Genomic DNA, 57,671 nt, shown 5'->3' with positions numbered 1-57,671 from the left:
AGCCGCCCGGGGCAGGCGCCGGCCGACGTCATCGACGACGGCACGCCTTCGACATGCTGTCCTCAAACTGGCAGAGAGGGCTCACCGCATGATGACAGCACCGCGCGCCTCCCCCTCGACAGATCGGCCTGCAGCGAGGGGCGGCAAGGGGCGGGAGGCACCGGAAGGATCAGCCCCTTCGGGTGCCGGACAGGTCTGCGGCGGAGGGGCCGAGCGCCTCGGCGCTCGCCGACTGCAGGGGGAAGCGGATGGTGCAGGCAAGCCCGTCCTCGGCAAAATCCAGCGTCGCGCTGCCCATCAGTTCATAGGCGATGGTGCGGCGGATGAGCGTGGTGCCGAAGCGCTCGGCGACCGGCGCCGAGACCGCGGGCCCGCCGCGTTCGCGCCAGGTGAGCACCAGACGGGGCCGGCCGCCCCCGTCCGTCTCGCGCTGCCAGGCCACTTCGATCTCGCCCCTGTCGTCACTCAGCGCCCCGTGGCGCAGCGCATTGGTCGCAAGCTCGTTCAGCACCATGGACAGCGACAGTGCCGCGCGCGGATCGAGCGGCGTTTGCGGGCCGGGCACGATGGTCACCCGGTCCAGACAGCCGGGATGGGCGGCAAAGGCGCGTTCGATCACATCCCTGAGGCCGGCCTCGTTCCAGTTCGTCTCGAACAGCAGCGCATGCGCATCGGCCATGGCGCGCAGGCGCCCCATCAGCGTCTCGATATACGACTCCACGGTGTCGGCGCTGCCGGCGGTGCGTCGCACGATCGACATCACCATGGCCATCGTATTCTTCACCCGGTGGCTGAGCTCGCGCACGAGAAGCTCGCGATGCTGCTCTCCACGCCGGCGCTCGGCCTTTTCGCGCGCCTCCGCAAGCGCCCGCTCCACCGCGGCCGGCAGGCGGATCAGGCGCTGTTTCAGCACGTAATCGGTGGCGCCGTGGCGAAAGCTTTCGATCGCAGCCTCCTCGCCGAGCACGCCGGACACGAATATGAAGGGCGTTTCCGGCAGCCGCTGGCGGGCAAGCTCCAGCGCCGTCATGCCGTCGAAATCGGGCAGCGAGAAATCGGCCAGGATCACGTCCGTCCCGCCGCCTTCAAGCGCCTCCATGAAGCCGGCACGATTGGAGGCACAGCGGATGGCAGGCGGCGGCGACAGCGTCTTCAGCTGCTGCATGATCAGTTCCGCATCGAGCGCGCTGTCTTCCAGAATGAGGATGCGGGCCGGCGCGTTGAGGTCAAATCCGTGCATGATGCTGATATCCCGGCGGCGGCTCGTTGAGCAGGGCCCAGAACACGCCAAGGTCCTGAATGGCCTTGAAGAACTGCGAAAAATCCACCGGCTTCACCACGAAGGCATTGACACCCAGTTCGTAACTTCTGACCAGATCCTGCTCCTCGCGCGACGAGGTGAGCATGACGATGGGAATGTGGCGCAGCGTGTCGCTTGTCTTGACCCGCTCCAGCACATCGAGCCCATCCATCTTGGGCAGTTTCAGATCCAGCAGCACGACGGTCGGATCGCCCTGCGGCCGGTTGTGGTAACTACCGCGGCGGGTCAGATAGTCCATGGCCTCGGCGCCATCACGCGCGATCACGATCTCGTTGGCCAGCTGGCACTTTTCCAGCGCGGCAAGCGTCAGCTCTAGGTCGCGGGGGCTGTCCTCGACCAGAAGGATGGGGCGCAATTCAGGCAAGGGCTCGACCTTTCCGTTCTGTGGTCATCGGCAGGGCGAAGGTGAACGAGGCGCCCTGCCCCAGTTCGCCATGCGCCGAAATGCTTCCGTTGTGGCGTTCCACGATGCGGCGGGCGAGCGCCAGGCCGATGCCCGTGCCCTCGAAATCCTCGGCCCGCTGCAGGCGCTGGAACACGCCGAACAGCTTGCCCACGTAAGCCATGTCGAAACCGACGCCATTGTCGGTCACCGAATAGAGTGCCATGTCGTTCCTTGTTTCTCCTGCAATCACGATCCGGGCCGGATCGCAGTCGCGGGTGTATTTCACCGCGTTGTCGATAAGGTTGAACCAGACCTGCCGCAGAAGCGTGGCATCGCCCAGTCCAACCGGCAGAGGGGAAACGCGCCATTCGATGCGACGGTTCCCCATCGCCATGGTGACGGAGGTGATGACCTCGGCCACCAGCTTGTCCATGTCGACCGGGCGGGTAACGAGGGCGGTGCGACCGAGCTGGGAAAAGTTGAGAAGATCATCCACCAGCCGCCCGGCCGAAAGGGCCGCATCGGAAATCGTCTGCAGATAGTGGCGCGACTTCTCGTCCAGCCCGGTTTCCCGCTCGCGCAACAGTTCGGCAAAGCCGACGATGTGGCGGAAGGGCGCCCGCAGGTCATGCGAGACGGAATAGGAAAAGGCCTCCAGCTCCTTGTTGGCGCGCGTCAGCTCGCCGGACAGTTCCGCCAGTTCCTCGGCCTTGCGCAGCACGATACCGACGATCGCAGAGCCGAGCGCCCGGGCGGCGGCCAGTTCCGCTTCACTCCAGGGTTCGGCGCAGGCACGCACGAGTTCCTGCCAGGCGGAAAAGGACTGGCGTGGATGGATGCGGCCCTGTTCGCGCACCTTCTCATGCGGATTGCCGCCCCAGCGCACGGTGTGCAGCAGTTCGGGCCGGAACCAGATCAGCCAGCCCGCATGCAGCCGCGAGATCGGCAGGGCCAGAACGCCGCTTGCCCGCGCCGCCATCTCCGGCGCCAGATCGGCGGCAAGCTCCGGCGCCTGCTCGAGCAGGCGGGTCAGCCGGTCGGTGGAAAACAGGTCCTGCCGCGGCTGCGCGTCCAGCCAGGCCGCCAGCCGGCGGATCGCCGCTTCCGGCGGCACCTCGCCCACCGACAGCAGCCGCTCCGGGCTGACGAGCGCCGCACCCGCCGCCCCGACCTGGGCAAGCAGCCCCTCGCCTTCACCCGCCAGCGCCTCCATCCAGTCGGGGGCGGAGGACATGGCAGACAGGAGCCGGCTCGTGACCGCAGACAGCATGACCCGGCGCGCGGCATCCTCTGCGCGGGCCAGCGCCGCGATGCGCATGGCAAGCGCCTGAGCCACAAAATCGCAGATTTCGCGCAGCGCCTGCGATACCATGTGCGGGCCGGCACTATGGCAGGAGATGAGCCCCCACAGCCTTCCATCGACCAGGATGGAGACCGACATCGAGGCGGCGGTTCCCATGTTGCGCATGTATTCGAGATGCACCGGCGAGACGCTGCGCAGCTGGCACTGGCTCATGTCCAGCGCGTCCCCCGTCTGCGGGTCAGGCACCGGCACCAGCGGCACGGGACGGTAATCGACATCGGGAATGATGCGCAGACGATTGGTGGCATAGAGCGCGCGCGCCTGGGCTGGGATATCGGCGGCGGGAAAGCGCAGGTCGAGATAGGAAGGCAGCCGGCCATTGCCGCTTTCGGCCACCACCTGCCCGTTCCAGTCCGCATCGAACCGGTAGACCAGCACGCGGTCGAAGCCCGTCAACTGCTGCACGAAGCCGGCGACGGCCGGCAGAGACCGGGCAATGTCCGGCTCGTCCGACAGCTGGGCGGTAAAGCTTCGCAGGCGGCTGAACACCGCTTCCAGCCGTTCGCCGCCCAATCGCTCCACCTCGACGATCACGCGGTCGCCCGCCCGGTGGGCGGAGGCGATGAGCCCCTCCGTTTCCAGCCGCGTCTGGAAATAGCGCTCGCCACTTGCCTGCCAGCGCACCAGCCTGTCGCCCAGGTCCGCAAGCGGGCCGAAAAGCGGCGCGTCCTGCCGCACGCCATCCGGCAGGTAATCGGCGAGATTGGCGCTGACCTGCACCACCACCGGCGGTGCGCCGGCCAGCACGAACAAGGCGCCATGCGGTTGTATGGCGCCCGGCACGCGGATCGGCTCGCGCGCGCAGGCTTCCAGATCCGGATCCGTTTCGTTCACACCTGTCTCCGATCATGCGGCAGGGCCGTCACACGGGGCCTGCCTCAGCCCCGGACGGTCGTAGGGTCAGGTAGATAGGAGGGAGTAACGGAATGTAAACCGGGCCGATCGAACGGGTCGGGTGGGTGCGGCGCAGCATTTTTCCACCAGGGAGTGCAATTTCCCTTGCGCCGAGTCCAAAAACTAGTATCTGTCGCAAATCAGTATCTGACTATAATTTATGATTATGATGATACGTATTTCTAATGCACAGACGACCGCCCGGCATTCGACCTAGATCAAGAACCTTGTCGGCGCGACATGCAAAAAAGCAATATTCGCAACCGTCGTGACGCCGCATGAAGAACATCTATTCAATCGACGACGTCTTTGGCATTCGCCGGGATCCGCCCCTCAATTACGTCGAGCGGCCGGATGTTGACCATCCATTTCGTACGCTTATGTCGAGAGGTGATAATATTATCATATTCGGCAGTTCGAGGCAGGGCAAGACCTCGCTGCGCAAGAAATGCATGGCGGACAGGGATCACATCGTCGTTTCCTGCCAGAACCGCTGGTCGCTGGCCGATCTGCACTGCTCGATCCTCAAGGAAGCCGTGTTTTTCGTGAAGCATGTCCAGGACGAGGCGCAAGACGGGGGACAGGACGAGCCCGCCCTGCCCATCCGGCCGAAGCCCGGACGGCTTGATCTGTCCGACCCGAACGACATCGTTCGGGCGCTCGCAGACATCAATTTCTCCAGCTACATCGTGCTGGAGGATTTCCATTACCTGCCGGAAGCCACGCAGCGCGAGTTCAGCTTCTCGCTGAAGACCTTTCACGAGAAGACCGCGATTTCCTTCGTGATCGCCGCCGCCTGGCGCGACGAGAACCGGCTTTCCACGCTGAACGGCGATCTGGCGGACCGCGTGCAGCCGATCAACACCGACCACTGGTCGCCCCAGAGCCTTTCCGAGGTGATGACGACAGGCGCCGGCATGCTGGGCATTGCCTTCGACGATGCCTTCAGCACCGGCCTTCTCGCCGCCTGCTTCGACAGCGTGCATCTGGTGCAGGAAGCATGCCGGCGTGCCTGCCGGGCCGCGAAGGTGCATGAGCGGCAGGATGGTCTGCAGGGCGTCGGCGCCGGGCTCGACGTGGTCGAACTGGTGCGCCGCATCGTTACCGAACAGGCGGCGCGCTATACCGGCTTCGTCGAGGGCTTTTCCGGCGCCATCGCGGCAAGCGATCTCGACATGCCGCGATGGCTGATCTACGCCATGCTCTGCCACGGCGCCGACCAGCTGGAGCGCGGCATCCGCCTGAAGAAGATCTACAGCATCATCAAGGCACGGCATCCCCGGCGCAAGACGCTGGACCGCATCCATGTGGCGCAGACGCTGGTCTCTACCGCGACCTTGCAGAACCAGCGCGGCATCCGCCCCTTCGTCATCGATTACGATGCCTCCCGCGGCAGCCTGCAGGTGGTGGACAGGCAGTTCCTGCTCTGGCTTTCCACGCAGGAGATTCCCGCGCTTTGCGACGATCTCGGCCTGCCCGCCCCGCTGTCGGACAGCGAGATGCGGGCGCTGCCGTGAGCGGTGAGGTCGAACCGTGCGGCGAAGGCGATAGAAGAGAAATTTTTCTCTTAGAGAGCAACGATGCCATAATTTAAAGAGTGCCTCGTCGATTAATTCTAGGAAAACCTGTCTATCTTCAGAAATCCTGTTGCCTCGCTAATACGGTTGATGCCTTATGAACATCAGACACGACGTGAAATTGAGGGGAACATGTCGGATAACGATCCGCAAGGCCTCTATAGAGCTTTGGGAATACAGCCATCTGCCAATTCTGATGAAATCAGAACCGCCTATAGAAAGCTTGCGAAAGACACCCATCCGGATACTTCACAGGATCAAAACACTGAAAAATTCCAGAAAATTGCTGCCGCCTACGAAGTTTTAGGCAATCCTCTCCGCCGAGCAGCATACGACCGTTCTGCGTATAAGGCCCCCACTCAGGAAACCCAGACTAAAGTTATCGACCCGATTTGTTGCTCTCGCTGCGGACAGGTCACGGCACAGCCAAGACATATCGTATTCTTTCGCGTTTACAGCTTTATATTCATGACCACACGTAATCCTGTGCAAGGGATTTTTTGTGCAAGCTGCGCGAAAAAGGAAGCTGCCAGATCCTCGATCATTACCTTAATCGCAGGATGGTGGGGGGTTCCTTGGGGACCACTCTATTCAGTTGGGTCCATCATAGGCAACGGCTTTGGTGGACAACATAAGCGCTCCGCCGACGAGGCGATGATTTGGTACAACGCGCTTGCATTCCTTTCGCATGGACATATGCAGCTATCATACGCGCTTGCGATGCAGTCCAAGAACGCGCTGGATAAAGAGATAGCAAAAAACGCCGATGAACTGACTCGTCTGCTCGAAAGGTCCGGCGTTGACCCAAAACAAGGCAAGTTAAAAAATCCCTGGCGTACATCAGTTCTGTCTGCGACAACTTATTGCCTCATGGCCTTTGCTCTGCCTGGTGCGTTGGCAGCGGCCCTTTTTGTGGACTCTCAAAATGGCAGTAGAAGCACCGTGTATGGCGGGGCGACAACACCATATGTCTCACCTCCGAAAACGGCACCATATCAGCAAAATGTTCAAAAGGCAGTTACGACGCCCGATGTACCGACATGTGCGAACGTTCCGCCCAACGGACAACTGCTCGGGCCAAATCGGCTATCGACTGCCGATGGCCATGCGCTGGAGATCCGCAACGGTGCCGGCGGTAACGCGATCATCAAAGTCAGAACAGAAATTTCTGGAGCCGTCGTCGCGACATTCTTTGTCCGCAGCAATCAAACCGCTCGGATCAGCGGGATCCCGGATGGGCGCTATAAGGTGCAGTATGCTTTCGGAAGCGCGCTGGATGTGAGTTGTCAACGTTTTGTGGAACTAAATGGCGCGGATGAATTTCCTCGTGCTGAGACGCTCAACACCGAACAAACCACAACCGAGATCATCACACAGGTGTTGTCGTACACGCTGTATGCGGTTCCTGGCGGCAACATCAGGCCTCAGAGCATTTCAGCTCAGGACTTCGAACGCCCATAATGGTCTCCTTCTGCGCTGGTCCGGGTCAGGCGCCGAACGCGCCGTCGATCGTGTGCATCGCCCCGGTTACGAAACCAGCCTCGGGGCCTGCGAGCCAGGCAACCATGGCCGCGACCTCTTCCGGTCGCCCGTGACGCTTGATCGCCATGAAGCTGTGCATCAGTTCCCGCATCGGGCCATTCTCCGGGTTTGCGTCGGTGTCGATCGGTCCGGGCTGAACAATATTGATCGTGATCCCGCGCGGCCCGAAGTCGCGCGCCAGACCACGCGCCAGACCCTGAAGCGCAGATTTGCTGACCGCATAGGACGCCATCCCCGGCACGGGCATCCGGTCGCCATTGACCGAGCCGATGACGATGATCCGTCCCCCCTCCGGCATCTGTCGCGCGGCCTCGACCGAAGCGTGATACGGGGTCTGGATGTTGATCTGGAACAGACGGTCGATCGCATCGGCATCCTGTTCCAGCGCATCGCCGAAAATCGCGATGCCGGAATTGACGACCAGCACGTCCAGCGGTCCGCTGTCGCGGACACGCGCGATCACGGCGTCACGATCGGCGCTGTCCGTGTGGACCGCCCTGCTGCCGGTCTCGGCCGCCAATTGCTCTGCCGCGCCCCGGGAGCCGGCATAGGTGAAGAGAACCTTTGCCCCGTCAGCGGCAAAACGGCGAACGATGGCCGCGCCGATGCCCCGGCTGCCGCCGAGAACCAGAACGGACTTTCCCTGGAAGGTGGTCATGCAAGCTCCTTGAGAAATAAAGTAACGAGTGCTACATATATCTTCCAACGCCATCGTCAAGGTATTTTGTAGTGAACGATACAAATAATTCGCGCCCTCGCGGCCGCCCGCGCCGCTTTGATCCCGGCCAGGGCGTGGCCACGGCGCAGCATCTGTTCCATGCTCGCGGCTATGATGCGGTGGGGGTTGCGGAAATTACCTCCGCTCTCGGCATCAACCCGCCAAGCTTCTATGCGGCCTTCGGCAGCAAGGCCGGTCTCTATGCCCGGGTTCTCGAACGGTATGCGACGACCGACGCGATTCCGCTTGAAGACCTGCTGCGCCCCGACCGCCCCCTGGCGGAGAGCCTTGCCGCGGTTCTGGAGGAGGCAGCAAGGCGTTATGTCGCGCGGCCCCCGGCCGCCGGCTGCCTTGTGCTGGAAGGGATCGGGTGCGATGACGAGGAGGCGCGCAGGATCGCCGCTGCCTATCATAGAGCCGCACTGGACAGGATCCGCCACTCGATTGCCGCCGTTCATCCGGACACCGCTCAACGCCTGACCGACTTCGTCTCGGTCACCATGGCGGGGCTGTCCGCCGAGGCGCGCAACGGGATCGGGCTCGACCGACTACTGGAGACCGCGCGCGTGGCTGGCCGCGCCGTCGCCCGGGAGCTTGCCGCTGCGGGTTGATGATGCGACGCGATCGCGCCGTGCCGGGTACTGGAGGCAGAGGGTTGCGAGCCCGGCATGCCTCCCCCCGGAGGGAATAGACCCGGGCTTAAAAATCCTGCCAGTCCCTGTCCGCCAGGGCCGCGTTGCCGTGGCGGGCGCGCGGCATGATGCGGGTGCGGTCGGCGCCAGCGCCGGGACGCTGCTGCGGGGCGGAGATGGAGATCGCCGCCTCGCCCAGCCGGAAACGGGAGACAAGGCGAAACAGTTCGCTCGCCTCGCCGGCCAGCTTGTGGGCGGCGGCGTTGCTTTCCTCCACCATCGCCGCATTCTGCTGCGTGCCCTGATCGATGGTATTGACGGCCTGGTTGATCTCGGACAGGCCGGTCGACTGTTCGCGCGCGCCTTCCACGATGGCGGCGACATTGGTGGAAATGTCTCGCACCTGCACGACGATATCCTGCAGCGCGGTGCCCGTTTCGGCGACCAGCGTCACGCCCCGTTCCACCTGGGCGGCCGAGGCGGTGATCAGCGCCTTGATCTCCTTGGCGGCCTTGGCGGACCGTTGCGCCAGTTCGCGCACCTCCTGCGCCACCACGGCAAAGCCCTTGCCGGCGTCCCCCGCACGCGCCGCTTCCACGCCGGCATTCAGCGCCAGAAGATTGGTCTGGAAGGCGATCTCGTCGATCACGCCGATGATCGAGGAAATCTCGCCGGACGAGTTTTCGATGGCGCCCATGGCGGTGATTGCCTGACGCACCACGTCGCCGGAGCGCTCGGCGCCGCTGCGGGTGCGCTCCACAAGATCACCGGCCTCGCGGGCACGGCGTGTGCTGTCGGCCACGGTGGTGGTAATCTCCTCCAGCGCGGCCGCCGTTTCCTCCACGGAGGCAGCCTGCTGCTCGGTGCGTTTCGACAGAGAATCCGCCGCCGCCCGCACCTCGTCGGAGCCGGCCGCAATGGCGGATGCATTGCGCTGCACCTCGGTCATCGCCTCCCGCAACCGGCCGACGGCATCGTTGTAATCGAGACGCAGCGGTTCCAGCGAGGCGATGAAGGGAATGTCGATGCCAAAGGTGAGATCCCCCTCGGCAAGCTGCTTCAGGCCGTTGCCCAGCACGTTGACATTGCCGACCCGCTCCGTCACGTCGGTGGCGAATTTCACCACCTTGAACACCTCGCCCTTCATGTCGAAGATCGGATTGTAGGAGGCCTGGATGAAGACGTCGCGGCCACCCTTGCCGATGCGGCGGAATTCGCCGGCGGAAAACTCGCCCCGGCGCAGCTGTTCCCAGAAGCGCGGATAGGCGTCGCTGCGCACGTAATCGCCATCGCAGAACATTGAATGGTGGCGGCCAACCATCTCGTCGAGCCGATAGCCGAGAGCTGCACAGAAATTCTCGTTGGCCGTCAGGATCGTGCCATCAGGCGCAAACTCGATGATCGCCTGAGCGCGCGACAGGGCCGAGATCTTGCCGGCATTTTCCGCCGCTTCCAGCTTCAGCGCCGTGATGTCGGTTGCGAATTTTACCACCTTGTAGACACGGCCGTTCTTCAGGATCGGATTGTAGGAGGCCTCGATCCACACTTCGCGCCCGCCCTTGGCGATGCGGCGATACTGGCGCCGGTCGAACTCGCCGCGACCGAGCTTGGCCCAGAAGGCCTGATAGCCCTCGCCGATGGCCTCTTCCGGCGGCACGAAGATGCGGTGATGCTGCCCCACGATCTCGTCCGCGCGGTAGCCGAGCGTCGTACAGAAGTTTTCATTGGCCCGGAGGATCCGGCCGGAGGGGTCGAATTCGATGATCGCAAAAGAGCGGTTCATCGCGGACAGAACCCGGTTGGAATCCGAGGAAAAGGGGCTGGGGGACATGCGATCTCCTGCCGGTCGGTCGGCGCGGCGCGGGACGCCGCCCGGCGGGACGCGGTCAATGGTCAGACAGGGGGAATGAGTGTCGGCCATCATGGCCGCTCTACCGGCATCATGCGCCGCTAGAGCGATTTATCGGAGCATTCCATTGAAGTTTTGTAAATTAGCCCCTGAAAATCCACTGCATTATGCAGTTTGTATGCAAGAAGTCGAGGGGTCGGACATCAATCGATCAGACGGCGGCGAATCGCCTCGGCAATCGCCTGGGTGCGGTTGGAGGCGCCGATCTTCTTCGTGGCGTTCTTGATATAGGTGTTGACCGTATCGACCTGATAGCCGCTTTCCGCCGCGATCTGCTCGCTGGTCAGACCGCCGGAGGCGAGGCGGAGACAGGTCAGTTCACCGGTCGACAGTTTCATCTCCGCTGCCGCGAAGCGCTCCATCAGGGGGCGGGTGATCTCGGTATGGGCGGATTTGGCGATGGCGCCGAGAAAGGCAATCTCGTCCGGATCGAACGGAGTGACACGGGTAAAGCCGACGGAGCCGTACATCTGGTCGCCACGGCGGATCGGAAACAGCGTGCGGTTGCGCACATTGAAGGTTTCCAGCAGATAGGCCAGCCGCTCCGGCAGCTCCACATCCTTCAGCACCTCGCTTTCGATCACGACGCCCTCGGAGAGCTTCGACAACAGCACGAAGGGATCCGTCAGGTGGAGGCGCTCGCCGTAATAGGCCTCGAGAAAGGCGGGCGGAAAATCGGTGTCGAGCGACTGCGCCGAGCCGAACCGGAACCGGTCGATGTCGAGCCCGCTGACGGCAACGAAATCGAAAGGCACGGCCTTGCGCAGGCGTTCCATGAAGGGGTGGTTGTGGATGAAGCGATGACGCGGAACAGACGCCAGGTCGACAAACTCCTCCAGATTGTCGGCACGGCGGAACAGGGGGCGGTTCAGCATGTGGTCGTCGGGCTTTCGAGGCTTGATCGTGGCAGAGGATCGGAGCTGTCTCTCCCTCAAGCCAAGTCAATTTACGATATGTAATCATATCTTGAAGCATTTTTGATGTCGAAAATCTAGGGAATTTCGGGGGATCTGCAGCATTTTCTAGCCTGCACACAACCCGGACATCGGAAACGCAACAATAAGTCGTCATTAATCAATATCGCCTAAAATACTGCGAAATCAAGTAACCCGCCTGCCTGCCCCGGAGTTTGCCCATGTCGCCCCATGAAAAGATGCAGCACCTGAAGGAACGCCTGGATTTCGTCGGTCTCGATGAGGCCCAGCGGCGTGTTCTCGCCGAGATGCGGCCGATGCTGGCGGGCGCCATCGGGCCTGCACTGGACGTCTTTTATGAAAAGGCGGCACGCCATCCGCATACGGCCGCCTTCTTCCGCAATCCCGCCCATGTGGCGCATGCCAAGGGCCGCCAGGTGCAGCATTGGGACGGCATTGCGTCCGGTCGCTATGACGAGGCCTATGTGGATGCGGTTTCCACCGTCGGGCGCACCCATGCGCGGCTCGGCCTGGAACCGCGCTGGTATATCGGCGGCTATGCCATGATCATGGAAGGCATCATCAAGGCGGTGATCGGCTCGCAGTTGAAGGGCCTGTTCGTGGAGAAGAAGGCAAAGGCCGTGGAACAGCAGCTTTGCACGGTGGTGAAGGCTGCCCTTCTCGACATGGACTATGCGATCTCCGTCTATCTCGACGCGCTCGCTGCCGAGCGCGCCAAGACCGAAGCGGAACGGGCCCGCGCCGCCGCCGACCAGCAGGAGGCGCTGAAGGCGATCGATGCCGCTCTTGACCAGCTGGCGGCGCGCGACCTGACAGCGGAGGTACATCAGACGCTGGCTGCCGATTTCGAGCAGATCAAGGCCAATTACAATCGCTCCGTCGCGGAACTCAACAATGCGATGTCGGATATTTACGGCGCCGTCGATCAGGTGCGCGCCGAGGTGACCGGCATTTCATCCGCGACCGACGACATGGCCAAGCGGGCCGAACAGCAGGCATCCGCGCTGGAGCAGACGGCGGCGACGCTCGAGCAGATCACCTCGATCTCCGCCTCCACGGCAAGGCGCACCGCCGAGGTGCAGCAGATCGTCCAGGCTTCGTCCGAGGAAACCGTGCGCTCCGGCGCGGTGGTGCGCGAGGCGATCACCGCCATGCAGGACATCGAGGGATCGTCGCAGAAGATGACGCAGATCATCGGCGTGATCGACGACATCGCCTTCCAGACCAATCTTCTGGCGCTGAATGCCGGCGTCGAGGCGGCACGCGCCGGCGAACAGGGTAAGGGCTTTGCGGTCGTTGCCCAGGAAGTGCGCGAGCTTGCCCAGCGCTCGGCCGCCGCAGCGCGCGAAATCAAGGACCTGATCGATCGCTCCTCGGCCGACGTCAACCGCGGCGTCAGCCTCGTCAACCGCACGGGTGAAGCGCTGGTGACGATCGGCGAGCGGGTCGCCAGCATCAACGAACATATCAATTCCATCGCCCAGTCGGCCCGCGAGCAATCCTCCGGCATCAACGAGATCAACACGGCGGTGCGCAGCATGGACCAGATCACCCAGCGCAACGCGGCGCTGATGGAAGAAACCAGCGCCTCGACGCAGAACCTGGTGGCGATCTCCGGCAGTCTCGGCGAACTGCTCGGCCGTTTCCGCACCCGCGGCCAGCAGCGTCACGTCCCCGCCGAGGAACGGCCACGCCGGCGGGCCTGATCTTTCCCGCCGGGCGCCGCGCCTCACCGCAGCGCCTTCAGCATCGGATGGATGGAGAAGCGGCCCTTCGCGGCCTTGCCCGTCAGGTCGCGCAGATAACCGCCCGGCGAGCGGATCGCCTCTGCCCGCTCCAGGATCGCGGCGATCACGATCGCCGCCTCCACCTCGCCCATGGCACTGCGAGCCGCCGCCCAGGCGCTGGGGCTGATGCCGAGCATGGAGCGGACCACCTCGGCCGCCGCCAGCACGTCCCGCCAGCTTTTCACCCCGTCGCGGGCATAATCGGCAATCTGCGGGCAGGCTTCCAGGAAGGCTTTGAGCCCGATGCCGACCGATTTCCTCTCCAGTTTGGGCGGTTCCTCCCCCGCTGCCTGTGCGTTTGCCGCCACCGGTCCCGCCCTCTCTGTGACTCTTTGGCCGTTTCTTTCAAGTGAGAGGTCTGTGTTTGAATTCTGAATATGGCGCTCAAAAGCGGAGTCACTGGCGCTCATTTCTTCATTGGAAAGGGTGTCGAGATAAGCCGTCTCCACCGCAATCCGGAGCGACAGCAGCGCCTTGGCACGCGCCGAAAGATCGGCGATCTCGCCATTGCGGGCAATGCGTCCGGACAGCGCCTGCAGGCTTTCGATGAAGGTCTGCCAGTCGCCGGTCCGCGCCTCCGTCAGCGCCGCCTCGATGGTTTTTGCGATATCGCGCAGATGCAGGCTGATCTCGGCCCTCAGCCGCGCCACCTGACGTGCCGTCTCGCGCGCGGTCTCGGCCTCGGCAAAGATCCGGTCGGCGGCCAGCGCCAGCGGCGCCAGATCGAAGCCGAAGGCGCTTTCGACCTGGCCGCGGTCGTCGCGCTGGCAAAACCGCTTGCCGTTGGCACTGTCGCGGCGAAAAATCAGCCCCGCCTCGACAAGCGCCGCGATATGCCGGCGCAGCGTGGCCGGCGACATGCCGCGGCAGCGCAGCGACAGTTCCGCATTGGAGGGAAACACAATCAGCGGCGCCTTGCCATCCAGCTCGCGCGCCGGGTGAAAGCTTGTCAGCGCCTCCAGCACCGCGATCGAGCGGTCGGACAGGCCATAGACCGCCCGCGCCTCGGTCAGCGCGCGGATCAGCTGCCATTTGTCGGCCGTGCCGGTGGCATTGCCGCCCTCGCCCTTGCGCAGGCTCTCCTGTTGCCGTTCGACCTGCGTCATCCGGGCAAAATTCTTCGCACGCAACGGAGCGCCGCCAAACGGCGTCGTTGCCAGTCTCTCTTGCATGGCCATCTCCTCACGGAGGCAAGGCGGCCCGGAAAGCGACCATGCGGCCACAAAATCACGCGCCGGAAACAGCCAATCGGCCGCCGACTCTTGACTTTGACGCGCGGAAGTGATTCTCTTAAATTGCTACATTGAAGAGGGCTTCCGAAATGGTAACGTTTTGGGGGCCTTTTTTCTTGCTCTCGTTTCGTCCTTTCCAGCTTCGTCACAGGGCCGGTTCATCCGGCCGGCACTGATTATAGATCCGCCTTTACGCGCGGGGACGCACACCCGGCCTCAGACCGTTCATTTGGCCTTTTTCGACGCCAGGAATTCCCTGTAGCGGGCAGCCAGAAAATCCGCCGCCTCCTCGAGAAAGGCCTCGTCGACCCCGCTCGAGAACTCGATGCGCGCTGCCTTGCCATCCCGGCGAAGACGAGCAAAAACAGTGCCTTGACCATCCGTCAGGGTGCGCACGGCAGACTGTTCGCCAGATGCTGTCCGAGCGTTTTTCAGCCGCGCGGAAAGCCGGTCGAACAGCAGCTGGAACCGCTCATCGCTCGGCGCCGACAAAAAATTATCGCTCTCGACTTCCCCCGCGGCGCGCGCCAGCGAATCAGGCTGCTGCAGCAATTCGCCGAGTTTCATCCAGCGATCGCGGCCCGCCTTGGGTGCTGCGCCGATCAACCGGATGAAGCGTTCGGGCACCGCCTCCACCACCTGCATCAGGCGCGACAGCTCGCTTTTCTGCACCGACAGCGCCTCGCCGATCACCTTGCGGTCAAAACCGCGAGCGGCGAGATTGCGGGCAAAGACGGCGCGCTCGATGAAGGAAAGGTTGCGACGCTCGGCATTTTCCTTGCCCTGCGCCAGCACCAGTTCGTCATCGTTGAGGGCGCGCACCACCGCCTTGACCTCGATGCCGAGGCGGGCAGCCGCGCGGATGCGGCGATGGCCATAGGCGGTCTGGTAGTGGCCGGGCCGGGTCGGATGCGGGCGAAGCAGCACGGGCACCTGCTGGCCGCTGTCGCGCATGCTGTCGACCAGGGCAGCGAAATCCTCGTCATCCTGATCGCCGATCCGCAGACGGTCCTCCACGAAGGAGGCCTCGATGCGCTCCGTCGGCACGGACACCACCCGCTCGCCATCGCTGAGCGCCTGTCGCAGCGCCCGCACCTCTTCGGCATCGCGCGACAGCGAGCCGAGCGACAGCCCCATGGCCTTCACGGCGCCCGAGGCGCTGCGAGCCGGAGCGGCGGATGAGGCAGACGACGGCATCGCAGGCGACGGGCCGGCGGCACCCTGGGCCGAGGACGCCGGAGAGCCTGGCTGCGGCGCAGCGTTCGGCTCGGTCGCGCGCTGATCCGCATCCGGCGCCTTGGCCGGAGCGGGTGCCAGCCCTCCCCCGAACAGGGCCTTCAACTCGTTCTTGCGGCTGCCTGCCATCCGTCCTGCCTTTCCTTGCTCATCTGTCGTCACGCGCCATCGGGTCACCAGCCCCAGGACGCATGGATCAGGGTTTCGATCTCGCCATTGACCGCGTTCATCGCCTCCAGCGCCCGGTCATAGGTGGCGCGGGTAAAATTCTCGCGGCCCACCTCGTACAGCGTCTGCTTGGTCAGGCCCGCATCGGACACGGCGGTGGATTTCAGCATCGGCGAGGTCAGCACGCGCTCACCGAACAGCGAGCGCATGAAGCCGACGATCTGCGCCTGCGGCCCGTCATTCGGTTCGTAGCGGGTGACGAGATAACGCAGGAAATCGAAGTTCAGCGTGCCGCCCGCCTCACGCACCACCGCCAGCAGATCCGAGGTCATGAACAGGAACTGGTTCATCGAGGCGACATCAAGCATCTGCGGATGCACGGTGACGAGAACCGAGGAGGAGGCACAGAGCGCCGACAGCGTGAGATAGCCGAGCTGCGGCGGGCAATCGATCACGACGACGTCGTAATGTTCCTCCACCTGGGCAAGCGCCGCCTGGATGCGGGCGAAGAAGACCGGGCCGGAATCCACGCCGTTCTGACGCCTCGCCAGCGCCTGCGGCGTCTCGTGCTCGAATTCCTGCAGCTCGATATTGCCGGGCACCAGATCAAGTCCCGGGAAATAGGTCCGGCGGATGATCTCGGAGAGCGGGCGCGCGGCCTCGTCATAGCGGATCGCGCCATAGAGCGTGTCGTTGCCGGTCAGGTCCAGCTCCGGCTGGTAACCGAACAGGGCCGACAGCGAGGCCTGCGGATCGAGATCGACCGCCAGCACCCGGTGGCCGGTCAGCGCCAGATACTGCGCCAGATGCACGGCAGACGTGGTCTTGCCGGAACCGCCCTTGAAATTGGTAACGGAAATGACCTGGAGATGCTCGCCACGGGCGCCATCGCGGCGCGGCAGATAGCTGCGCGCCTTGGCGAGATTGCCCTTCGAGAGCGCCTGTTCGGACAGATAGGAACGCAGCGCATGGATATCGGCCAGCGAATAGAAGCGGCGGCCGCCGGCCCCGGTTTCCGGCTGCGGCCCCTCGCCCGCCAGGGACAGCTGGCGCAGATAGCCATCGGAGACGCCGATCAGCTTGGCGGCCTCGCCAGAGGAGAAGGCGCGCAGGGTCTTGCTGGCGGCCGGCGGAAACAGCCGCTCGCGCATGGCCTTCAACTGCTCCGACAGCGCCTGCGCATCGGCCGCAATGGTCTGATCGGCCGGCAGGCGGGTGTCCGCGCCGGATGCCGATGTGCTGTTTGCCTGACCGCGCGTCATCGACGCCATCCTTATTCTCCGTTGTCGTTCCGGCTGCCGTCAAAGCCGCCGGGCCTTGTCTGCCTGCCGGGCGGGACAGGGCGCAGATCAGACCCGCTGCCCCATCACCGCCACCCTTGCCGCCCCGCACGGCCTGATCACCGGCCTTGCGAAGCCGGCCGCGGTGCTGCAGGCTTTGCGCAATGCCACCGTTCAGCGCTGCGGACGCGACCGATTCTCTCGATCGATCTTATACGCCCGCTTCCGATACTAACAGGGACCGGAAGCTCTAACGCTGGACAAGGGCAGTTTCGCCCTTATTCCGTAACAGCGTTGCGACATGCACAGAGTCGCGTCAAGCAGTTTTTGGTTAACGCCCGTTAACCGGAAGGCCCTGCCGCGCCGGGATTTTGCCGATATCAGGAAATTATGACGGCGCTTTTCCCCGGCATTATAACTTGACTCTTTTCATCTTCTTTCTATGGTCTGCCCGCAAGACGATCACGGGCGCGTGATCCTGAGGAAGCCGGGTGTGACGCCCCGGGCGCAAGCGAAAGGATGAAGGCGATGCAGCATGTTTCAACACCAGCCGGACGGGCAAGGACAGGGACGCGGCATCGCCTGCTGAGTGCCTCCGTTGCTGCCGTGGCCCTGCTTGGGACCGCCCCGCTGCCAGGTGCCGGAAACATCGCGCATGCGCAGGAAACCGTGCTGGATCCGGTTCTCGTTCAGGGCTCGGGTTCTGTGGAAGGCAACGGGTCGGTGGTGGCCAAGCAGGCCCGCACCGCCACCAAGACCGACACGCCGATCCTCGATGTGCCGGCCTCCGTCTCCGTCGTCACGCAGAAGGAAATCGAGGAACGCGGCACAACCAACACGCAGGAGGTCCTGGCCTACACGGCGGGCGTCTTCGTCGACGAGTTCGGCTCGGATGACCGTTACGACTATTTCCGCATCCGCGGCTTCGACCAGACCACGCTCGGCACCTATCGCGACGGGCTGGCGGCGCGCATTCCCGCCTGGTTCACCGCGCAGCGGCTGGAACCCTACGGGCTGGAGCGGGTCGAGGTGCTGAAGGGCTCCACCTCCACCCTGTTCGGCCTCAATGCGCCGGGCGGCCTGATCAACGCCATCACCAAGCGGCCGCAGGATGCGCCGCATGCGGAAGTCTACACCACGCTCGGCGACGGCCATGTGGAAACCGGCACGGATTTTGGAGGCCCCCTCGATGCCGAGGGTGTCTACAGCTACCGGCTGACCGCCAAGTGGCAGAATGCCGACATGGGCACCGCCTATTCCAATGACGACCGGCTCTATATCGCGCCGGCGCTGACCATCAGCCCCGATGCCGGCACGTCGCTGACGCTGCTGGCCGATTACAGCAAGCGTGAATCCTCCGTGTCCCGCGGTTTTCCGATGGGGGTCGCGATCGACACGAAAAGCTTTCTCGGAGAGCCGGAACTCAACCGCTTCAACACCATCCAGAAGGATATCGGCTATCAGTTCAGCCATGACTTCGACAACGGGCTGACCTTCCGCCAGTCGGCGCGCTACACGCATATCAGCCTGAACTATGGAGATGTCTACGGCGCCTCCACCGATCCGACCGCCGACCGCACCGCCTTCACCGTGGATGGCGTGGCCGACCGCTTCGTCATCGACAACCAGCTGCAATATGATGCGAGCCTTGACCGCGTGGACAGCAAGACGCTGGTCGGCCTCGACTATGCCTATGACAAGACGCATGAAAACATCCTGATGGGCACGGCCGGCGGCATCGACATCTTCAACCCCGTCTATTGCGGCCTCTCCTGCATCACGCTCGGCCCTTACGTGGACTGGAAGGTGAAGCAGAAGGCGCTCGGCCTCTATGCGCAGGAAGAGCTGACGCTGGACGACCGCTGGATCCTGACGCTCGGCGGGCGCTATGACCATGTCAACACCCGCGCCGACTACCTGCTGACCGGCACCGCCGACGACACCACGGAAAACGCCTTCACCAAGCGCATCGGGCTCACCTACAAGGCGACGCCGGCGCTTTCGGCCTATGCCAATTATTCCACCTCCTTCCAGCCGCTGGTCGCGCCGACGGTCAATTACGGCACCAGCGCCAGCCTGAAGCCGCAGGAGGGCGAGCAGGTGGAATTCGGCGTGAAATACCAGCCGGAAGGGTTCAACGGCCTGTTCTCGCTCGCCGTCTTCGATCTGAGCCAGACCAATGTGCCGACCACGATCTCACCCACCGAGACGCGCCAGACCGGCGAAGTGACGGTGCGCGGCATCGAGCTGGAGGGCAAGTTCGAGCTGTCCGAGCGCTGGAACATGACGCTTGCCTATTCCTACTGGGATGCCGAAATCACCGGCGACGACAATGCCGCTCTGATCGGCAACCGGCCGGAGCGGGTGCCCAGGCACATCGCCTCCGCCTGGGCATCCTACACCCTGCCGGGCAATGGCGTGCGCGGTGACATCACGCTTGGCGGCGGCGTGCGCTATGTCGGCGCAAGCTATGGCGACCGCGAAAACACCGTGAAAGTGGCCGATTACGCGCTCTTCGATCTCTCGGCCCTTTATAAGGTGACTGATAATCTCAACTTACAGGTGACAGCAAAGAACCTGTTCGATAAGGAGTATGTCACCACCTGCTATTACGGCAGCTGCTATTTCGGCGATCGCCGCAGCGTGCTCGCCAGCGTCAAGTACACCTGGTAGGAGGGGCATGGACCTCTGCGAGACAGCGCCTGCGGCGCAACCCGATGCGGCGCCGCACATGCCCGTTCAGGATCTTGGCGATCTGCTGATCGCCCGGACCGGCGACCGCTATGCCGCATTCTGCCGCGGCAGCCACCTGACGGTGGTGCCGGAAGATTGCGAGAGCCTGCCGCTCGTCGAGCTGACGGAACCTGCCACGCTGGACCGCCTGCTCGACCGTTTTGCAAGCCCCCTGCCCGCCGGGACCGACCGGCGGGCCATCGCCTCGCTCTGGTCGCTCTATTATGCAAGCAGCCTGATGATCGGCGCCTCGCTCGCCTTCCTGGAACTGCGGCGCATCCTGCCGCTTTCGCTTGGCGAGGCAAGCCTGCTTATGGACCGGCAAAGCGGCGGCCCGCGCGGCTTCCTGCTGCCCCATCTCGGCCACGTGGATGAGACCGCAGACGTGTTTGCCGGCCTTGCGCCCGCCATTCGCGACAATCTCGACCCGCTGTTTGCCGCCATCGCCCGCCACACCGGCCTTGGCCGCAAGACGCTGTGGAACAACGCCTCGGCCTATCTCAGCTGGGCCGCGTACGAGGCCGGCCGCCACGCCGGCGAAACCCTTGCCGCCGAAGGCCGCCTGCTGACCGAAAGCCCGACCTGGCCGGACGGCTGGAAAAACCCGCTTGCCCGCCTAATCCGCGTGGAATTGGACGAGACCGGCGCCTATGCCGGCCACCGCCGCATCTGCTGCCTGCGCTACGCCATCCCCACCATTGGCGGATGCGGCGCAATCTGCCCGGTCAAGGAAGGACGCTGCGGGCTGTGAGGCTTTCTTTGGGGGCTCGGAATTGAGGCCGGACCTCAGGCGCAAGGCCGTCGTCCTGCCCTCTTATCAGAATCCAGCATAAAACAATCCGCGTTGGCCTAGGCTGCCGGCACAACCATTCCAGCGAAGGTGGGAGTTGCGAAGCAGCTCTCTGACTTTTGTTGTGACGCAATTCCAGCAAGATCGGGCCGCTTTCGCCAAAATTGCTGTCGCTGGACATTAAGACGAGCACTGGGGTCGTCGATGCTCTTAAAAGAATCCTCCTCTCGAAGAAGAGCAAACGCTTACATCTCGGTCCGAGACTATTTCATAATTCGAATATCATACATCTACAGATAGATAGCAACCCCCAAAAAACTCAACGTATTATCGATATTGAAATTAAATAATGAAAATATTAAATTTAATTGATGTGGTCGCATATTAGAAAATATTAATCATAAAAAACCTTCCTTGAAAATGAAGGCTTCCGTAGACACCATGACCTATATTCACAAAGACAGAAAGCTATTCGGATTTATTTTGATCGCAAGCACGGCTCTCACCGCCTCGACCGCTTTTGCGGATACCACCTTGGATACATTTGGATTTGTCGCCAGAGGCTCCATTGCCCAAAACGGCACCTCTATGGGCGGTTTTTCGCAATCCAACCTGTACACATCATTTCAGGGTGAGACATATCAGGCGTCTGGAACCAGTTTTCTGAGCGGCCCGACCAGCGTGCTTGCGCCGGCCAGTCAGCAGGGACTGACAGATCCTGACGGGAAAACCGTATCGCCGGTGACCTATATCCTGACTGTTCCCTCGATAGACGCGGACGGAAAGGCAGGCACGTCAACCTATACCTTCGATCATCTCGGGAAAGTCCTCGTTTCCCCGCAATCAAATAAGTATTCGTTCGAACTCTACGGAACATCGGACAGCGGCGAAGCCGCAAAGCTGACGGTCTCTGGCACTGAGACAACAAACAGCTTGACCGGCCCGGGAGCGAACAGCCTGAGCTTTGCCTTGAGAACCGACAGCGTGACGGTGACCGGCAAGGCAACTGGCCTGACCATGGAAAGCGTCGCCCAGATCGGCGAAGGTTTCACGCTGAACTATAATTTCTCCGATGGCGGAACAGGGTTTGCAGGTTCCCTCACCCTCCCCGGCGTTCTGACCGATTCCAGCGTGCCCGGCAGCGTCATCATCAAGAATTCCTCCGATCCGGGCAATGGCAACGGCACGATCGTCTTCGTGAAGGACCAGAAATATACCGGCGGCACGACGATAAACGGCGGCGCCACGCTGCAACTCGGCAATGGCGGCACCAGCGGGTCGGTTCTCGGCGACATCGTCAACAATGGCCAGCTGGTCGTCGACCGGTCCGATACCCTTACCTATGCGGGCACCATTTCCGGCACCGGCTCGCTCACCAAGACCGGCACCGGCACCCTCATCCTGACGGGCGACAGCACCTATACGGGCGGCACCACCATCTCGGAGGGCACGCTGCAGATCGGCGACGGCGGCACAACCGGTTCGATTGTCGGCGATGTCGTGAACAATGCCACCCTCGTTTTCGATCGCGCCGGAACCTATGATTTTCCGGGCACCATCACCGGCTCGGGCGCCGTCATCATCGTCGGCGGCTCCACGGTCAACTTCACCGGTGCGAGCGGCTATGATGGCGAGATCACCGTTTCGGATTCCGACTTCGTGCTCTCGTCGGGGGCCGTATCCGGCTCTGCCTATACCATCGAAAGCGGCGGCCGGATCGGCGGCAGTGGAACCATCGGCGGGCTGACGGTGGCCTCCGGCGGCACCGCCGCCCCCGGCTATTCACCGGGCACGCTGACGGTTGCCGGCAATGTCACCTTCCTGGCGGGCTCCACCTATGATGTCGATGTGACCGCCGCCGGTGCGCACGACCTGATCACCGCCACGGGCACCGCCAGCATCCTCGGCGGAACGGTGGCAGTGAATGCAAGTCCCGGCAGCTACAATCCGATGACGAGGGTCACGATCCTTCAGGCGAACGGCGGCGTCACCGGCACCTTCTCCGATGTCACCTCCAACCTCGCCTTCCTGACGCCGCAGCTCAGCTATGACGCCAACGACGTCTACCTGACGCTGTTCCGCAACGACATCAGCTTCGCCAGCCAGGCCGAGACCGCCAACCAGCGCGCGCTGGCGGGCGCCGCCGATCCGCTGGGCTGGAGCAATCCCGTCTATTATGCCCTTGCCAACCTTGCCACCGGTGCGGCACCGGCCGCCTTCGACAGCCTGTCGGGCGAAGCCTATGCCTCCGCCAGCGGCGTGATGCTGCAGCAGTCGAGCTATCTGCGCGATGCGGTGAATGCACGGCTCGCACAGGCGCTGACCCCGGAAAGTGCTGCCTCCGGCCCCGCCACCGCGGCGCTCTCGCCGGAGCTTGCGCCAACGCTGTGGATGCAAGGGTTCGGTGCCTGGGCCAATGCCTCGGGCAATGGCAATGCGGCAAGCACAGCCAGCACCATCGGTGGCCTCTTCGGCGGCCTGGATGTGGCACTTGATGACACCTGGCGCGCCGGCCTGGTGGCCGGATACAGCCGAACCACCTTCGATGTTGACGGCCGCAGCAGTTCCGGCACGAGCGACAATTACGACATCGGCGCCTATGCCGGCGCGCGCTATGGCGACCTCAACCTGAAAACCGGCATCAGCTATACATGGCACGATGCCGACATGCGCCGCGCCGTGGCATTCGATGGCTATAGCGGTGTCAACAGCGCGGGTTATGACGCCGCAACGACGCAGGTGTTTGGTGAGGCAGGCTACACGGTCCACATGGACGACATGACGCTGGAGCCCTTTGCGGGCCTTGCCTATGTCCATCTTGCCACCCGTGACCTGACGGAAACCGGATCGACATCCGCGCTCTCGGTCAGCACGCAGGACATGGACACGCTGTTTTCCAGCATCGGCGTGCGGCTTGGCAGCCAGGTAACGCTGGCATCGGGGGTCACGATCAGCCCCAGCCTCAGCCTCGCCTGGCAGCATGCCTTCGATGACGTGACCCCGGTCTCCACGGCGCGGTTTGCCTCCGGGTCCCAGGATTTTGCGGTGGCCGGCGTGCCGCTGGCCCGCAACAGCGGACTGATCCGCGCCGGGCTCGACTATCACCTCGGTCCGAACGCAGTGCTTTCCGCAAACTATAGCGGCCGCTTCGCCGGAGGGGCGCACGACAATGCCGTCAAGGTCGGGCTCACCGTCAATTTTTGACCCCGGCCACCGGACGGGCAGTCGTCTGCGAGTGATGAAGGGCGGATGATGCAGGGGCTCCCGTCTCGTCCGCCGCCTGTTTTCACCGGCCGCTGAACGGGTCGGGCGCGTCCCGAATGCGCCTATCCCCTCACCGCCCCCGTCGCATCAGCACGATCAAAAACGGCGCGCCGATCAGCGCGGAGACGAGGCCGGCGGGGATTTCGTAGGGGTAGACGGCGCTGCGGCCGATCCAGTCGGCGGCAACCATCAGCAGGCCGCCGAACAGGCAGGCGGCGAGAAGCTGCGGCGCGGCGCGGGTGAAGCCGAGCTGGCGGGCGAGATGCGGCGCCATCAGGCCGACGAAGCTCAAGGGGCCGACGCTCGTGGTCGCGGCCGCGCTCAAGAGCCCGGCAAGCCCCATCAGGACAAGCCTTGCCGGGCGCAGCGGCACGCCGATGGCGCTTGCGGCCGAAGCGCCGAGCGGCAGAAGGTCCAGCCAGCGGCGGCAAAGCGCAGTCAGGCTCAGCAGCAGCGCGGCGGCGAGCCCGGCCAGCATCGCCCCCTCCAGCGTCACGCCATAGGTGGAACCGCTCATCCAGCGCAGCAGGAAGATGGCGCGCGGATCGCCGGTTGCGCCGATCACGCCCACCACCGCATCCACCATGGCACCGAGCGCAATGCCGGCCAGCAGCACGCGTTCCGGCTGAAGGCCGGAGCGGGAGGCGGTCAGCACGATGATGGCCAGCACAGCCAAGGCGCCGAGCGCGGAAAAGCCGAGCTGGGTGAACAGGCCGGGGGCGGCAATGACAAAAACGGCAACCGCCACACCGAGCGTTGCGCCGGCGCTGATGCCCAGCACTTCCGGGCTTGCCATTTCGTTGCCGGTCAGCCGCTGCAGAATGCTGCCGGCCGCCGCCAGCATCATGCCGGCGGCAAAGGCGGCCAGGATGCGCGGCAGGCGCAGCGCAACAAGATCGCCGAACAGCGCCGGCGGCATCAGGCGGAAACTCATGTCCGGGCTGCGGCCGAAGAAAACGGCCAGCAGCAGCACCAGCATGGCCACGGGCAGGATCACCCGCAGCGCGGCACCGCCGCGGCTGCCGGCAAAAACGGCCGCGACCCGCCGCCCGGCCGCCGGCGCCTGCATCACCCGGTGACGAGTCTTGAGCCTCGGCAGCAGGATCAGTAGCAGCGGCGAGCCGAAAATCGCCGTCACCGCGCCGGTCGGCAGGAAATCGGCAACCTGCCCGGCCAGCGCCATCAGCGCCGTATCGGTGAGAAAGAGCAGCCCCGCCCCGATCAGCGTCGACCAGAACAGCTGGGCACCGGGACGCCGCGTGCCGGCCAGCCGGGCAATGGTCGGCGCCACAAGCCCGATGAAACCGATCACGCCGACGGCGCTCGTCACGAAGGCGGCAAGCGCCACGGCAATCACAATCGCCGCGAGCCTGAGCTCCGCCATGCGAAGGCCAAGCGCCTTTGCGCCGGCCTCTCCCAGCTCGTTGAGGAAGAGCGGGCGCAGCAGCAGCACGACCAGAAGACCGGCCAGCGCCAGTTTCGGCAAAAGCGACAGCGGAATGGTCCAGCTCTGCTGCGAGAGCGAGCCGGCGCCCCAGATGAACAGGCTTTCGAGATAGCGGTCGTTCAGCAGCGTCAGCACGGCGGCCAGCGCCCCGCACCACAGGCTGACGACGAGGCCGGACATCACGAGCGAGAAGGGCGAGAACTGGTGCCGCGCCCCCATCAGGAAGACGAGACCGGCCGCCAGCAGGCTGCCCGTCAGCGCCACCAGATCCCGCCCGAAACCGAGCAGGCCCGGCATGAACAGCATGGCCGCCACCAGCGCCAGATTGGCACCGGCCGAAATGCCGAGCGTGGTGGGCGACGCCAGCGGATTGCGCAGCACCAGCTGGAACAGCGCGCCGGAGAGCGCCAGGCACGCGCCGGCCAGCAGTGCCGTTGCCATGCGCGGCAGGGTGGAGAAGAAGAACAGCGTGGCGGCCATGGCAGACGCCGCATCCGGCGCCGGCTGCGGCGCGGCCAGGATGGGGGCCGCCTGCCGGAAGGCGAGCAGCAGCGCAAGGCCCATCAGCGCTGCAACCACCGCCGCCGGCCCGGCATGGGCGCGAATCGCCTGCGGGAAAACGGCCCGCGCCGAACCGGTCACGGCGGGACGTTCCGCCGCCCCGGACAAGGAGACCTCTCCGGCAGCGGCGTCCCCGACCGCCGTTGCGCGCGGTCCTGCCGCGCCGATCCCGCCGGGGGCGGGGCTGATCGCCTGTGACGTGCCCGGGCGTTTCGTCATGCCGTCTGCTCCAGATGGTCGGTGAGGATGCGGGCAAAGCGCACGGCATCGTTCAGCATGCCGAACATCAGCGAGCCCGGCAGCACGGAAAAATGGCCGGGCCGGGCAAGCGGCAGCGCCTGCCAGAGCGGGCTTAGCGCAAGCTTCGGCAGCACATCCGCCGGCACCGGTTCGAAGGCGATCAGCCGGGCGCGTTCGTCGCCGATCTCCGCCAGGCGTTCGATGCCGATGGTCTCGAAGCCCCAGAAATTGCCGGGCTTCGCCCAGGCATTGGTGAGGCCGAGCCGCTCCAGCACATTGTGATAGAGCCCGGGCGCGGTATAGATCCGCGCATGGCGGGCATCGAGGAAATTGATCAGCGCCAGCGGCGGCGGCGCAACCCGCGCCAGCCGCGCCCGGCAGGCATCGAAAAAGGCCTCCGTGCGGGCAATCAGCGCCTCGCCCTCCGCCACGCGGCCGACACCTTCCGCCAGCCCCCTGGTCGCCGCCACCGCCTTCGGCAGCACATCGCCGCCATCGGCGGTATAGACGCCGAGGCTCAGCGTCGGCGCGACAGCTTCGAGCCGCGGCGTCAGCGCCGCATTGTAGGGCGTGGTGAGGATCAGGTCCGGCTTCAGGCTGGTCAGCACCTCGAAATTGATTTCCCAGGAGGCGCCGAGATCGGCAATGCCGGCCGGCAGCGGCGGCTCCACCACCCATTTGTCCCAGTCGTCGCGGGCGGCGATGGCAACCGGCGTCAGGCCGAGCGACAGCAGCGTGGAGGCAAGGCCGTAATCGAGGCTGGCGATGCGCGTCGGCCCGCCGGCCTTCAATGCATCGGCATAGCCGGGGCCGACCAGCAGCGGGCCGACCAGCGCGCCGGCAGCCAGCCGCAGCGCATCGCGCCGAGCGAACATCCGGGGCATCGGCTCAGCAGACATAGGCGAGCGGGATGTCGAGCCCCGGATGGCGGGTGACATTCATGGCGATGCCGTAGATGTGCCGCAGCGTCTCCGGTGTCATCATCTCGTCCGGGCGGCCTTCGGCGATCAGTTCGCCGGCCTTCAGCGCATAGAGCCGGTCACAGAAACGGCCGGCCATGTTGATGTCGTGCAGCACGACGACGACGCTCAGGCCCTTCTCGCGCGACAGGCGGCGCACAAGCGCCAGCACCTCCATCTGGTGAGCGATGTCGAGCGCGGAGGTCGGCTCGTCGAGCAGCAGGCATTCGGTATCCTGCGCCATCAGCATGGCGATCCAGGCGCGCTGGCGCTCGCCGCCGGACAGGGTATCGACCAGCCGGTCGGCCATCGGCTCCAGATGGGTCAGCGCCAGGGCCTCCTCCACCTTCTGCCGGTCGAGCGCCGAGAAGCGACCGAGCGCGCCATGCCAGGGATAGCGGCCGCAGGCCACCAGTTCACGCACCGTCATGGCATGGGCGGCCGTCACGTCCTGCGGCAGATAGGCGATCCTGCGGGCAAAATCCTGGGCGCCGAGTGCGGTGACCGGCTGCCCGCCATAGCGCACGAGGCCACGACTCGGCAATTGCTGGCGGGCGAGAAGTTTGAGCAGCGTCGACTTGCCGGAGCCATTATGGCCCACCAACCCCGCCATTTCGCCGGGCCGGAAGCGGATCGTCACATCCTTCAGCAGATCGCGCCCATCGACGGAGAAGGAAAGCCCCTCGGCGCCGAGCGCCGGCCGGTCACGATCACCGGTGGCTGCCGTTGCAACAGCAAGGCCGGGTGTTGCGGACGCATTCATCTCCATCTCCCACCATCTGACCGGATCCGGCACGGACCCTCCGGCATGGGGGACTACTAAATATGAATGCATCCATCAAGTATTAATGCAGGCTTCTCGCAGAAAGACGGCGTTCCTTCCTGCGCAAAACCGACACCGTGTCAGGCGGCAGAGCGGGCAGCCCAATCGGCACGCAACACGGGCTTCAGCGGCTTGCCGCCGGCATTGCGGGGGATCGCATCCATGAAGATCACGTGGGTCGGGCGCTTGTAGGCGGCCAGCCGTTCGCCGCAATGGGCCTTGATCGTCTCGGCATCCAGCACGGCATCCGGGCGCCGCACGATGAAGGCCACCCCCACCTCGCCCCAGCGGGCATCGGCCACGCCGATCACGGCAACTTCGGCCACAGCCGGATGGCTGAGGATCGCCGCTTCCACCTCGGCCGGATAGACATTCTCGCCGCCGGAAATGTACATGTCCTTCAGCCGGTCGGCGATCACGTGGAAACCGTCCTCGTCGCAGCGCACCATGTCGCCGGTGCGGAACCAGCCGTCCACGAAGGCGGCGGCGGTCTGCTCCGGCTTCTGCCAGTAGCCCGGCGAGACGGAGGGGCCGCGGATCCACAATTCGCCGACGGCGCCCGTCTCGCAATCGTGCCCGGCCTCGTCGCAGATGCGCACCTCGATCAGCGGGGCCGGGAAGCCGACGCTGCCGTGGCGACGGGCGATCTCGGTCTCGTCGAGCGGCATGTGCATCACCGTGCCCGCCTCGCTCATGCCGTAGCCGTTGACCAGCGCCACACCATCCTTGAGATAGGCATCGACCAAAGGCGGCGGCAGCGGCGCGCCACCGATGAAGATCGCCTTCAGCCGTGCCATCCGCTCCGGCGAATAGCCCGGCTGGTCGCGCAGGATGGTCGCCATCTGCGGCACGGCGAAATAATGCGTCACGCCGATCGAATCGTCATTGAGGCAGTTGATGGTCCGTTCCGGCACGAAGCGGTCGGCAATCACCAGTGTGCCCCCCATCATCAGCGTGGTGCGGGCAATCGCCACAAGGCCGATGGTGTGGAAGAAGGGCAGGTCGCAGAAGGTCACGGAACCCGGCACCACCTCGCCGACGAAGGAGAAGTTGACCGCCGAATAGAAGAGGTTGCGCCGCGTCAGGATCACGCCCTTCGGCGCACCCGTGGTGCCGGAGGTGTAGAGGAGGATCGCCGGCTTGTCCGGGTCGCCCTTCAGGCGCTGCATCGGCGCGGTGTCGGCCAGCGCCTGATCGAGACTTTCCGGCGCGCCGGCATAGGGCATGATCGAAAGGCCGGGACGGCCCTCGCGCAGCGTCTCTGCGGCGGCCTGGAATTCCGCCTCGTAGACCACCAGTTCCGGCGCGCAATCGGCGACGATGCCGGCGAGTTCCGCCACGCCGAGCCGCCAGTTCAACGGCACGAAGATCGCACGGATGCGCTGGCAGGCAAAGGCCAGCACCAGAAGATCGACACTGTTGCGCCCGAGCCCTGCCACGCGAAACCCTTCGCCGCGCGCCTGGAAGGCAGCGTAGAGAAAGGCGGCACAGCGGGCGATGCGGTCGTCGAGTTGCGCATAGGTCAGCGTCGCGCCGTCGTTCAGCAGACGGGTGGCGATGTGGCCGGGCGAGACGCGGGCCCGGTATCCCACCGGATCCTCGGCCACCAGCGTAAAGGAATTGCCGAGCGCAAAGCCGGCCATATCCACTTCAGTTGCATGCATCCTCAAGGCCTCCTCCTGCTGATCGCCCCCACGACCAATTAGTATGCAATGCATACGATTTTGCCTGTCATTTGGCAAGAGCGCTTCTGACATCGACGGTTTGCGTATTAAGCACGTCGGCAGGCACTTTGCCGCCGGTCTTGCCATGGCCGCCTCCGGCATGCCTGATAGGCAAAGAGAGATCAGGGACGATTCGATGGATGGAAAGGGGTTCCCCCCGGACACGGCAGCGGACGGCGACGGGCTGGAGCGCACCTGGCTGAAGAAGCTGGTGGGGTATCATCTGCGCATGGCGCATCTGGCGCTCTACCGCGATTTCGTGGCAGCCATGAGCGATTTCGACCTGACGCAGAAGCAGCTGGCCGCGCTGGAACTGATCGCCACCAATCCCGGCGCTTCGCAGGTGGAGATCGCCAATGCGCTCTCCATGGACCGCGCCACCATGATGGGCATGGTCAAGCGGCTGCTCGGCCGGGACCTCATCGAACGCCGCGCCTCCGAAATAGACCGCCGCCGGCAGGAAATCCGCCTTTCGGCGCTCGGCGAAGAAACGCTGAACACCGTGCACGGCATCATCGACCGGCACGAGGAACGCTTTCTCTCGGTGATATCGGAGCACGAACGGGAGGAACTGATCCGCCTGCTGCGCCGGCTCTACGAGCGCGGGGGCGGGACTTAGAGAGATAGAATGCGGCCCCTCCCCCAAGGCTGTGGAGATCTGTGGGCAATCGCGACTGTGGCTCCGGCAAAAATTCAGATCGCCGAGGCGAGCCGATCCTCGATATAGATCTCGCGCAACCGCCTCGACACCGGCCCCGGACGGCCATCGCCCACCGGCTTGCCGTCGATTGCAACGACCGGCATCACGAAGGCGGAGGCCGAGGTGATGAAGGCCTCCGCCGCCCCTTTCGCCTCCTCGGGCGAGAAGGCGCGTTCCTCGACGGCGAGGCCGGCGCGGGCGGCGAGATCCAGCACCGAGCCGCGCGTGATGCCGTGCAGCAGCGCGTTGGAGAGCGGACGCGTCACCAGCACGCCCCCGGCGGTGACGATATGGGCATTGGCCGAGCTTGCCTCCGTCACCAGCCCGTCCTCCACCAGAAACACGTCGTCGGCGCCGGCCTTCTTCGCTTCCATCTTGGCCAGCGAGGAATAGAGAAGCTGTACCGTCTTGATCTGGCGGTTCACCCAGCGTCCTTCCGGCCAGGTGATGACGGAAATGCCGCTCTCCCATTTCGGATTGCCGAGCACCGGCTTCTTCTGCGTGAACATCACGAAGGTCGGCGCGAGATCGGAAGAGAACAGGAAATCGCGGTCTTCCGCCCCGCGCGAAATCTGCAGGTAGATCAGCCCTTCGGTCAGATCGTTACGGGCCATGATCTCGCGATGCAGCGACAGAAGCGTCTCGTCGGATACCGGCGCGGGGATGCCGAGCGCATCGAGCGAGCGCTTCAGCCGCGCCACGTGGCCGGCATAATCGATCAGTTTGCCGCCGATCACCGCCGTCACCTCGTAAATCGCATCGGCAAACAGGAAGCCGCGGTCGAAGACGGAGACTTTCGCCTCGGCTTCCGCGACCCATGCGCCGTTGAGATGGACAATGCGGGACATGCTGCGCCTCCAGCCGAATCTTTGCGTCGGATCGGGTTATGGTCCCGCCCGGCGCATCCGTCAAACGGGATGTCGATCGCAAGCAAGGCCGGTACCGGCTGCGGATCTGGCGAAGCAACCGGCGGGTGGTCGCATTTTCGTGCGTCTCCCCTTACAAGCTCGGGCACCTGCGCCCGATCCGTCGGGTCTGTTCCACCTGCCTGCGGAGCCAAGGGAAAGCCGATGGCCAGCCCTGCTGCCCGCTCGCTTTCGGCTTGACGCCTCAACGGAGCGGACGCACAAGGCGCACAAGCCCATACCGGAGATTCTGGCCATGCTGCCGCCGATTGCCTTCGTCACCCGCCTCTCGCCCGAAGAAGAACAGGACTGGCTGGAGGTGTTGCGGCGAACCATGCCGGAGGAGCGCATCCTGCCGTTCCGCGAGCTGATGCCGGAGGAACGGCGGCTGGCCGAAATCGCCATCGTCGCCAATCCGGACCCGGCCGATGTCGCGGCGCTGCCCGGCCTTTCCTTCATCCACAGCCTGTGGGCCGGCGTCGAGCGGCTGGTGATGGAACTCGGCGTCACCGCGCCGCCCATCGTGCGCCTCGTCGATCCGGAACTGTCGCGGGTGATGGCCGAGGCGGTGCTGGCCTGGACCTTCTACCTGCAGCGCGACATGCCTGCCTATCGCAAGGCCCAGAGCGAGCGCCGCTGGATCCAGCGCGACTATCGCCATCCGGCGGAAGTCTCCGTCGGGCTGCTGGGTCTTGGCGCGCTTGGCAGCCTGAGCGCGGCCCGCCTCATCGAGGCGGGCTTTCGCGTCGAAGGCTGGAGCCGCACGCCGAAGGACCTGCCCGACATCACCACCCATCATGGCGAAGCGGGCCTCGACACGCTTCTCGCGGCCAGCGACACCGTGGTCTGCCTGCTGCCGCTGACCGCCGAAACGCGCGGCCTGCTGAATGCAGAGCGGCTGGCGCGCATGCCAGAGGGAGCCTCGCTCATCAATTTCGCCCGCGGCGCCGTTGTGGTGGCCGATGACCTGATCGCCGCACTCGACAGCGGCCACCTGGACCATGCCGTGCTCGACGTGTTCGAGGTGGAGCCGCTGCCGGAAGCCTCGCCCTTCTGGTCGCATCCGAAGGTGACCGTGCTGCCGCATATTTCCGCGCCGACCACGCCGGCGACGGCCGCGAAGATCGTTGCGGCCAACATCGCCGGCTGGCGCCGCAACGGGGCGCTGCCGGCCACCGTGGATCGCGGCCGCGGCTATTGATCCCAGGCGAAACCCGCCGTTGCCAAGCGCGCGGCTTGTGAGGCATGATCCGCGCCAGACGACAGGGACGGCGTTCGTCACAGTAGCCGCCTCCTGCCGCAATCATGGCCGGGCGCATGCCCTTGGAACCCAAGCAGATGACGCCATTGCGTTTCCTCCTCGCCCTCTGCCGCCTTTCGGCGATACTCTGCCTTGCCACCCTTCTGTTCGAGACGACGGCCGGCAAGCCAGCCCTGGCCGACGAGACGCCGGTGATCATCCGCCTGCAGCCCGGACAGAGCGAAGCGGATATCGCCGCCGCAATGAAGGCGGCGGGCGGCCGGCCCGTGCAGGTGGAATTTGCCACCGGTGCCGCCCCGGGCGCCGCGCTGCCGCCTGCAATTCCGGCCGCAAGTCCGGCCGCTTCGGCCACCGCCCCGGCGCCCCCCGCTGCCGCGCCCGCCAAGGCCCATGCGCCGGCCACCGCACCCGCAGCATCCTCGGGCGCCTCGGGGGTCTCGACCGAGGATACCGGCATGCCTGTGGTGGCAATGAACGACATGTGGATGGTCGCCGATGTGTGGAACGCGCTCGCCCAGGGCTCGCAGCGCTCCATCGACGGCCTTGCCGGCCTGCCCGCGGCCTTCCGCTCCAGCTGGCATACGCTGCGGGGCGACAATCACGGTCCGGCTGATGCGCTTCTTTCGGCACTGCTGGCCGGGGGCGTGGGGCTTGCCCTTGCGCTGCTGTTGCGGCGGCTGCTGACAGTCGCGGTTCTGTCGCATGTGCCGGCAAAGCCGGCCTGGCGGGGCATCACGCTGCTGCTGTTCGATCTGGCCGGCATCGTCGTCTACCTGTCGGTCGCGCATGCGGTGCTGCGCCAGCTTCTGACGCGCGGCATGTTTTCGCATCAGGTCGGCATGGCGCTGATTTCCTGCGGCGCGGGCGTCCTCATCTACATGGCAATCGGCAGGCTGGCCTTCCGGCCGCCGCTCGAGGGATACCGGCCACTGATCCCGATCAACCGGCCCCACTGGCATTTCGCCATGCTGACCATCTACGGGACGCTGAATGCCTTCATCGGCAACAGCGTGCGGCTGGCCGATATCCGCATGCTGGAGCCGACCGCCGCGGACAGCTGGCTGTTTCTCTCCAGCACGGTGCTGACCATCTTCAAGCTGTGGTGGTTCATCGCCGGCCGGCAGGATATCGCCCGCGTCTTCGCCGGACAGGATGACACACCGTTCCGCCGTGCGGTCGGGACCGCGCTCGCGGATTTCTACATCGTCTCGGCGGTGCTGATCTGGCTGGCCGGCCTGCTCGTCGCCGGCACCTCGCAGAACACCGTCTGGGCGCGGGCAGCCGGCATCACCCAGTTCCTGATCATCATGATCCCGATCCTAGACATGGCGATCGTCTCGCTGCTTGGCCATTTCGCCCGCAAGCGGGAGCGTACCTACGGCCCCGGCCTGCCCTCGGTCATCCTGTGGAGCCTGAGAGCCCCGCTCGCCGGCGCGATCTGGCTGACCGGGCTGCACCTCATCGTCGACATGTGGCAACCCCTGATGATGGGCGCCTCGACGCTGGTGACCGGCTGGCTGCTGTGGCTGGAGCGGATCAGCCTTGCCCTCATCGTCAGCTGGAGCCTGTGCGCCTTCCTGATGCGCTATTTCGAGGCAATCGCGCCGACCGCCGCCGTCATCATGCCCGGCACGGAGGACGACCAGCCGCGCGAGACGAGCCGCCTGACCACGGTTCTTCCTGTCGTGCGCAACCTCATCCTCGGCGGTGTGATCGCGATCGCCGGTCTTGTCGTCGTCTCCTCGGCCGGCATCGATGTCGCGCCGCTGCTCGCCGGCTTCGGCGTGCTGGGCCTTGCGCTTTCCTTCGGCTCGCAGACGCTGGTGAAGGATGTGGTGTCGGGCATCTTCTTCCTCGCCGAGGATGCATTCCGCATCGGCGAATACATCGATACCGGCAAGCTGATGGGCACCGTCGAACAGATCTCGCTGCGCTCGCTGAGGCTTCGCCACCACAACGGCCCGATCCACACCATCCCCTTCGGCCAGATCAATTCCGTCACCAATTACAGCCGCGACTGGGGCACCACGAAGTTCAACCTGCGCTTCGACCGCGACGCCGATGTGGAGGTGATCCGCAAGACCGCCAAGAAGGTGGGGCAGTCGCTGCTGACCCATCCCGAATTCGGCGAGGATTTCCTGGTGCCGGTGAAGATGCAGGGCATCTTCGACGTCAACGAAACCTCGATGGTGATCCGCTTCAAGTTCACCGCGCGTCCCGGCAAGCCCAGCATCATCAAGCGCGAGGCGATGAAGCGCCTGCTCGCCGCCTTCAAGGAGGCCGGCGTGCCGCTTGCATCCAATGCCGTGGTGGTGCGCTCCGGCACCGGTATCGTCCCGGATGGCGCTATCCACGATGGCGGCGCCGCCGCCACCGTCGTGCCGCTCGCCGCCCATCAGGCGTGAGGGGATTTCAGCGGGTCATCGCAAGAATCTGGCCGGTCGAGAGACCCTGACCGGCATGGCCGCGCAGCAGGGCAAATCTCGGCGCGATGGAAGACTGGGGCGCTCCCAGCGGGGTCAGCGTCAATACCCCGTCCGGGCCTTCCCGAACATCCACGCGGCTGCCCGGTTGCAGGCCCAGCCTGTCGCGCAATTCCTTGGGAATGGTCACCTGTCCCCTTGCCGTCACGGTGGATGTCACGCGCGGTCTCCTTTCAGCACCCTCAAGGTAATCGGCAGCGGCAGACTTCGCAAGAGAGGCCGGGAGCGCCGGAATGGCACGATACACCCGCCAATGCCTTTCTTTCCGCCGAACACTCGGTCTATGCTGGCCGCTTCACCTGCGAGCAACCCCATGCTCCCGCTTGCCCGAACAACCGGATACCCCCATGCTGCACGACAATACGCTGGCCCGTCTCTCCGATTTCGAGGAGACGCATGCCGAATTCACCGCGATCCGCCGCCACCTGCACCAGCATCCCGAACTGTCGCACGAAGAGGCGGAGACGGCGCGCTTCGTGGCGGAGAAGCTGGAAGGCTGGGGCTTTGACGTGACGCGCGGCGTCGGCGGCCATGGCGTCGTCGGCCGGCTGACGGTCGGCACGGGGAAAAAATCCATCGGCATCCGCGCCGACATGGATGCGCTGCCGATCACCGAGGAAACGGGGCTGGCGCATGCGAGCACGGTGCCAGGCGTCATGCATGCCTGCGGCCATGACGGCCACACCACCATGCTGCTGGCCGCCGCAGACTATCTCGCCCGCACGCGACGCTTTTCCGGCACGTTGACCGTGATCTTCCAGCCGGCGGAAGAGGCGAGCGGGAAAAGCGGCGCACAGCGGATGATCGCCGACGGCCTGTTCCAGCGCTTTCCCTGCGATGCCGTGTTCGGCCTGCACAACCATCCGGGCCTGGAAGAGGGTCGCGTGATGGTGCGCCCCGGCCCGATCATGGCGGCCTCGGACACGGCGCGAATCACGATCACCGGCAAGGGCGGCCATGCCTCGCGCCCGCATCTCGCCGTCGATCCGGTCTATGTCGCCTGCATGCTGGTAGTGGCGCTGCAATCGGTCGTCTCGCGCAGCATCGATCCGACCGAGACGGCCGTGGTGACGGTCGGCGCCATCCATGCCGGCGAGGCGGCGAACGTCATTCCGGAAACCGCGACGATGGCGCTCAGCATCCGCTCCTTCAATGCCGGCGTGCGCGACCGGCTGCAGGCGCGCATCACCGCACTTGCCACCTCCGTCGCCGAAGGCCATGGGGCAAGCGTCGAGATCGATTACGGGCGCGGCACGCCGGTGGTCGTCAATTCCGAAGCCGAAACCGCCTTCCTCAAGAGCGTGGTGGAAGATCTGCTGGGGCCGGACAAGGTCAGCCTCTGCCCGATGATCCCCGGCAGCGAGGACTTTGCCTATATGCTGGAGGAAAGGCCGGGCTCCTTCCTCCGGCTCGGCAACGGGGTGGCGTCCGCCTTCCTGCACAATCCGCGCTATGATTTCAACGATGCGGCGATCCCCGTCGGTGCCGCCATCTGGGCGCGGCTGGCGGAACGCTTCCTGACGGAGTGACGCCTCCGCTCCCGGATCGAAAGCCTGCCCGGCGCGCGGGCAAAGGTCTCCTCGCCGGCCTCTCCCCACAAGGCGAGGCCCGACCCCGCATCCCCCAATCCCCGTCTCCTGCGGAACCTTGCTCCGCCCTCCCGAGTTGCCCGTGGAGCAATCATCGCAGGGAGATGCGCCATGGCCGATCGAGACACCGTGCATTATGATGGGCCGGCGGGGGGCTGGGGGTCGCTGCGCGGCATCACCCGCATCTTCGGCAAGGAATTACCGGCACCGGGCGTGCTCGACACGCTGGCGCACCAGAACAAGCCGGGCGGCTTCATGTGCACGTCCTGCGCCTGGACGAAGCCTGCCCACCACAACCCTCTGGAATTTTGCGAAAACGGCGCCAAGGCGACGCTCTGGGAGCTGACGACGCGGCGCTGCACGCCGGATTTCTTCGCCGGCCATACGCTCTGCGAACTGAAGGGCTGGAGCGACCACGATCTGGAGCAGCAGGGGCGCCTCACCCATCCGCTGCGCTATGACCGCGAGACGGACCGCTATCTGCCCTGTTCGTGGGAAGAGGCCTTCGCGGCCATCGGCGACAATCTGAAGCGACTCGATCCGCAATCGGCGGTGTTCTACACCTCCGGCCGCGCCAGCCTGGAGACCGCCTATCTCTACCAGCTGTTTGCTCGGCTCTACGGCACCAACAACCTGCCGGACAGTTCCAACATGTGCCACGAGACCACCTCGATCAGCCTCAAGAAAGTGATCGGCGCCTCGGTCGGCACCTCCGTCTTCGAGGATTTTTCCGCCTGCGATGCGATCTTCTTCTTCGGCCAGAACACGGGTTCGAACAGCCCGCGCTTCCTGCACCCGCTGCAGGAGGCGGTGAAGCGTGGCTGCCGCATCGTCGCCTTCAATCCGGTCGTGGAAAAGGGGCTGGTCGCGATGATCAACCCGCAGAGCCCGACCGAGATGCTGACCGGCCACGAGACGCCGATTTCCAGCCATTACCTTCAGGTGAAGGCCGGCGGCGACATCGCCGCGATCATGGGCCTGTGCAAGCATGTGCTGGACCGGGAGGACGAGGCCAGGGCACGCGGCGAAAGCGTGCTGGACCATGATTTCATCGCGCGCCACACCCATGATTTCGAGGCCTTCACGGACAAGATCCGCGCCACCTCCTGGGAGGAGATCGAGGACAATTCCGGCCTGACGCGCGACGCCCTGCGGGAGGCGGGTGAGGTCTATGTCGAGGCCGAGCGGGTGATCGGCATCTACGGCATGGGACTGACACAGCAGGTGCACGGCTTCGACAATGTCGCCATGCTGGTCAACCTGCTGCTGATGAAGGGCAATATCGGCCGTGACGGCACCGGCATCTCGCCCGTGCGCGGCCATTCCAACGTGCAGGGCCAGCGCACCGTCGGCATTTCGGAAAAGCCGGAACTGGTGCCGATGGACAAGCTTGCCCGCCTGTTCGGCTTCTCCCCGCCGATGGAAAAGGGCCTGAACACGGTGGAAACCTGCGAGGGCGTGCTGGCCGGCACGGTGAAGGCCTTCATCGGCCTCGGCGGCAATTTTCTGCGCGCCATTCCCGAGCAGGAGGCGGTGGCGGAGGCCTGGCAGCGGCTGGAGCTGACGGTGCAGATCGCCACCAAGCTCAACCGCAGCCATCTGGTGCCGGGCCGCGCAGCCTATCTCCTGCCCTGCCTTGGCCGTTCGGAGGAAGACCGGCAGGCCGGCGGGCCGCAGACGGTGACGATGGAGGACACGTTCAGTTGCATCCATGGCTCGGTCGGTCGCCGCAAGCCGGCGAGCGAACACCTGCTCTCCGAACCCGCCATCGTTGCCGGCATCGCCAAGGCGGTGCTTGCCCCCAATCCGAAGCTGCGCTGGGACGATTGGGTCGGCGATTACGGAAAGGTGCGTGACCTGATCGAGGCGACCTATCCGCAGGAGTTCCGCGGTTTCAACGAGCGCCTGTTCACGCCGGGCGGCTTTTATCGCGGCAACAGCGCCCGCGAGCGGATCTGGAAGACCGCAAGCGGCAAGGCCGAGTTCACGGTACCAAAGGAACTCTCCGCCACCGGCTTCGAGGACCGGCCGGGCCGCTACCGGCTGATCACGCTGCGCAGCAACGACCAGTTCAACACCACCATCTATGGCTACAGCGACCGGCTGCGCGGCATCGAGGGCACGCGCGACGTGCTGTTGATCAACCCCGACGACATGGCCCGCGCCGGGCTTGCGGAAGGCCAGGTGGTGGCGCTCGCCTCGGATGCCGATGACGGGCGGGAGCGACGGGTCGGCGGCCTGAAGGTTCTGCCCTTCGATCTGCCGGATGGCTGTCTCGGCGGCTATTATCCCGAACTCAACCCGCTGATCCCGCTCTCGCATCACGACGTGCAGTCGAAGACGCCGGCGGCCAAGGCGGTTCCGGTGCGGATCCTGACCGGCGCTGCGGCCAGCGGCTAGGACCATGGCCAAATCGCCTCCGGCAGTATAGGCCTTGCATCAGGGCGAGCGGCCGCGACAGAGCGCCCGCGATGCGATGCAGGAGGGGACCGCGCCATGGACATGCTCGTCAAGCTTTACGACCTGAAGCCCGATCCGGCGATCGACCGGCGCATGGCAGACCAGGGCGTGACAATCCGCCGGGCGCTGCCGCCGGAGCTTGCGGCCATCGGCGAGTGGATCGCGCCGCGCTTCGGCAAGGGCTGGGTCAGCGAGATGACGGTGGCGCTGACGCGCAGCCCCGTTTCATGCCTGATCGCCGTGCAGCAGGGAAAGCTGATGGGCTTTGCCTGCTACGATGCCACCATGCGCGGCTTCTTCGGCCCGACGGGCGTCGATGAAGCGGCGCGCGGCAAGGGCATCGGGCAGGCGCTGCTGCTGAAAACGCTGCTCTGCATGGCCGAAGCCGGTTATGCCTATGCGGTGATCGGCGGTGCGGGTCCGCAGAGCTTCTACCAGCGCAGCGTCGGCGCCACCCCGATCGAGGGGTCCGAGCCCGGCATCTATCGCGGCATGCTGAAATCCTCGAAGCCCGATGGCGTTTCGAGCTGAGGCTTCAACGCTTTCTTGGCAAAGGCCGGGATAGAACGAGGGGAACCGCAGCAGGGCCGCCGGCGTTTCCGGTCCCGGCTGGCGAAAGCGTCACGCCCCTTGCGATCCGAGCCTTCATGACAGAGCCCCTGCCGGCCCCCGCGCCGGAGCCAATTCCCCCCATCGACCCCGCAACCCCCGCGCGGGTTCTGCAACTCGTCACGCATGACAAGCTCGGCGGCGTGCGCGTGCTCGTCTCCATGGTCAGCGAGGGGCTGCGCGAACGCGGCTATCTGGTGGAAGAGCGCGCCGTTGAGGTGCCGGGCAGGCTTGCAACGCTTGCCAACATGGCGGCCCTTGCCCGCGATATCCTTGCCGGGCGCTACCACGTCATCTTCACCTATCAGGCAGCCGCCTCGATCTTCGGCAATGCCTTCGGCTTTCTGCGCAAGGTGCCGGTCCGGGCGGCGCATCACACCGCCTCGCCGGAGGGCATCCGCCCGCACTGGCGGCGTCTCGACCGGGCCTTCGGCACGCTCGGCCTCTACACGCACATGATCGTCAATTCGCAGGCCACCCGCGATGCCTTTGCCGCCTGGCCGGCACGCTACCGCGCCCGCTTCGTCGACATTCCGCACGGCGTCGATCCGCTGCCGCCGGCCGCACACCGCATCGACTGGCGCCGGCGCCTTGCCATTCCCGCCGGCGAGCCGCTGCTGGTCGCCACCGGCCGGCTGGTGGATCAGAAGGACCATGCCACGGCGGTTCGGGCGCTGGCGCGGCTGCCGGAGGTGCATCTGGCGATTGCCGGCGACGGGCCGGAGGAACAGGCGCTGAAGACGCTGGCCACCACGCTTGGCGTGCAGCATCGCCTGCATCTGGTCGGGCCGCTGAAACGCGCCGATCTCGGCGATTTCTTCGCGGCTGCCACGCTCTATCTCTTCCCCTCGGTCTGGGAAACCTTTGGGCTGGCGGGCGTGGAGGCGGCCATGGCCGGGCTGCCGCTGGTGGCCGCCGATCTGCCGGTGCTGCGCGAGGTTCTGTCCAAAAGCGATGCGCCGGCAAACGCCGCGATGACCCGCTTTCATGCCGTGGGCGACGAGGCGGGGCTTGCCGCAGCGGTTGTCGCGCTGCTCGAGCGCCGCCCCTCTGCCGAGATCCGCGACCGCTACGCCGCCGATCACCGCCGCCACCACAGCCGGCAACGCATGCTGACGCTCTATGCCGGCTTCCTAGAGGCCGCGCTTCGCCAGACGGCCCAGCAGCGGTGAGGCGAGCTTCTGCGCCATGGCGCTCAGGTTGAAGATGTTCCAGCGGATGGCGAGGACAAGGCTCGCAGCGCCGATGGCGAGCACCGAAAGCGCGGTGCCGGCAATCGGCCCGAACAGCGCCTCCGTCTCGAAACCGCCCGCGAGGATCACCCCGCCGAGCCCGACCAGCAGAGCGGCGCGCGGCCAGTCCACCGGCATGCGCAGCGCCTTCGGCGCGCCGACCACGTAGACCACGAGGGCCGCCGCCTGGCCGATGGCAAAGGCAAGCGCCGCCCCATGCGCGCCCATCGGCTCGATCAGCAGCAGCGCGGCGCAGGCGGCTGCGGCAATCATCACCACCGAGGCTGCGAGTTCGATCAGCGAGGACGCGCCGAGATAGATCACCTGCCCGAAGTAATGGGCGCGCAGCACCAGAAGCGCATTGCCGATCAAAAGCGCCGGCAGCACGTCGAGCGCCATGTCGAGATAGGCAGGCGCCAGCACCACGCTGAACACCAGCCGCCCGAGCAGGAGGAAGGCGACCGTGCCGAACACCACGACGAAGGCCTGCGAGACGAAATCGCGCCGCAGCACGGCGTTCGCCGCCTCCCGCTCGCCACGCATCATGTGGATGCGGGCATGGGCGACATAGCCGGCGCTGATCGCTTCGGCGAGAACGAGAAAGGTCTGCTTCATCAGGTCCATCACCGCGCCATAGGGCGCCACGGTGGCGGCATCGGCGTGATGTTCGAGCAGGATGCGGTCGATGTTCATCGCCGCCGCCGAGGCGCCGAAGGCAATCGCCAGCGGCCAGCCATAGCGCAGCATGGCCGCGATTTCCGCTCCGACCGGCTGGCGCAGGCCCTCGCGCCAGAGCGTGCGGGCAAAATGCAGATAGACCGGCACGGTGCCGAGCGCATAGCCGAGCCCCACCGCCACCAGAAGCGCTGCCGGCTCATGGAACAGCAGCAGGCTCGCGCTGCCGAGCCCCAGCGACAGCAGGCTGCGCAGAATGGTCGCCACCGCCACCAGCCCCGGCTTCAGATGCGAGCGGCTGATTTCGGTGCCGGCGAAATGCAGGGTAAAGCAGGCCGAAAGCACGGCACTTCCCCAGGCGATGTGGCTGTCGATCACCGAAAGTGCGGCCAGCACCCAGATCGCCAGAAGCGCAGGCGCCAGAGCGATTGCGGAAATGGAGAGCAGCGACAGGGCGAAGCGATCCGCCGCCTCCTGCCGGAAGGTGCCGAAATGCGCATAGACGGCCCATTGCACGGTGAGACTATAGACGATGAAGCAGATGGAAAAGCCGATCAGATACTGGCCATAGAGGTCCGGGCTGGACAGCCGCGTGAACAGCGCGACGGACACGACGTTGATGACGGCCGCCAGCGCCCGGCAGGCCAGGTAGATCGATACGTCGCGTTCGCCGGAGTGCGCGCTCACCTTGTCCGCCATTCGTCTAAAATTAGTGTTTTCCGTCTAGGTCTTGCATCTGAGACACGCCGCAGGGCGCGTGTGAACAGGGTCTATCAGAAAGCGCTTAACATCCTCTCCGAGGTGAAGGGTAACGAATTTGTCCGGTATGGCTAACGCGGCTGCGGGCCGCCTTGCCTTCCTGGTGAGGGGGCTGGATGGCGGGGGGGCGCAGAAGGATGCGATCCTGATGGCCAATGCGCTTTCGGCTCTCGGCATCGCGACTGCGATCGTCACGCTTGAGGCCCGCGGGCCGCTGCGTACGCTTCTTCGCGCCGATGTGCCCCTGATCGATCTCGGCGCCGGCGAAAAGCTGCGGCTGGCGGCTGCCGGCCCCGCGCTTCGCCGCCTGCTCTCGCAGACGCCGCCCCGCGCGCTGGTTGCCTCCGAGGCCGGGGCCAATGCGCTCGTCTCGCTGGTCGCCTCCACCCTTCCCCGGCACAAGCGCCCCTTCATCCTGCTGCGTGAGGTGGCAACGCCCTCGGTGGCGGTGACCGGCGACCCCTACTGGCAGAACCGGCTGGGCTATCGGCTGGCCCCCTTCACCTATCCGCGTGCCGATCTCGTCACCACCTTCACCGAAGGCGCCCGGCAGGATCTGATCACCCGCTTTCGCGTGCCCGCCGCCCGCGTCGTCAATCTCGGCACCAACACGGTTGTCACGCCGGAAATGCGCCGGCAGATCGAGGCCACGCCGCGCCGGGTGCGGCCGGGCGCCATCGTCTCCGTCGGCCGGCTGTCGCCGGAAAAGGGTTTTGCGACGCTCATCGCCGCCTTTGCCCGCCTGCGCACCACGCATGCCGAGGCAACGTTGACCATTCTCGGCGAGGGGGCCGAACGGCCGGCGCTGGAGGCCGGGATCGCCCGTCTCGGGATCGGCGATCGGGCGCGGCTTGCCGGCCACGATCCGAACCCGGTGGCGCGGCTCCGCGAGGCGGCCCTCTTCGTCTGCGCCTCCAGCCATGAAGGGTTCGGCAATGCCATCATCGAGGCGCTGGCCTGCGGCGTGCCGGTGGTGGCAACCGACGCACCCTATGGTCCGCGCGACATTCTGGACGGCGGCCGGTTCGGCCCGCTGGTGCCGGTCGGCGACGCCGAAGCGCTGGCCACCGCCATGGCCGCGACGCTGAGATCCCCGCCGGACAGCGCGGTTCTGATGCGCCGCGCCGCCGATTTTTCCGTGGAGGCGGCGGCAGAGCGTTTTTGCGCCGTGCTGGTCGAGGCGGGGCTTGACGTCAATGGCGCCTCCATTTCGACGAGAGAGACCCCTTCAGGCACGCCGGAGACGGTCGTCCGTCCGAGGTGACGGCTCCGCCCGGCAAAGGATCGAGCATGAGGATCAACAGAGATGAAACCGGGCGCGGCCTGCGCGACACATCGATCAGGGAAATCCTGCACGGGTTTTCCCGCAAGGTCGGCCGGCATATTCCCTTCCGTCCCCACTGGCTGACCCTGCCGGAAGCGGTGGTTGCCTTTACCTTCGATGATTTTCCGGTCTCCGCCTATGAGAATGCCGCGCCCCTTCTGGAACAGGCCGGCATGCGCGGCACCTTCTATCTGGCAAGCGGTCTGATGGGCGGGGCGGAAAACGGCGAGCCGATCGTCCGCGAAGCCATGGTTGCCGATCTGGCAGCGCGTGGCCATGAAATCGGCGGACACACCCATGGCCACATCAACGTGCAGCGCACGGCGCGCGCCGACCTTCTGAACGATGTCGCCGAAAACGAGCGGCAGATCCGCCGCATCGTCGGCGAGCCCGCCCACCCTTTTTCCTTCGCCTATCCCTTCGGCATGATCTCCACCCGCTCGAAACTGGCGCTGATGGGCCGCTATCCCGGCCTGCGCGGCATCAAGATCGGTCTCAATCGCGGCCTCATCGACCTTGCCCACCTGAAGGCACAGGAGCTTTACGACACCGCCCAGGACCGCCGGTCGCTCGGCGCCCTCCTGGACAGGGCGAAGGAAGAGCGCGGCTGGCTGATCTTCTATACCCATGACGTGCGCGAAAACCCGACCTCCATCGGCTGCTCCCCCGCCCTTTTCCGCGCCTGCGTCGAGGAAGTCGCCCGGCGCGGCATGCGGGTGGAAACGGTTGCAGAAACGCTGGCGCGGATCGGCACGCATTCGCTGCCCTGCAGATTTTTTTGAGAAAAATTGGGCGCTTCAAAGCGGTGGAATGCCGCTCTCATTGTCCTTTCGAAATTCATCGACCGAATAACCGGCAGCGTTTGCAGGATTTCACGCCGCAGGTCACGATCGAAAACAAATGTTTGACTTATGGGCTGAGGGAGCCTATGTAGGTTTTATCGATATTTTCTTGCCGAGATTTGTTTACTGCGCGATTGGCACCGCGTGTTGATCGACCCTCTCTTTAAAGCATCGTTATCACCTCCGCTGCGCGCTTCCGTGCGGCGGCCCCTCACTGTTGCTAAGAAAGGGTCCATCATGACCACTGGCACCGTAAAATGGTTCAATTCCACCAAGGGCTTCGGCTTCATTCAGCCGGACAACGGCGGCGCTGACGCCTTCGTCCACATCTCTGCCGTCGAACGCGCCGGCATGCGCGAAATCGTCGAAGGCCAGAAGATCGCCTATGACCTCGAGCAGGACCGCAAGTCCGGCAAGATGTCGGCCTGCAACCTTCAGGCTGCCTGAGCCCGGTTTCTCTGCTTTCCCTTGACCACGGATGTACTGGCACTGCCGAGAGCGGAGAACATGTCCCGGTTCAGAGGAGCCGTCCTGACCGGAACCGGCTCCCACACCACGAGAGGTCAGGCGATTGCCTGGCCTTTTTTTCTGCAAAGCGCAGCCCACCGGAAGATCATCATGAACGAAAAGCACAGCAAGGCGCGGCAGACCGCGGAGAAGGCATTCAGCAAGACCCGCGTCGAAACCGCCAGCCGTGAACGCGCCTTCCAGGAGGTTGACACGATCGACCGCGCCCGCCAGATGAAGACGTCGCGCCTCAGGGCAGCACGTCTTGCCAGGGAAGCGGTGGAAACCGCGCGCGTCGAGCGCGAAGGCTCCGGCACGGGTGCGCCGAGCCCGAAAACCCTGTAAACACGCAACCGCAGGACCCAAGACACCATGAACACGCATGTTCCGACCGTCATTCCCGACATCGAGCTGACGCCGACGCAGCTGCGGGCGCTGAAGCTTGCCAAGGATGGCGACCTCCATCCGCAGGACGGCAACCGCTGGACGCATCGCGATGCGACTGTCACCTATGCCCGCACGGATCGCTTCAAGGAGCGGCCGATCAAGATCAAGTTCACCACCACCGCTGTCGTCACCCTGCTGCGCGAAGCCGGGCTGATCCGCGAATTGGACGGCGACGTCACCGAGGCCGGCCGCCCGCACGGCATCACCATGGCCGGCAAGATGTGGCTGCTGAAGCACAAATGAGCCGGACGACTGCGGCGACAGAGCGGGAAACGCCCTCTCCCGCCGATGCCTTTCCCGATACCGGGGCAGTGGTTGCAGCTGCGCCCGTGTCAGCTGCTCCTGGCTCCGCGCCGGTTGTGTCCGCACCCCCGGCAGCTCACCTCGCCGCCCGGTTGCCCGATCACTGGGCCGCCCGGATGGCCAGTCATTGGGCGCCCGAATGGGCCGAACCGCAGCCGTCCGGTGAACCGGACGACGAGGCGGAGCTTCGGCCCGACTGGGACTGCCAGAGCTGCGGCGCCTGCTGTTCCTATTCCGCCGAATGGCCGCGCTTCACACTGGAAACCGACGAGGCGCTGGCGCTGATCCCGCCGCAATTCGTGGCCGCCGACGAACGCGGCATGCGCTGCGAGGACAATCGCTGCTCCGCCCTTGCCGGAAAGGTCGGCGAACACACCGCCTGCCAGGCCTATGCCGTGCGGCCTGAGGTCTGCCGCGACTGCCTGCCCGGCGACCACGCCTGCCGCACCGCGCGCGCCGCACACGGGATAAGGTAGGCGAAGGTGCCTTCGGGCCGTTCTTGCAGGATTCCGTGCCGCACCCGTGCCTGCAAGGGTTATCAATCGCCCCCGTCGGGAGACTCGAGCGTATCCAGCCGCCGGCGCAGGCTCGCATTCTCGGCTTCAAGCCGTTGCAATCGGTCGCGAAGCGGAGCAACCGCCTGCTCAACCTGCTGTTCGGTATAGCGCGGGGTGATGTGCTGCGGGCAGTTCCAGTCGAACGCCTCCAGCCGAAGCCTGAAGATCCGTTCCGCTCTTCCCCTGTAGGTCGCGTCCGAAACCAGATCCGTGAGGTGCGGGTCGGCGTCGAGCGTCAGCCGCTCCACATGCGCATAGATCTTCAGCCTCGCCCGTCGCACATAATCCATCAGGAACAGGCAGGTCCGGTCATTGGCCGCAAAATTGCCGGCGCTGATATACTGCCGGTTGCCGCGATAGTCCGCGAAGGCCAGCGTCCGGGGATCGACGACCTTGAGGAAGCCGGGCTTTCCGCCGCGATGCTGAACATATGGCCAGCCCGTTTCGGAGACTGACGCCATGTAGAAGCTGTCGCGTGCGGCAATGAAGGCGATCTCGGCCTCCGTGAAACTGTCGGAGGGGCGGTCGTGCGCGCCCATCCATATCTCCTCCACCCCCATATCCGCCTGAGCGGCACGGACACTTGGCGTCACGGCAACCTCGAGGAAATGATAGGGCATGTCCGATCTCCCTGCACCGGCAGGCCCGCATCATCGACTGTCGATGCGGGGCCGGTCCATCATTGGCAAGCCGAACCGCAGCCCGCCACGTTGTATCCTTCGGCCCGTCGCGCGGCCCTCAATCCTGCAGTGCCCAGTCTGCCACGTCCCAGCGCATTCCGCCACGTTCGGCCACGATACGGCCGAGCCCGGGGAAAGGCATGTGCGTGCAGCGATCAGCGCGCCCTCCGACGCTGCACGCGGAAAGAAGCGATCGCGCATAGCTTTCGCAGCAACCCGATCCTGCTCGAACAGGAAAAACACATCGGTCGCGGCCGGATGCACGACCGGAAAGACCATGTCCGACACCATGATCAGGCTCTTGCCGCCATCTTCGATCCGCACCCCGATATGGCCGGGTGTATGGCCGGTGAGATCGACGATCGAGACGCCCCGCACGATCTCGCGCTCCCCCTCGATTGCCTGCAGTCTCGGATAGAGCCGGACAATCTCCTCGGCCATCCTGAAGCTGGTCTGCAGATAGTCCGGTGCGCCACTGCGCTTGGCGGGGTCGGTCCAGTGGCTGACATCGCGACGATCGATGTAGAGTTCGGCCTTGGGATAGTTGTTCTTTCCCCCCAGAACGAGGCCGCCCATGTGGTCCTGGTGCATGTGCGTCACGATGATCGCATCGATATGATCCGGCGTCAGGCCGAGCGTCGCCAGCGCCTTGGGCAATCGGCCTGTCTGGCCAATGGAACCGGCCGCACCGGCATCGATGAGGATGCGGCGTTCTCCATCCTCGACCAGATACTGATTGAAGAGAAACCGCACGCCGCTCTGGCGGGCGGTAGACTGCGCAACGGCCGCCTTCTCCACATCTGCGGGGCTGCGCCCTGGAAAATAGTCATAGGGCATGTCGGCATAGCCGTCGGTCAGGGCCGTTATCGTGAATCGGCCGATGCGAATCTGCGCGAGCGGCGTCACGCTGACAGGCGTCTTTGCAGCCGCCTGCGTCGAGGCAAGGGCAGAGACCGGTTCTGCCGTGAGTCCCCCCAAAAGGCCGCCGCCGAGGAGGCCGAGCGGAAGCGCTGTTGCAAAGGCGCGGCGGGAAAGCTGAGGCATGACGTATTCCTCCTGATGATCGGCGAGGCGGGGAGCAGGGCTGCGCCCCGTGACGGAAGAAAGCGTATGACATCTACAACCGGCAGGATATGATACTCATTCGGGAAGCTTGTTCCCGTTTTCCGGAAGGATGCCATGGACCGGTTCGACGCGATGTCCGTGCTGCTGGCCGTGGTTGATGCCGGCAGCCTCTCAGCCGGGGCGCGGCGGCTGAATGCGCCGCTCGCCACGGTCAGCCGCAAGGTCTCCGACCTCGAAAAACATCTCGGCGCGCGGCTGGTGCTGCGCACGCGCCGGGGCCTGACCCTGACGGAGGAAGGGCGCGCCTTCGTCGTCGCGTCGCGTCGTATCCTGGACGAGCTGGACGCAGCCGAACGACAGGCGGGCGGCGATTACGGCGCGCTGCGTGGCGGCCTGCACGTGACCGCCCCGATTGTGTTCGGCGAGCGCTTTCTCATGCCCATCGTGCCCGAATTCCTCAAGGACCAGCCGGACATCAGCCTTCGCCTCAGCCTCATCGACCGTCAGCTCAGCCTGACGGACGAGCATATCGATGTTGCGGTGCGGATCGGGCACCTGACCGACAGCGCGCTTGTGGCGACCCGCGTCGGCGCGGTGCGTCGCGTCATCTGCGCAAGCCCGGACTATCTCGCCCGCCATGGCGTGCCGCACAAGCCGGACGACCTTGCCCGTCACGACGGCATCAGTTTCCAGGGATTTGCGACGGCGCCCGAATGGCGCTACCGGCGGGATGGTGCAGCCTTTGCCGTCGAGCCACGCCCCAAGCTTTCGGTCAATACGACAGAGGCCGCCATTCAGGCTGGCCTGGCGGGCATCGGCATTATCCGCGTGCTGTCCTATCAGGTCGCCGAGCATCTGGGCTCCGGCGCTCTCATGGAACTTTTGCCGCAATTCGCGCCGGAGCCGCTGCCGGTCAATGTTGTGCATGGGCCAGCCGATCCGCTGCCCGCCAAGGTGCGCTGCTTTCTGGACTGGGTTGCGCCCCGCCTGCGCGCGCAGATGGCATCGTGACGTCCCACCAGCGCGTGTCGGAAGCCGCTGCCGGCAAAACGCCGCATGCCCTTTGCACTTTATAAACCATAAGCTGTTTCACTGATGGCGACGGAGCCTGCCGGGCGGGTGGGCCGAGGCGGATCCGGGTTCCGCCACCGCCCACCTTTCCCTTGCCTCACCGGAGCAGCCTGCCGTGCCGACATCCCTTCCGCCGCTGCCAGACAGAGCCGAGGCGGAGCCTGCCAATCCCGGCGCAAAGCTTCTGTTTGCCCTCGTCGGCCTGTTCTACTGGATCACGCTGACGCCCTTTCCCGATCTCAGCATCGATCCGGTTCTCGTCAAACCCGCCGGCTGGTCGCAGATGCTGGCGGCGATCCTGTTCCTCGTCCTGATTGCCCATGCGCTGCAGCCGCAGATCCGCGGCATGGTGATGCGGCCGCGCGCCTTTCTCTGCCTTCTCTTCGGCTGGTTCGTCTTCACAGCCGCCGTCTCGCCGGACATGGCCAGCGCGCTGAAGCGCATCATGATTGCGATGACCGTCACCGTCAGCGCCAGCATCTTCCTGCTGTTGCCGCGCGACGAGCGGCAGTTTGCCAGGCTTGCCGGCGCAGGCGTGATACTGATCCTCGGTCTTTGCTATCTCGGCGTGCTCGCCTTCCCCACCCGCGCCATCCACCAGACGAACGATTTTCTGGAGCCGCAGCATGCCGGCCACTGGCGCGGGCTCTACATGCAGAAGAACGAGGCGGGCGTGGCAATGGTGCTGATCAGCTTCGTCGGGCTTTATGTGGCGAGCAGCTGGTCGAAGCGCATCGGCTACGCCATCGTGGCGGCCGCGGTCTTCTTCCTGCTGCACACCGGCGCGAAAACCTCGATGGGCATGCTACCGGCCATGCTGGTACTGGCGGCGCTGGTGGAACGCTTTCCCGTGACCCGCCTGCCGATCGTCTTCGGCGGCGTTGCGCTTCTCAACCTTCTCACCATCGGTGTGGTGGCGATCCGGCCGATCCGCGATTTCGTGCAGTCGCTCGGCATCGACGCGACCTATACCGCGCGCGCCGACATCTGGCTTCTCGGGCTCGACGCCATCGCGCAGCGCCCGATCACCGGCTATGGCTTCGACGGCTTCTGGCAGACGCCGGAACTGAAGAACAGCACGCTCTCCATCGCCACCTGGGCGGTGAAGGCGGTGGATGCGCACAATGCCTATCTGGATGCCGCCATCAATGCCGGCCTGCCGGGTCTCCTGCTGATGCTGGTATGGGTTCTCTATCTTCCGCTGCGACATGTCGCAAAAGCGCAGGAAAGGAACAATTTTAACGCTCTGGCGCGGCTGTTCTTAAGGGTCTGGTTATATTCGATCTTCCTGGCCGGTCTGGAAAGCGTCTTCATGACGCGATCGGGTCCGGTGTGGTTTTCCCTGTGCGTGGCCATGTTCGGCCTGGGCTATCAGGCCCGCTGCCGCGCTGCGGGGGTCAGGAGTATCGAACATGACGATGATCAAGCTCTCGCCCAAGGCTCTGCCGGTTTCCGATCCGCGCAAGGACAAGGATGACAAGACCGCAACGCTGTTCGGCATCCGGTTCAGCACCGCGGATACCGATGGCCTGGTCGATACGCTGGCTGAAGAGGCCGTGCCGCGCGGGGCGGGCCTTCGCCTGCTCGTGACCGCCAATGTTGATCACATCGTCAACCTGCGGCGGAACGAACGATTCCGCGAGGCCTATCGCTTCGCCTGGAGGGCCGTGATCGACGGCACGCCCGTCTTTCTCTATGCCCGGCTGCGCGGCCTTGCCCTGCCCGGCAAGGTCACCGGTTCGGATCTCTTTCCGCGGCTGATCGCCCGGCTGGAGCCCGGCGTGCACCGCATCCTGCTCGTCTCGCCGACAGAGGATACCAGCCGCCGCCTTTACGAGCGGCTGCAGCAGATGGGCTTTACCGATCATATCGTGATGACCGCACCGCCGGCCTTCGAGGACGACAAGCGTTTCGCCCGCTGGCTGATTGCCGCCGCCCGTCGCCAGCAGACCACCCACCTGATTCTCGGGCTCGGCGCGCCGAAATCGGAGATCTGGATGCACGAGCACGCCCGCCAGTTGCCGGATTGCTACGGCATGGCGCTGGGGGCGGCACTCGAATTCTACGCCGGCACCAAGCAGCGGGCGCCCGTCTTCATGCGCCGCGCCGGCATCGAGTTCCTCTGGCGGGTGATTTGCGAGCCGCGCCGGCTTGCACGCCGCTATTTCGTCTCGTCCTGGTCCTTCTTCCGTGCCATCGCGGAAGACCTGCGTGGCAAGACTTTGCCGCGCCCCTGAGGCGACGGCCTGTCTGCGACCGGAAGATCATTCCCGCTACGGTGTGTCCTCGCGGACCGTCCGGTCGCGAGGAGTTGATCGCAACGCTGCGCCATGCCTTAATCCGGCCGAACGGATCGGGCGTACAGCATCCCGTCACAAACCGGCGATGGGCTCCGGAAAGACCGGTGCCCACGAGGCAGGATGGCCCGGGCCCCGGCAGCTTTTGCGGGAGCGCCGCCGGCCAGAGGGGGGAAACCATGAGCGAAGAACGGCGGGAGGCGCAGTATCCGGCACGGTTGAAGGCCCTGCACTGGCTGGTGGCCGGGCTTGTGCTGGCGGTGTGGCCGCTTGGCTATTTCATCCGCTTCACCCGCGATGAGGTGAAGCTCGATTTCTACCTGCTGCATGAAAGTCTTGGCTTTCTCGTTCTGTGGCTGATGCTGCTCAGGGTCGGGGCACGGCTGACGGCACCTGCCTTGCCGGATGCGGCACCGGGGCTGGAAGGCGTTGTCGCACGTGCCGTGCATGGCCTGCTCTACCTGCTTCTGGTGGTCATGCCGGTCAGCGGCTTCCTCGCCACCAATGCGCATGGCTTTCCGCTCTCCTGGTTCGGCCTGATCCCCGTCTGGAGCCCAATCGGAAAGGCACCGGAGATCGCGCCGATCTTTTCTGCCATCCACGCCTGGAGCGCATGGATCCTGTTGGCGAGTTTCGCGTTACATCTTCTGGGCGTGCTCTATCATCACCTCATCCGCCGCGATTCAACCCTGTTTCGCATCCTTTGAGCGAACCGACGGCTGGATCGCGACAACAGACCGCAAGACGACCACCGGAAAGACGGATAATGCGCACCATCAGGATGACCGAGACGATCTGGGCGAGCCTCCTTGCCATGCGCAGCAGGCCCCAGGGGTCAAAAGGGACACAGGCGCTGAAGGTCGACACTCCGGCGCTTGAACTTTACGGGCCGATCGCCGCCGCCGATGGTCCCTTCGTGCTGGGTCAGGTGGGCCAGTCGCTGGACGGACGGGTCGCGACACCTGCCGGCGATGCGCGCGATATTTCCGGCCCCGACGGTCTTGCCCATCTGCATCGCTGCCGGGCGCTGGTCGAGGCCGTCATTGTCGGCGTCGGCACCGTGAAGGCCGACAATCCGCGCCTGTCGGTGCGCGAGGTCAATGGCCCGGACCCGGTGCGGGTGGTGATCGATTGCCACGGCGAACTGACGGGCGAGGAAGGCCTGTTTCACGATGGCGGCGCGCCGGTGATCCTCGTCCAGTCGCGCGAGGCCTGGGCAAGGCCCCGCGGCGCGCAGGTGATCCGCCTGCCGCTGACCTCCGCCGGGCTGTGTCCGCATGCCATTCTGGAGGCGCTGTCCGAGCGCGGGCTGTCGCGCATTCTGGTCGAAGGCGGGGCGCGCACGCTCTCCCGCTTCATCGATCAGGGTCTGGTCGACCGCCTGCATGTGGCGATTGCCCCGCTGATCATCGGCTCCGGCCCGACCGGGATTTCGCTGCCGCCGATCGAGCAGCTTGCCGATGCGCAGCGCCCCGCCGCCAGGGTGTTCAACCTCGGCAGCGACATCCTGTTCGATTGCGCGCTGAAATCCCCGGCAAACGCGGGCCTCGCGGCCGGATCAGCCCGGCGGCAGGGCCAGAAGATCGAGATGCCCCACCGCGCAGCCGCCGCGCTCGCCCCGGACATAGGCTAGCCGGAAGGCCAGCCATTCGCCGATCACCTCGGCCGGCAGCGTTCCCACCTCCAGCACGGGATCGACCATGCCGCGCAGGAAGGCGATGTGCAGGTCGGCTTCCGCAGTGCCGATCCGCCACGGCGTTTCCGCCGTTTCCACCCGGTAGCCATGCGCGAGAAGGGCGGCCGACAGATGCGGCACGGCCTCCGGTCCGAGTGCGGGTCCAAGCCCCTTGTCCGTCAGCTGGTGCCGGTTGAAATCGGCAAGCACGCGCTGGTCGAGCGGGTGCGGCCGCGCCCAGGTGACCTTGCCGTCGTAATTCAACGCCGCATAGAGGGCGATGCGCCGCTCCGCCAGCCGCGCCACGAAGCGATCGATGAAGTCAGCAGAGGCGAGGTCGAAGAAGGCCGAGGCCGTGACCAGAGACACGCCATCATCCGGCAGCGCCTCCACGATGCCAAGATCGCGGGTAAAGAAATCGATGTTTTCCGTGCCGATCTGCCTTGCCGCCTCTTCCAGCAGCGCCGGATCGTGGTCGAGCAGCCGCCAGAGGCTTCTGGCCGGCAGATGCGGGTTCAAGGCCCGATAGGTGGAGCCCGTGCCGCAGCCCACATCCAGCACGGCGACCGGCCCTTCGGCGGCCGCCCGCGCAGCAAAGAAGGCCGCCGCCTTGTCCAGGAGAACCGGGCTTCGGGCCGCCTGATCGGCCGGTTCGCGCAGGGTCAGCCATTTGGCATCGAAGCCGCTCATGAAACGCCTTTCGCAAGATCGGCCAGAAGGCCGGAGAGGGAACGGGACACGATTGCGGCGGTATCCTGCCAGCCGGGCAAATTTAAGCCCGCCGCGCGCGAAGCCTCGGCAAATTTGCGGCGTTCCTGCGGCGAAGACAGAAGCCGGCGCAAAGCCGCGGCAAAGGCTGCCGGATCATCCGGGGCAACCAGCAGCCCCGCCCCGTCCGGCACCACATCCGGCACCGCGCCCGCATGGCAGGCAACGACCGGCAGCCCCTGCGACAGGGCTTCCGCAAACACCATGCCATAGCCTTCATAGCGGCTGGCAAGCGCGAAGAGATCGCCGGACGCCATCAGCGCGCGCGCATCCGGCCGGTCGCCGAGAAAGGTGACCCGATCGGAGAGGCCGAGCTCGTCGCAGAGCGCCGCCAGCGCCTGGGCGGTGTCCGGGTCGAGGTCGCGGCTGCCGGCAATCGAGGCCCGCCAGTCGAGGTCTGCGATGGCGGAAAGCGCGCGAAGCAGCGTGTCATGCCCCTTGCGCTTCGTCAGCGTGCCGACCGAAACGATATGCGGCGGCACGTTGCCGCCTGCCGCCAGCGGTCCGGGTTCGGTTCCCGGCAGGGCTACCGTGATCCGCGCCTCCGGAACATCATAATGGGCGACGAGTTCGCGCGCCGTCATCGGCGAGGTGACGATGACATGGCGCGCATGGGAGAGCGCACGGATTTCCGATTGCCGCAGCACAGCCTGCGCCGCCTCGGAAAGTCCGGTTTCCAGCGCCAGCGGGTGATGCACGAGCGCAACGATGGCAAGACGCCCCGCCTCGCGCGCCGCCCAATCCGGCAGCACGCCGAAAGCAAGGCCGTCGATCACCACCAGCCGTCCGTCCGGCAGGGCAGAGAGGCGCTCCTCGGCGCCTTGCCGCTGTGCTGCATCGGGGGCCGGAAAACCCTCGCCGAGCGACAGCGGCTCTACCGCCCAGCCGAGCGCGGAAAGCCCGGTGATCAGCTGGCGATCATAGGCATAGCCGCCGGTGTTGAGATCGAGTCGGCCCGGAAAAGCGAAGGTCAGCGGCGTCCTCACAGATCAGCCTCGTACCAGCCGCGTGCCGCATGGCTTTCGTGAAGCAGCACGCGCAGGCGGCAGATGCGGGCGCTGCCCGGCCCCAGCCTGCCCTCCGAAACGGCCTCTTTCAGCGCGTCAAAAATGTGCTTGGCCAGCACTTCGGTCGTGGTAATCCTGCCCTTGAACACCGCAAGCTCGTCAAGGTTCTGGTAGTTCAGCGGCTTCAGCACGGCAGAAAGAACCTGGGTGGCAAGACCGATATCGACCGCCAGCCCGTCCTCGTCCACATCCCGGGTGAAGAAGGCGGCATCCACCACGAAGGTCGCGCCGTGCATGCCCTGCGCCGGGCCGAAGACGGGCCGCGGCAGGCTGTGGGCAATCATGATGTGGTCCCGGACCTCGACAGCAAACATGCTTTTTCTCTTTCTCTATACATCGGACTGGTAGGTGATGCGGTGGCACAGCGTGGCGGTTGATTCTACGATACGGGCATAATCTTCCGGTAGATCAGCAAAGCGGCTCTCGCCGGAAATCAGCGCATCGAGACGCGGATCGGCAAGCAGTTGCAACGCCTTGCCGAGGCGGCGGCGGAAGCTCCAGCGGGCGCGACGGTGTGCAGGGATGCTGCCCACCTGCGAGGAGACGATGGCAAGACGGCGGGAATGGAAGGCGCCGCCGAGCGGCAGGCTGACAGTGCGCGCCCCATACCAGCTGGCCTCCACCAGCCGCGCCTCGGGACCGGCAAGATCGATCGCCTGCGACAGTGCTGCCCCGGAGCCGGAGGCATTCACCACCACGTCGAACTCGCCCTCCACATGGTCGGCAAGCGCAAAATCGAGGCCGAGACCGGCGGCAAGGCTTGCCCGCCCGAGATCGCGGTCGATGAGGAGAACCTCGGTGCCGGCGATTGAGGCGGCAAGCCGCGCCGTCAGCGCGCCGACCACGCCCGCGCCGAAGACCGCGACCCGGTCGCCCGGCTGGATCAGCGCATCCCAGACGATATTGAGCGCGGTTTCCATGTTGGCCGCCAGAACGGCACGTTCTGGCGCGAGATCCGGGGGCAGCGGCACAACGGCCTCTGCCGGCACGACAAACAGATCCTGATGCGGATGCAGCACAAAGACCGGTTGGCCGAGCAGCGCCTGCGGCCCCGCCTGGACCTGGCCCACCATGGCATAGCCGTATTTCACCGGGAACGGAAAGGCGCCCCCCATGTTCGGTCCGCTCATGCGTTCGTGCTCGCTTTCCGGCACGAGGCCGTGAAACACGGTTGCCTCGGTGCCGCGGCTGATGCCGCTGAACAGGGCACGCACCAGCACCCGCTCGCCGGCACAGGTCGTTTCGCCGGAAGGCACTGCCGAGGCGTCAAATGTCAACGGCTCCTGACGCAGAACCGCCTGCCCCGGCGCATCGAACCAGAGGGCCTGCGCGGTCAGCGCCGGAGTGACGGGGGCAGAGGTGGAAGAGAGGGACGAGGCGGTGGCAGGCGGTCGTTCCGGTGGATGGTCCATGCGGCTCCCTGGCGTCGGTTCGGGTGTGGCGGTTCAAGCCGCCTCTATCTAGGGCAGTCGCGCCGAAAGACGCCGGGGCAGCCCATCAAAATTAATTTATATTCGCTCTGCGATCCGTTGTCTTTGGCGGGGCGTAGCGCCACCTAACAAGACCAAGGAGGCCAGCATGACAGCCAAGAGCCCATTTTCGCTTGAATTTTCCGATCCCGCCATCGAGGTGGAGCGTGCCGTTTCCGAGCTGCGCTACGGTCGACCCGTGCTGTTCGGCAACGATACGCGCCAGCTTGCGGTGCTGGCCCTCGATGCCGTTTCGCCCCGGGTCTTTGACCAGTTCGCGGAAACCGTCGGCGATAGCCATGAATTGCTGATCACCCGCCAGCGCGCCACGCGCCTCTCGCTCAAGACCAATGGCGACGTGGCCGTGCCGCTTGCCGGCATGAGCTTCGACGAGGCCTCCCGCCTGTCCTATGCGCTGGAGGCAAAGATGCCGGCGCGCGTGCGCCCGGCCGAGGCGCTGCTCTCCTCCACGGCGGAGCTTGCCCGCACGGCGCTGCTGCTGCCGGCCATGGTGGCCGCCGACGTGACCGATCTTCAGGATCGCTTCAGCGCCTGCTGCCGCCTGCACGCCGACCGGCTGACGCGGCTTTCGCCGGCGCGCGAAAACTTCCAGAAGGTGGTCGAGACCCGCGTGCCGCTGAAGGATTACGGCAATGCGCAGTTTGTCGTCTTCCGCGGCGGGCTGGCGCAGAAGGACCAGGTGGCCATCATCGTCGGCAAGCCCGACATGACGAAGCCGGTGCCGATCCGCATCCATTCCTCCTGCATCACCGGCGATCTCTGCGGCTCGCTGAAATGCGATTGCGGCGACCAGCTGCGCAACGGGCTGGAGCTTCTGGAACAGGCCGGCGGCGGCGTTCTGCTCTATCTCGATCAGGAAGGCCGCGGCACCGGCATCGGCGCCAAGATGCGCGCCTATGGCTACCAGCATCGCGGCCTCGACACCATCGATGCCGATGCGGAACTGGGCTTTGCGGAGGATCACCGCCGCTACGAGATGGCGGTTGCCATGCTGCGGCTGCTCGGCATCGCGGAAGTCGTGGTCTACACCAACAACCCGACCAAGATCGCGGCGCTGAAGGCCGGCGGCATCGGCGTGCATGCCCGCACCCCGGTTCTCGGCCGTGTGACGGCGGAAAACGAGAACTACCTGCGCACCAAGACGCTGCGGGCCGGCCATATGCTGGACATCGAGACGCTGGTGGCGGCGGAGTGAGGACGCCGGGTGGGGGAAAACGCTCATCCGCTCGCAACACCCCTTCACGCAGCAAAAGTCCCCTCCCCACAAGGGGGAGGGGCTAACCTAGCGGCAACGCCCCTGCACCCATTGAACGAACACGGCCTCTTCTGCGGTCTGATCCTGATACCGGGCGAGGCGGCGCCACACGGGGTCTCCCCCCTTGTGG

Annotated in this window: 47 protein-coding genes and 1 pseudogene; 26 read left to right on the top strand and 22 right to left on the bottom strand. The window is 65.3% G+C overall.

The features are described 5' to 3' along the window. Positions 1-169 precede the first annotated feature (169 nt). From FNA46_RS14455 to FNA46_RS14445, 3 genes are read right to left on the bottom strand one after another with little or no spacing between them, the layout of a single operon-like run. Positions 170-1,240: a sensor histidine kinase gene (locus tag FNA46_RS14455; protein ID WP_143125916.1), complete on the bottom strand. Its 1,071-nt coding sequence runs from the start codon at positions 1,238-1,240 to the stop codon at positions 170-172. Then, positions 1,227-1,685, bottom strand: coding sequence for a response regulator (locus FNA46_RS14450; protein WP_143125915.1), 459 nt, complete (start codon positions 1,683-1,685; stop codon positions 1,227-1,229). Before FNA46_RS14450 ends, FNA46_RS14455 begins: the two co-directional genes overlap by 14 nt. Next, positions 1,678-3,903 carry an ATP-binding protein gene (locus FNA46_RS14445; protein WP_143125914.1) on the bottom strand — a complete coding sequence of 742 codons (2,226 nt, stop codon included), beginning with the start codon at positions 3,901-3,903 and terminating at the stop codon, positions 1,678-1,680. Before FNA46_RS14445 ends, FNA46_RS14450 begins: the two co-directional genes overlap by 8 nt. A gap of 512 nt (positions 3,904-4,415) precedes the next feature. On the opposite strand from FNA46_RS14445, the gene FNA46_RS14440 reads away from it, so the two are divergent. Then, on the top strand, positions 4,416-5,480 hold the full coding sequence (locus FNA46_RS14440) for a hypothetical protein (protein ID WP_210245882.1): 1,065 nt from the start codon (positions 4,416-4,418) through the stop codon (positions 5,478-5,480). 192 nt (positions 5,481-5,672) lie between these two features. Beyond that, on the top strand, positions 5,673-7,001 hold the full coding sequence (locus FNA46_RS14435) for a J domain-containing protein (RefSeq protein WP_185969863.1): 1,329 nt from the start codon (positions 5,673-5,675) through the stop codon (positions 6,999-7,001). A 25-nt stretch (positions 7,002-7,026) separates the two neighbouring features. Here the strand turns inward: FNA46_RS14435 and bdcA are convergent, their stop codons facing one another. Beyond that, positions 7,027-7,740: an SDR family oxidoreductase gene (bdcA, locus tag FNA46_RS14430; protein ID WP_143125947.1), complete on the bottom strand. Its 714-nt coding sequence runs from the start codon at positions 7,738-7,740 to the stop codon at positions 7,027-7,029. Positions 7,741-7,811: 71 nt separating this feature from the next. Here bdcA and FNA46_RS14425 point away from each other — a divergent pair, with 71 nt between their 5' ends. Continuing rightward, positions 7,812-8,411: a TetR/AcrR family transcriptional regulator gene (locus tag FNA46_RS14425; RefSeq protein WP_143125911.1), complete on the top strand. Its 600-nt coding sequence runs from the start codon at positions 7,812-7,814 to the stop codon at positions 8,409-8,411. A gap of 88 nt (positions 8,412-8,499) precedes the next feature. Here FNA46_RS14425 and FNA46_RS14420 read toward each other — a convergent pair whose 3' ends face one another. Continuing rightward, positions 8,500-10,263 carry a methyl-accepting chemotaxis protein gene (locus FNA46_RS14420; protein WP_185969862.1) on the bottom strand — a complete coding sequence of 588 codons (1,764 nt, stop codon included), beginning with the start codon at positions 10,261-10,263 and terminating at the stop codon, positions 8,500-8,502. A 221-nt stretch (positions 10,264-10,484) separates the two neighbouring features. Then, positions 10,485-11,216, bottom strand: coding sequence for a helix-turn-helix transcriptional regulator (locus tag FNA46_RS14415; protein WP_143125910.1), 732 nt, complete (start codon positions 11,214-11,216; stop codon positions 10,485-10,487). A 260-nt stretch (positions 11,217-11,476) separates the two neighbouring features. Between FNA46_RS14415 and FNA46_RS14410 the strand changes: the two genes are divergently transcribed. Then, a complete protein-coding gene (locus tag FNA46_RS14410) occupies positions 11,477-12,982 on the top strand; it encodes a globin-coupled sensor protein (protein ID WP_143125909.1) in 1,506 nt (501 codons plus the stop codon). A 23-nt stretch (positions 12,983-13,005) separates the two neighbouring features. Here the strand turns inward: FNA46_RS14410 and repC are convergent, their stop codons facing one another. The 3 genes from repC to repA all read right to left on the bottom strand — a co-directional run bounded on the left by repC (position 13,006) and on the right by repA (position 16,961). Next, a complete protein-coding gene (gene repC / locus FNA46_RS14405) occupies positions 13,006-14,235 on the bottom strand; it encodes a plasmid replication protein RepC (protein ID WP_143125908.1) in 1,230 nt (409 codons plus the stop codon). 285 nt (positions 14,236-14,520) lie between these two features. Then, positions 14,521-15,660: a plasmid partitioning protein RepB gene (gene repB, locus FNA46_RS14400; protein WP_143125907.1), complete on the bottom strand. Its 1,140-nt coding sequence runs from the start codon at positions 15,658-15,660 to the stop codon at positions 14,521-14,523. A gap of 44 nt (positions 15,661-15,704) precedes the next feature. Next, the gene (gene repA, locus FNA46_RS14395) at positions 15,705-16,961 is read right to left on the bottom strand and encodes a plasmid partitioning protein RepA (protein ID WP_143125945.1); all 1,257 of its coding nucleotides are present in this window, start codon (positions 16,959-16,961) and stop codon (positions 15,705-15,707) included. A gap of 546 nt (positions 16,962-17,507) precedes the next feature. Here repA and FNA46_RS14390 point away from each other — a divergent pair. From FNA46_RS14390 to FNA46_RS14380, 3 genes are all read left to right on the top strand, one after another. Continuing rightward, the gene (locus tag FNA46_RS14390) at positions 17,508-19,652 is read left to right on the top strand and encodes a TonB-dependent siderophore receptor (protein WP_143125906.1); all 2,145 of its coding nucleotides are present in this window, start codon (positions 17,508-17,510) and stop codon (positions 19,650-19,652) included. Positions 19,653-19,659: 7 nt separating this feature from the next. Next, positions 19,660-20,463 (top strand): siderophore-iron reductase FhuF, encoded by an 804-nt coding sequence (gene fhuF, locus FNA46_RS14385; RefSeq protein ID WP_185969861.1) that lies wholly within the window; start codon positions 19,660-19,662, stop codon positions 20,461-20,463. 1,008 nt (positions 20,464-21,471) lie between these two features. Next, entirely contained in the window at positions 21,472-23,706 is a 2,235-nt protein-coding gene (locus FNA46_RS14380; RefSeq protein WP_185969860.1) for an autotransporter outer membrane beta-barrel domain-containing protein, read from the top strand. Positions 23,707-23,836: 130 nt separating this feature from the next. On the opposite strand, the gene fhuB is transcribed toward FNA46_RS14380, so the two are convergent. The 4 genes from fhuB to FNA46_RS14360 form a co-directional block, all read right to left on the bottom strand. Further along, on the bottom strand, positions 23,837-25,993 hold the full coding sequence (fhuB, locus tag FNA46_RS14375) for a Fe(3+)-hydroxamate ABC transporter permease FhuB (RefSeq protein ID WP_143125903.1): 2,157 nt from the start codon (positions 25,991-25,993) through the stop codon (positions 23,837-23,839). Then, positions 25,990-26,889: an iron-siderophore ABC transporter substrate-binding protein gene (locus FNA46_RS14370; protein ID WP_246103088.1), complete on the bottom strand. Its 900-nt coding sequence runs from the start codon at positions 26,887-26,889 to the stop codon at positions 25,990-25,992. Before FNA46_RS14370 ends, fhuB begins: the two co-directional genes overlap by 4 nt. A 13-nt stretch (positions 26,890-26,902) precedes the next feature. Continuing rightward, complete coding sequence (locus FNA46_RS14365; protein ID WP_143125901.1) at positions 26,903-27,736, bottom strand: ATP-binding cassette domain-containing protein; 834 nt, start codon at positions 27,734-27,736, stop codon at positions 26,903-26,905. 140 nt (positions 27,737-27,876) lie between these two features. Continuing rightward, on the bottom strand, positions 27,877-29,460 hold the full coding sequence (locus tag FNA46_RS14360; protein WP_244618077.1) for an AMP-binding protein: 1,584 nt from the start codon (positions 29,458-29,460) through the stop codon (positions 27,877-27,879). A 196-nt stretch (positions 29,461-29,656) separates the two neighbouring features. On the opposite strand from FNA46_RS14360, the gene FNA46_RS14355 reads away from it, so the two are divergent. After that, on the top strand, positions 29,657-30,139 hold the full coding sequence (locus FNA46_RS14355; RefSeq protein WP_185969859.1) for a MarR family winged helix-turn-helix transcriptional regulator: 483 nt from the start codon (positions 29,657-29,659) through the stop codon (positions 30,137-30,139). A 74-nt stretch (positions 30,140-30,213) separates the two neighbouring features. On the opposite strand, the gene FNA46_RS14350 is transcribed toward FNA46_RS14355, so the two are convergent. Then, on the bottom strand, positions 30,214-31,068 hold the full coding sequence (locus FNA46_RS14350) for a D-amino-acid transaminase (protein WP_143125899.1): 855 nt from the start codon (positions 31,066-31,068) through the stop codon (positions 30,214-30,216). A 313-nt stretch (positions 31,069-31,381) separates the two neighbouring features. On the opposite strand from FNA46_RS14350, the gene FNA46_RS14345 reads away from it, so the two are divergent. Both FNA46_RS14345 and FNA46_RS14340 read left to right on the top strand, forming a co-directional pair. Beyond that, positions 31,382-32,326 (top strand): 2-hydroxyacid dehydrogenase, encoded by a 945-nt coding sequence (locus FNA46_RS14345; RefSeq protein ID WP_143125898.1) that lies wholly within the window; start codon positions 31,382-31,384, stop codon positions 32,324-32,326. Positions 32,327-32,463: 137 nt separating this feature from the next. Next, positions 32,464-34,791 carry a mechanosensitive ion channel family protein gene (locus FNA46_RS14340; protein WP_143125897.1) on the top strand — a complete coding sequence of 776 codons (2,328 nt, stop codon included), beginning with the start codon at positions 32,464-32,466 and terminating at the stop codon, positions 34,789-34,791. A 7-nt stretch (positions 34,792-34,798) separates the two neighbouring features. On the opposite strand, the gene FNA46_RS14335 is transcribed toward FNA46_RS14340, so the two are convergent. After that, positions 34,799-35,029, bottom strand: coding sequence for an AbrB/MazE/SpoVT family DNA-binding domain-containing protein (locus tag FNA46_RS14335; protein ID WP_143125896.1), 231 nt, complete (start codon positions 35,027-35,029; stop codon positions 34,799-34,801). Positions 35,030-35,216: 187 nt separating this feature from the next. Here FNA46_RS14335 and FNA46_RS14330 point away from each other — a divergent pair, with 187 nt between their 5' ends. The 4 genes from FNA46_RS14330 (at position 35,217) to FNA46_RS14315 (ending at position 40,699) form a co-directional block, all read left to right on the top strand. Beyond that, complete coding sequence (locus FNA46_RS14330) at positions 35,217-36,398, top strand: M20 aminoacylase family protein (RefSeq protein ID WP_143125895.1); 1,182 nt, start codon at positions 35,217-35,219, stop codon at positions 36,396-36,398. 171 nt (positions 36,399-36,569) lie between these two features. Next, positions 36,570-38,858, top strand: coding sequence for an FdhF/YdeP family oxidoreductase (locus FNA46_RS14325; protein WP_143125894.1), 2,289 nt, complete (start codon positions 36,570-36,572; stop codon positions 38,856-38,858). A 96-nt stretch (positions 38,859-38,954) separates the two neighbouring features. Next, the gene (locus FNA46_RS14320; RefSeq protein WP_143125893.1) at positions 38,955-39,449 is read left to right on the top strand and encodes a GNAT family N-acetyltransferase; all 495 of its coding nucleotides are present in this window, start codon (positions 38,955-38,957) and stop codon (positions 39,447-39,449) included. Between the two features lie 116 nt (positions 39,450-39,565). Next, entirely contained in the window at positions 39,566-40,699 is a 1,134-nt protein-coding gene (locus FNA46_RS14315) for a glycosyltransferase family 4 protein (RefSeq protein WP_143125892.1), read from the top strand. Here FNA46_RS14315 and FNA46_RS14310 read toward each other — a convergent pair. Beyond that, the gene (locus tag FNA46_RS14310; RefSeq protein WP_143125891.1) at positions 40,661-42,121 is read right to left on the bottom strand and encodes a lipopolysaccharide biosynthesis protein; all 1,461 of its coding nucleotides are present in this window, start codon (positions 42,119-42,121) and stop codon (positions 40,661-40,663) included. The genes FNA46_RS14315 and FNA46_RS14310 overlap by 39 nt on opposite strands. Positions 42,122-42,260: 139 nt before the next feature. Between FNA46_RS14310 and FNA46_RS14305 the strand changes: the two genes are divergently transcribed. The 6 genes from FNA46_RS14305 (at position 42,261) to FNA46_RS14280 (ending at position 46,092) form a co-directional block, all read left to right on the top strand. Beyond that, positions 42,261-43,457 carry a glycosyltransferase gene (locus tag FNA46_RS14305; protein WP_143125890.1) on the top strand — a complete coding sequence of 399 codons (1,197 nt, stop codon included), beginning with the start codon at positions 42,261-42,263 and terminating at the stop codon, positions 43,455-43,457. A 26-nt stretch (positions 43,458-43,483) separates the two neighbouring features. Beyond that, a complete protein-coding gene (locus tag FNA46_RS14300) occupies positions 43,484-44,299 on the top strand; it encodes a polysaccharide deacetylase family protein (protein ID WP_143125889.1) in 816 nt (271 codons plus the stop codon). Between the two features lie 297 nt (positions 44,300-44,596). Then, positions 44,597-44,806: a cold-shock protein gene (locus FNA46_RS14295; protein ID WP_143125888.1), complete on the top strand. Its 210-nt coding sequence runs from the start codon at positions 44,597-44,599 to the stop codon at positions 44,804-44,806. 171 nt (positions 44,807-44,977) lie between these two features. Further along, positions 44,978-45,211, top strand: coding sequence for a hypothetical protein (locus FNA46_RS14290; RefSeq protein WP_143125887.1), 234 nt, complete (start codon positions 44,978-44,980; stop codon positions 45,209-45,211). Between the two features lie 27 nt (positions 45,212-45,238). Next, the gene (locus FNA46_RS14285; protein WP_143125886.1) at positions 45,239-45,556 is read left to right on the top strand and encodes a hypothetical protein; all 318 of its coding nucleotides are present in this window, start codon (positions 45,239-45,241) and stop codon (positions 45,554-45,556) included. 176 nt (positions 45,557-45,732) lie between these two features. After that, positions 45,733-46,092, top strand: a complete 360-nt coding sequence (locus FNA46_RS14280; protein ID WP_143125885.1) for a YkgJ family cysteine cluster protein — start codon at positions 45,733-45,735, stop codon at positions 46,090-46,092. A 62-nt stretch (positions 46,093-46,154) separates the two neighbouring features. Here FNA46_RS14280 and FNA46_RS14275 read toward each other — a convergent pair whose 3' ends face one another. Together FNA46_RS14275 and FNA46_RS14270 are read right to left on the bottom strand one after the other, a co-directional pair. Beyond that, positions 46,155-46,793 (bottom strand): pyridoxamine 5'-phosphate oxidase family protein, encoded by a 639-nt coding sequence (locus FNA46_RS14275; RefSeq protein ID WP_143125884.1) that lies wholly within the window; start codon positions 46,791-46,793, stop codon positions 46,155-46,157. Between the two features lie 118 nt (positions 46,794-46,911). After that, positions 46,912-47,897: pseudogene (locus FNA46_RS14270) on the bottom strand (MBL fold metallo-hydrolase). Positions 47,898-48,032: 135 nt separating this feature from the next. On the opposite strand from FNA46_RS14270, the gene FNA46_RS14265 reads away from it, so the two are divergent. The 5 genes from FNA46_RS14265 to FNA46_RS14245 all read left to right on the top strand — a co-directional run bounded on the left by FNA46_RS14265 (position 48,033) and on the right by FNA46_RS14245 (position 52,919). Continuing rightward, on the top strand, positions 48,033-48,929 hold the full coding sequence (locus tag FNA46_RS14265; RefSeq protein ID WP_143125883.1) for a LysR family transcriptional regulator: 897 nt from the start codon (positions 48,033-48,035) through the stop codon (positions 48,927-48,929). A 175-nt stretch (positions 48,930-49,104) separates the two neighbouring features. Beyond that, positions 49,105-50,466: an O-antigen ligase family protein gene (locus tag FNA46_RS14260; protein WP_143125882.1), complete on the top strand. Its 1,362-nt coding sequence runs from the start codon at positions 49,105-49,107 to the stop codon at positions 50,464-50,466. Further along, a complete protein-coding gene (locus FNA46_RS14255; RefSeq protein WP_143125881.1) occupies positions 50,402-51,226 on the top strand; it encodes a WecB/TagA/CpsF family glycosyltransferase in 825 nt (274 codons plus the stop codon). Before FNA46_RS14260 ends, FNA46_RS14255 begins: the two co-directional genes overlap by 65 nt. A gap of 239 nt (positions 51,227-51,465) precedes the next feature. After that, positions 51,466-51,993, top strand: a complete 528-nt coding sequence (locus tag FNA46_RS14250; protein WP_143125880.1) for a cytochrome b — start codon at positions 51,466-51,468, stop codon at positions 51,991-51,993. A 59-nt stretch (positions 51,994-52,052) separates the two neighbouring features. After that, positions 52,053-52,919 (top strand): RibD family protein, encoded by an 867-nt coding sequence (locus FNA46_RS14245; RefSeq protein ID WP_143125879.1) that lies wholly within the window; start codon positions 52,053-52,055, stop codon positions 52,917-52,919. Here the strand turns inward: FNA46_RS14245 and FNA46_RS14240 are convergent. The 4 genes from FNA46_RS14240 to FNA46_RS14225 are packed head-to-tail and all read right to left on the bottom strand — an operon-like array spanning position 52,845 to position 56,208. Continuing rightward, positions 52,845-53,651: a class I SAM-dependent methyltransferase gene (locus FNA46_RS14240; RefSeq protein ID WP_143125878.1), complete on the bottom strand. Its 807-nt coding sequence runs from the start codon at positions 53,649-53,651 to the stop codon at positions 52,845-52,847. The two genes, FNA46_RS14245 and FNA46_RS14240, sit on opposite strands and share 75 nt — an antisense overlap. Beyond that, positions 53,648-54,715 (bottom strand): glycosyltransferase family 4 protein, encoded by a 1,068-nt coding sequence (locus tag FNA46_RS14235; protein WP_143125877.1) that lies wholly within the window; start codon positions 54,713-54,715, stop codon positions 53,648-53,650. Before FNA46_RS14235 ends, FNA46_RS14240 begins: the two co-directional genes overlap by 4 nt. Then, a complete protein-coding gene (locus tag FNA46_RS14230) occupies positions 54,712-55,110 on the bottom strand; it encodes a 6-pyruvoyl trahydropterin synthase family protein (RefSeq protein WP_143125876.1) in 399 nt (132 codons plus the stop codon). Before FNA46_RS14230 ends, FNA46_RS14235 begins: the two co-directional genes overlap by 4 nt. A gap of 15 nt (positions 55,111-55,125) precedes the next feature. Further along, a complete protein-coding gene (locus tag FNA46_RS14225; protein WP_246103086.1) occupies positions 55,126-56,208 on the bottom strand; it encodes a zinc-dependent alcohol dehydrogenase in 1,083 nt (360 codons plus the stop codon). 166 nt (positions 56,209-56,374) lie between these two features. Between FNA46_RS14225 and ribA the strand changes: the two genes are divergently transcribed. Further along, positions 56,375-57,481, top strand: a complete 1,107-nt coding sequence (gene ribA / locus FNA46_RS14220; protein ID WP_143125875.1) for a GTP cyclohydrolase II RibA — start codon at positions 56,375-56,377, stop codon at positions 57,479-57,481. Positions 57,482-57,671 lie beyond the last annotated feature (190 nt).

It is taken from the genome of Affinirhizobium straminoryzae (assembly GCF_007004135.1).
In the GTDB taxonomy this organism is placed as follows: domain Bacteria; phylum Pseudomonadota; class Alphaproteobacteria; order Rhizobiales; family Rhizobiaceae; genus Neorhizobium; species Neorhizobium straminoryzae.
The sequence above is the reverse complement of the archived record's forward strand: the minus strand, read 5'-3'. Positions and strand labels throughout refer to the sequence as shown.

Excerpts from the sequence above, each read along its gene's own strand:
- FNA46_RS14455 (WP_143125916.1), bottom strand. The coding sequence starts at position 1,240 with ATGCACGGATTTGACCTCAACGCGCCGGCCCGCATCCTCATTCTGGAA.
- FNA46_RS14440 (WP_210245882.1), top strand. The coding sequence starts at position 4,416 with ATGGCGGACAGGGATCACATCGTCGTTTCCTGCCAGAACCGCTGGTCG.
- FNA46_RS14435 (WP_185969863.1), top strand. The coding sequence starts at position 5,673 with ATGTCGGATAACGATCCGCAAGGCCTCTATAGAGCTTTGGGAATACAG.
- bdcA (WP_143125947.1), bottom strand. The coding sequence starts at position 7,740 with ATGACCACCTTCCAGGGAAAGTCCGTTCTGGTTCTCGGCGGCAGCCGG.
- FNA46_RS14420 (WP_185969862.1), bottom strand. The coding sequence starts at position 10,263 with ATGTCCCCCAGCCCCTTTTCCTCGGATTCCAACCGGGTTCTGTCCGCG.
- FNA46_RS14415 (WP_143125910.1), bottom strand. The coding sequence starts at position 11,216 with ATGCTGAACCGCCCCCTGTTCCGCCGTGCCGACAATCTGGAGGAGTTT.
- FNA46_RS14410 (WP_143125909.1), top strand. The coding sequence starts at position 11,477 with ATGTCGCCCCATGAAAAGATGCAGCACCTGAAGGAACGCCTGGATTTC.
- repC (WP_143125908.1), bottom strand. The coding sequence starts at position 14,235 with ATGCAAGAGAGACTGGCAACGACGCCGTTTGGCGGCGCTCCGTTGCGT.
- repB (WP_143125907.1), bottom strand. The coding sequence starts at position 15,660 with ATGGCAGGCAGCCGCAAGAACGAGTTGAAGGCCCTGTTCGGGGGAGGG.
- repA (WP_143125945.1), bottom strand. The coding sequence starts at position 16,961 with ATGACGCGCGGTCAGGCAAACAGCACATCGGCATCCGGCGCGGACACC.
- FNA46_RS14390 (WP_143125906.1), top strand. The coding sequence starts at position 17,508 with ATGCAGCATGTTTCAACACCAGCCGGACGGGCAAGGACAGGGACGCGG.
- fhuF (WP_185969861.1), top strand. The coding sequence starts at position 19,660 with ATGGACCTCTGCGAGACAGCGCCTGCGGCGCAACCCGATGCGGCGCCG.
- fhuB (WP_143125903.1), bottom strand. The coding sequence starts at position 25,993 with ATGACGAAACGCCCGGGCACGTCACAGGCGATCAGCCCCGCCCCCGGC.
- FNA46_RS14370 (WP_246103088.1), bottom strand. The coding sequence starts at position 26,889 with ATGTTCGCTCGGCGCGATGCGCTGCGGCTGGCTGCCGGCGCGCTGGTC.
- FNA46_RS14365 (WP_143125901.1), bottom strand. The coding sequence starts at position 27,736 with ATGAATGCGTCCGCAACACCCGGCCTTGCTGTTGCAACGGCAGCCACC.
- FNA46_RS14360 (WP_244618077.1), bottom strand. The coding sequence starts at position 29,460 with ATGCATGCAACTGAAGTGGATATGGCCGGCTTTGCGCTCGGCAATTCC.
- FNA46_RS14355 (WP_185969859.1), top strand. The coding sequence starts at position 29,657 with ATGGATGGAAAGGGGTTCCCCCCGGACACGGCAGCGGACGGCGACGGG.
- FNA46_RS14350 (WP_143125899.1), bottom strand. The coding sequence starts at position 31,068 with ATGTCCCGCATTGTCCATCTCAACGGCGCATGGGTCGCGGAAGCCGAG.
- FNA46_RS14345 (WP_143125898.1), top strand. The coding sequence starts at position 31,382 with ATGCTGCCGCCGATTGCCTTCGTCACCCGCCTCTCGCCCGAAGAAGAA.
- FNA46_RS14340 (WP_143125897.1), top strand. The coding sequence starts at position 32,464 with ATGACGCCATTGCGTTTCCTCCTCGCCCTCTGCCGCCTTTCGGCGATA.
- FNA46_RS14330 (WP_143125895.1), top strand. The coding sequence starts at position 35,217 with ATGCTGCACGACAATACGCTGGCCCGTCTCTCCGATTTCGAGGAGACG.
- FNA46_RS14325 (WP_143125894.1), top strand. The coding sequence starts at position 36,570 with ATGGCCGATCGAGACACCGTGCATTATGATGGGCCGGCGGGGGGCTGG.
- FNA46_RS14320 (WP_143125893.1), top strand. The coding sequence starts at position 38,955 with ATGGACATGCTCGTCAAGCTTTACGACCTGAAGCCCGATCCGGCGATC.
- FNA46_RS14315 (WP_143125892.1), top strand. The coding sequence starts at position 39,566 with ATGACAGAGCCCCTGCCGGCCCCCGCGCCGGAGCCAATTCCCCCCATC.
- FNA46_RS14305 (WP_143125890.1), top strand. The coding sequence starts at position 42,261 with ATGGCTAACGCGGCTGCGGGCCGCCTTGCCTTCCTGGTGAGGGGGCTG.
- FNA46_RS14300 (WP_143125889.1), top strand. The coding sequence starts at position 43,484 with ATGAGGATCAACAGAGATGAAACCGGGCGCGGCCTGCGCGACACATCG.
- FNA46_RS14295 (WP_143125888.1), top strand. The coding sequence starts at position 44,597 with ATGACCACTGGCACCGTAAAATGGTTCAATTCCACCAAGGGCTTCGGC.
- FNA46_RS14290 (WP_143125887.1), top strand. The coding sequence starts at position 44,978 with ATGAACGAAAAGCACAGCAAGGCGCGGCAGACCGCGGAGAAGGCATTC.
- FNA46_RS14285 (WP_143125886.1), top strand. The coding sequence starts at position 45,239 with ATGAACACGCATGTTCCGACCGTCATTCCCGACATCGAGCTGACGCCG.
- FNA46_RS14280 (WP_143125885.1), top strand. The coding sequence starts at position 45,733 with ATGGCCAGTCATTGGGCGCCCGAATGGGCCGAACCGCAGCCGTCCGGT.
- FNA46_RS14275 (WP_143125884.1), bottom strand. The coding sequence starts at position 46,793 with ATGCCCTATCATTTCCTCGAGGTTGCCGTGACGCCAAGTGTCCGTGCC.
- FNA46_RS14265 (WP_143125883.1), top strand. The coding sequence starts at position 48,033 with ATGGACCGGTTCGACGCGATGTCCGTGCTGCTGGCCGTGGTTGATGCC.
- FNA46_RS14255 (WP_143125881.1), top strand. The coding sequence starts at position 50,402 with ATGACGATGATCAAGCTCTCGCCCAAGGCTCTGCCGGTTTCCGATCCG.
- FNA46_RS14250 (WP_143125880.1), top strand. The coding sequence starts at position 51,466 with ATGAGCGAAGAACGGCGGGAGGCGCAGTATCCGGCACGGTTGAAGGCC.
- FNA46_RS14245 (WP_143125879.1), top strand. The coding sequence starts at position 52,053 with ATGCGCACCATCAGGATGACCGAGACGATCTGGGCGAGCCTCCTTGCC.
- FNA46_RS14240 (WP_143125878.1), bottom strand. The coding sequence starts at position 53,651 with ATGAGCGGCTTCGATGCCAAATGGCTGACCCTGCGCGAACCGGCCGAT.
- FNA46_RS14230 (WP_143125876.1), bottom strand. The coding sequence starts at position 55,110 with ATGTTTGCTGTCGAGGTCCGGGACCACATCATGATTGCCCACAGCCTG.
- FNA46_RS14225 (WP_246103086.1), bottom strand. The coding sequence starts at position 56,208 with ATGGACCATCCACCGGAACGACCGCCTGCCACCGCCTCGTCCCTCTCT.
- ribA (WP_143125875.1), top strand. The coding sequence starts at position 56,375 with ATGACAGCCAAGAGCCCATTTTCGCTTGAATTTTCCGATCCCGCCATC.